The 54,806-nt window shown below is 69.2% G+C and carries 17 protein-coding genes and 1 pseudogene; 7 read left to right on the top strand and 11 right to left on the bottom strand.

Features of this window, described 5'->3' with window-relative positions:
- Window positions 1-615 precede the first annotated feature (615 nt).
- The gene (locus tag RN02_RS31620) at window positions 616-2,199 is read right to left on the bottom strand and encodes a GGDEF domain-containing protein (RefSeq protein ID WP_052267982.1); all 1,584 of its coding nucleotides are present in this window, start codon (window positions 2,197-2,199) and stop codon (window positions 616-618) included.
- A gap of 287 nt (window positions 2,200-2,486) precedes the next feature.
- Window positions 2,487-3,038, bottom strand: coding sequence for an RNA polymerase factor sigma-70 (locus tag RN02_RS31615; protein WP_043272766.1), 552 nt, complete (start codon window positions 3,036-3,038; stop codon window positions 2,487-2,489).
- A gap of 263 nt (window positions 3,039-3,301) precedes the next feature.
- Between RN02_RS31615 and RN02_RS31610 the strand changes: the two genes are divergently transcribed.
- From RN02_RS31610 to RN02_RS34810, 5 genes and pseudogenes are all read left to right on the top strand, one after another.
- Window positions 3,302-16,309 carry a non-ribosomal peptide synthase/polyketide synthase gene (locus RN02_RS31610; RefSeq protein ID WP_442965430.1) on the top strand — a complete coding sequence of 4,336 codons (13,008 nt, stop codon included), beginning with the start codon at window positions 3,302-3,304 and terminating at the stop codon, window positions 16,307-16,309.
- A 231-nt stretch (window positions 16,310-16,540) separates the two neighbouring features.
- Window positions 16,541-17,959, top strand: a complete 1,419-nt coding sequence (locus RN02_RS31605) for an aspartate aminotransferase family protein (protein ID WP_043319479.1) — start codon at window positions 16,541-16,543, stop codon at window positions 17,957-17,959.
- Between the two features lie 380 nt (window positions 17,960-18,339).
- Window positions 18,340-18,558: an MbtH family protein gene (locus RN02_RS31600; protein ID WP_009622053.1), complete on the top strand. Its 219-nt coding sequence runs from the start codon at window positions 18,340-18,342 to the stop codon at window positions 18,556-18,558.
- Window positions 18,559-19,311 (top strand): thioesterase II family protein, encoded by a 753-nt coding sequence (locus RN02_RS31595; RefSeq protein ID WP_043319477.1) that lies wholly within the window; start codon window positions 18,559-18,561, stop codon window positions 19,309-19,311.
- 209 nt (window positions 19,312-19,520) lie between these two features.
- Window positions 19,521-37,791: pseudogene (locus RN02_RS34810) on the top strand (non-ribosomal peptide synthase/polyketide synthase); the annotation flags it as partial.
- Between the two features lie 628 nt (window positions 37,792-38,419).
- Here the strand turns inward: RN02_RS34810 and fhuE are convergent.
- Together fhuE and RN02_RS31575 are read right to left on the bottom strand one after the other, a co-directional pair.
- Window positions 38,420-40,792 carry a ferric-rhodotorulic acid/ferric-coprogen receptor FhuE gene (gene fhuE, locus RN02_RS31580; protein ID WP_236695240.1) on the bottom strand — a complete coding sequence of 791 codons (2,373 nt, stop codon included), beginning with the start codon at window positions 40,790-40,792 and terminating at the stop codon, window positions 38,420-38,422.
- A gap of 178 nt (window positions 40,793-40,970) precedes the next feature.
- Window positions 40,971-42,626: a cyclic peptide export ABC transporter gene (locus RN02_RS31575; protein ID WP_043319470.1), complete on the bottom strand. Its 1,656-nt coding sequence runs from the start codon at window positions 42,624-42,626 to the stop codon at window positions 40,971-40,973.
- Window positions 42,627-42,940: 314 nt separating this feature from the next.
- On the opposite strand from RN02_RS31575, the gene RN02_RS31570 reads away from it, so the two are divergent.
- On the top strand, window positions 42,941-43,774 hold the full coding sequence (locus tag RN02_RS31570) for a N(5)-hydroxyornithine transformylase PvdF (RefSeq protein ID WP_043319468.1): 834 nt from the start codon (window positions 42,941-42,943) through the stop codon (window positions 43,772-43,774).
- Window positions 43,775-43,832: 58 nt separating this feature from the next.
- On the opposite strand, the gene pvdO is transcribed toward RN02_RS31570, so the two are convergent.
- Genes pvdO through pvdM form a run of 3 tightly spaced genes read right to left on the bottom strand, consistent with a single transcriptional unit; the run spans window position 43,833 to window position 47,373 of the window.
- Window positions 43,833-44,699 carry a dihydropyoverdine dehydrogenase gene (gene pvdO / locus RN02_RS31565; RefSeq protein WP_043319464.1) on the bottom strand — a complete coding sequence of 289 codons (867 nt, stop codon included), beginning with the start codon at window positions 44,697-44,699 and terminating at the stop codon, window positions 43,833-43,835.
- A 27-nt stretch (window positions 44,700-44,726) separates the two neighbouring features.
- On the bottom strand, window positions 44,727-46,007 hold the full coding sequence (gene pvdN, locus RN02_RS31560; protein WP_043319462.1) for a pyoverdine-tailoring periplasmic protein PvdN: 1,281 nt from the start codon (window positions 46,005-46,007) through the stop codon (window positions 44,727-44,729).
- 19 nt (window positions 46,008-46,026) lie between these two features.
- Window positions 46,027-47,373, bottom strand: a complete 1,347-nt coding sequence (pvdM, locus tag RN02_RS31555) for a pyoverdine-tailoring dipeptidase-like protein PvdM (protein WP_043319460.1) — start codon at window positions 47,371-47,373, stop codon at window positions 46,027-46,029.
- 172 nt (window positions 47,374-47,545) lie between these two features.
- Between pvdM and pvdP the strand changes: the two genes are divergently transcribed.
- The gene (gene pvdP / locus RN02_RS31550) at window positions 47,546-49,174 is read left to right on the top strand and encodes a pyoverdine maturation tyrosinase PvdP (protein ID WP_043319458.1); all 1,629 of its coding nucleotides are present in this window, start codon (window positions 47,546-47,548) and stop codon (window positions 49,172-49,174) included.
- A 66-nt stretch (window positions 49,175-49,240) separates the two neighbouring features.
- Here pvdP and RN02_RS31545 read toward each other — a convergent pair whose 3' ends face one another.
- From RN02_RS31545 to RN02_RS31530, 4 genes are all read right to left on the bottom strand, one after another.
- Complete coding sequence (locus RN02_RS31545; RefSeq protein ID WP_043319456.1) at window positions 49,241-50,197, bottom strand: hypothetical protein; 957 nt, start codon at window positions 50,195-50,197, stop codon at window positions 49,241-49,243.
- Window positions 50,198-50,202: 5 nt separating this feature from the next.
- Complete coding sequence (locus tag RN02_RS31800) at window positions 50,203-51,531, bottom strand: hypothetical protein (RefSeq protein WP_177331087.1); 1,329 nt, start codon at window positions 51,529-51,531, stop codon at window positions 50,203-50,205.
- An 11-nt stretch (window positions 51,532-51,542) separates the two neighbouring features.
- Window positions 51,543-53,003: a hypothetical protein gene (locus tag RN02_RS31535; protein ID WP_043319454.1), complete on the bottom strand. Its 1,461-nt coding sequence runs from the start codon at window positions 53,001-53,003 to the stop codon at window positions 51,543-51,545.
- A 9-nt stretch (window positions 53,004-53,012) separates the two neighbouring features.
- Window positions 53,013-54,806 (bottom strand): type VI secretion system Vgr family protein (locus RN02_RS31530; protein ID WP_082033943.1); only part of this gene is annotated, 1,794 nt, incomplete at its 5' end.

Raw genomic sequence — 54,806 nt, 5'->3', positions numbered from 1 at the left:
GAGGCCGAACGTTACCGACGACGGCAGGAGCGAATACGCGAGATCAACCTGCGTCAGGGGCAGCTGTTAATAGCATGAGGCGTGCCGGACAGTAGTGCGCGTTCGCGGGAATGACGGGGTGAGATAGGTGTTTCAGGATAACTCTGGATTCTCCCTTCGCTGAGGACAGCCCCCTCTCCCTTCAGGGAGAGGGTTGGGGAGAGGGCGCTCTTGAAGCCAGCGCCTACGCCACCGGCAAACCCCGTTCGCGAGCAAGCTCGCTCCTACAGTCATGATGGCATCGGTGTATCGGCCAACGGCGTATAACCGCGAACGGTTATACGCCCTACGAACCTGCCGGCTGACACTGCGTTATCCACCCACGCCGAACAGCCCCCTCTCCCTCCGGGAGAGGGCTGGGGTGAGGGCAACGAACTCCACCAACACTCCGCTACCAAAACCTGTAACTCCGCTCCCCCTCCCTAACCCTCCCCCGCAAGCGGGAGAGGGGACTGTTCGGTGTGATGCTCAACCACGAACCCGCCTGAAATAGCCAATGGGCAACGGCGCATAACCGCGAACGGTTATGCGCCCTACGTTCTGGCGCGCTACCGCCGGATGCTCCGGGCCGGCCCCTCAGGACGGATGAGGCTGCGCCACGCCAACCGGCCGCTCGTCCGCCACCATGACGCGGTTGCGGCCGGCCTGCTTGGCCTGGTAGAGCAGGGCGTCGGCGGTCGCGAGCACCGCGCCGACGTCCGTCCGTCCCTCGCTGCTGAAGGCCACGCCCAGCGACAGGGTCACCCGCCCCACCTGCGGGAAGTCCGTGCGTTCCGTCGTCAGGCGGATGCGTTCGGCGACTTCCGCCGCCACGCCGAGCGAGGTGGCCGGCAGCAGCAGGATGAACTCCTCGCCGCCGGCGCGGCACGGCAGGTCGCCGCTGCGCGAGTTGCATCGCAGCACCTCGGCGAAGGCCTGCAGCACCTGGTCGCCGGCGGCATGGCCGAAGCTGTCGTTGACCTGCTTGAAATGGTCGATGTCCATGCTGATCACCGCGAAGGGCTCGCCGCGCGCCACCCAGCTCGCCAGGGTCGCCTCCAGCGCGCGTCGGTTCGCCAGGCCGGTCAGCGGGTCGCTCTGGGCCTGGCGGTTGAGCTGGCCGATGCGCTCCTGGGTCATCTGCCCGCCGATGATCAGCGCCCGACGGATGCGCCAGGCCTCGAAGTACCAGGCGCGCACCCCCTCGATGCGCTCGGTGTTGTCCAGCTGCGCCGCGTAGTCGGCCAGCCGGCGCAGGGGATGGCTGATCCGCGCGGCTATCCACCACAGCAGCGGGAAGCCGAGCAGGATCATCGGCACTATCCCCGCCAGCACCTGCAGCATCAGCGCGCGCACGGCGCCGAGGGTGACGCTCAGCGGCTGCTGCGAGACCACGCCCCAGCCGCTGTCCGGCACCGCCGCGTAGCCGGCGAGCATCTCCAGGCCCTCGTGATTGGTAACCTGCATGGCGCCGCTTTCGCCGCGCAGCGCGGCGTCCACCGCGGCGTTGACGCCGATCGTCTGGCCGATGCGCTCGCGCTCGGGGTGGTAGAGCAACTGGCGCTGCTCGTCCACCAGGTAGACGAAGGAGGTGTCCTTCTGGAAGTGCCGGCTGACGATGTGGTTCAGCGAATTGGCGCGGTTCAGATAGATGGTCCCGCCGACCAGGCCGAGGTAGTCGCCGCGGGCGTTCCACACCGGATGGGAGACAAACACCACCCGCTCGCCGGACTGCGAATGGAAGGCCGGGCTGATCATCGCCTGGCGCATTTCCAGGGGGCGCTTGGAGAGGATCTTGCGGCCATTGGCGCTGAGCCATTGGGGCAGGGCGCTGAGGATCCGCCCGGTCGCGTCGACGATGACCACTGTATTGAAGCTGCCGTCCTGGCGGGCCAGGCGTTCCACCTCGGCGCCGCGGACCGCCGCATCGGCGAAATCACGCCCGAGGACAGTCGCGCTATAGGCCAGGCGGTCCAGGGACGAGGCGAGGCTCTGGTTGATGCTCAGCGCAACCTTGGCCGCATAGGCCCGGTTGTGTTCCAGCGCACTGAGGACCAGCGTCTCCCGCTGGATCCGGTAGGTGGCGAACAGGTCGTTGGCCAGGGTCGCGATGGCCGCCAGGGAGGCGAACAGAAGGATCAAGGTGCGCAGGTTGAGCCTGGGCATGGGCCCCAAGGACATGGTGGATTCCGTCGATACTGTGGAGATCGCCGCGCCATCCACCCGGCCGGACATGCCTGGCGCGAGCGCGCTTTCGAGGGGCTCGACGCCGTGGCTGGAGGCGGGTGGATGGCAGACGCCAGGGCGCCATTATGGACAAGGCCGGGCGCCGCGCCGGGGGTATTGGCGGAGATTCAGGGGCGGGGGCTGTAAAGCAGGAAGATTCCGTCGGGAATATGGGACAGGTCGGTGGCGGCTGCCCCTTGCCCCGGCGATGCATGGCATCCGGCACCGGGGCGCAAGGGGCTTCAGGCGCGGCGGGCGGGCTGTTCGTCCTTGGCCACGCTGGCGCAGCAATGCAGCAGGGCATCGCGGATCATGAAGTTGACCAGGGTCGGGGAAACCCCCAACTCGCGGGCGATCTCCTTCTGCTGCACGCCGTGCAGGCGGTACATCTCGAAGGCGTAGCGAGTGCGCTCGGGCAGCTGGCTCAGGGCCTCGTCGATCTGTTCGAGGGTGTCGAAGTTGATGTGCAGGGTTTCCGGCGTGGCGCCGTAGGCCGCCTCGGCCTCCATCAGCTCCTGCGGCGCGCCGGTGTGGCGCTGCTCCAGCGCCTGCTTGCGGTAGTGGTCGATGGCCAGGTTGCGCACCACCTGGAACAGGTAGCTCATCTGCGCCTTCAGCGGAATGGAGGCGCCGGAGGCGTTCTGCAGGCGGAAGAAGGTGTCCTGCACCACGTCCTCGGCATGGGAACGGCAGCCGAGGAAGCGCGAGGCGAACTTGACCAGGATGGAACGATTCTCGATGAAGGTCGCGACCAACGGGGAGGCATAACGGGAGGTGGGCAGTTCATCCAGCATGAGAATCACCTAGCGGCAGTGTGGGTGGGCAAATCGCTAGTCAGGTACGCATCCAGCGAGCCGAGCCGGAAAGTATTTGAAATGAGAATCATTGTCAACAATTGTAAATGAATGTTCTTGCTGGCCGGAAAGCCCCGTGCAGACTGGCTTTGTGCCATCCGGGCGGGCTCGCCGGCCTAGCTGAGAACACTAATTATTTCGAATGATCGTCCGTACACCTCTGAGAGAACCGGCTGAAGGCCCAAGTGGGACTTTTCCGGTCGATGACCAGTCGCGGTTGCACTCAGCAGGAAATCCAAATGGACGCGTTCGAACATCCCTCCTCAATGGCCCAGGCCCTGCGCCAGCGTGCCGGCACCCAACCCGATCGGCTGGCCTTGCGCTTCCTGGCCGAAGACGGCGCCGGCGACCTGGTGCTCAGCTATGCCGAGCTGGACCGCCGCGCCCGCTGCATCGCCGCCGCCCTGCAGGCCCGGGCTGGGCAGGGCGAGCGCGCGGTGCTGCTGTTCCCCAGCGGCCCGGACTACGTCGCCGCCTTCTTCGGCTGCCTGTACGCCGGCATGGTCGCGGTGCCCGCCTACCCGCCGGAGTCGGCGCGCCGCCACCACCAGGAACGCCTGCTGTCGATCATCGACGACTGCGCGCCGCGCCTGGTGCTGACCCAGGCCGAACTGCGCGGGGCGTTGCTGGAAGGCTGCCCGGCGCTGTCCGGCGCCGCCGCGCCGCAGCTGCTGTGCGTCGACGAACTGGACCTGGCCGGCGCCGAGGCCTGGGTGGAAACCGAGGTCCGCCCCGAACACATCGCCTTCCTGCAGTACACCTCCGGCTCCACCGCGCTGCCCAAGGGCGTGCAGGTCAGCCACGGCAACCTGGTGGCCAACGAGCGGCTGATCCGCGGCGGCTTCGGCATCGGCGCCGACGATGTGATCGTCAGCTGGCTGCCGCTGTACCACGACATGGGCCTGATCGGCGGCCTGCTGCAGCCGGTCTACAGCGGCGTGCCCTGCGTGCTGATGTCGCCGCGCTACTTCCTCGAACGCCCGCTGCGCTGGCTGGAGGCCATCAGCCAGCACGGCGGCACCGTCAGCGGCGGGCCGGACTTCGCCTACCGCCTGTGCACCGAGCGCGTCAGCGAGTCGGCCCTGGCAGGCCTGGACCTGAGCCGTTGGCGGGTGGCTTTCTCCGGCTCCGAGCCGATCCGCCAGGACAGCCTGGATAATTTCGCCGCCAAGTTCGCCGCCAGCCGCTTCGAGGCCTCCAGCTTCTTCGCCTGCTACGGCCTGGCCGAGGCTACCCTGTTCGTCAGCGGCGGCCAGCGCGGCCAGGGCATCGCCGCCCTGGGCGTGGACGAGGCGGCCCTGGCGCAGAACCGCATCGAAGCCGGCAGCGACAGCGTGCTCATGTGCTGCGGCCGCAGCCAGCCGGAACATGCGGTGATGATCGTCGACGCCAGCGATGGCGCCGTCCTGGGCGAGAACCGGGTGGGCGAAATCTGGGCCGCCGGGCCGAGCATCGCCCACGGCTACTGGCGCAATCCCGAGGCCACGGCCAAGGCCTTCGTCGAGCGCGACGGCCGCACCTGGCTGCGCACCGGCGACCTGGGCTGCCTGCGCGACGGCGAGCTGTACGTCACCGGGCGCCTGAAAGACGTGCTTATCATCCGCGGCCACAACCTCTACCCGCAGGACATCGAGCGCGCCGTGGAAACCGAGGTGGACGCCGTGCGCAAGGGCCGCGTGGCCGCCTTTGCCGTGCAGGTCGATGGCGAGGAGGGCATCGGCATCGCCGCCGAGGTCGGCCGAGCGCTGCAGAAGCGCATCCCGGCCGATACCCTGATCGACGCGATCCGCCAGGCGGTGGCCGAGGCCTGCCAGGAAGCGCCCAAGGTGGTGGCGCTGCTCAACCCCGGCGCGCTGCCGCGCACCTCCAGCGGCAAGCTGCAACGCTCGGCCTGCCGCACGCGCCTGGCCGACGGCAGCCTGGACGCCTACGCCGTCTACCCCGGCCTGGCACCCCGGGCCGAAGCCGCGCCGGAGCAAGGCGCCGATGCCTTGCAGGCACGCATCGCCGAACTCTGGCGCGAGCACCTGGGCGTCGAGCGCGTCGGCGCGGACGACAACTTCTTCCTGCTGGGCGGCAACTCCATCGCCGCCGCCCAGGCCATGGCCGCGCTGCGCGAGGCTTTGGGCGTCAACCTGAACCTGCGCCTGCTGTTCGAGGCGCCGAGCCTGGCCGCCTTCAGCGCCGCCGTGGCTGCTCGCCTGGCCGATGGCGCCGCGGCGGAAGCGCCCATGGCCCAGCTGCCGCGCGGCGGCGACCTGCCGCAATCCGCGGCCCAGCGCCGCCTGTGGCTGAACTGGCAGATCGAGCCCCGCGGCTGCGCCTACAACATCCCCGGCGGCCTGCTGCTGCGTGGCGAACTGGATGAAGACGCGGTGTACGACAGCTTCGCCCGCCTGGTGCAGCGCCACGAATCGCTGCGCACGCGCTTCCTCGAACGCGACGGCCAGGTGCTGCAACGCATCGAGCCGCGCGGCGAGTTCCATTGGCAGGTGCTGCAACTGGACGCCAGCGAAGCCGAACGGCGCCGCGAGGCCGAGGCCCGCGAGCCCTTCGACCTGGAGAAGGGCCCGCTGCTGCGGGTGAGCCTGGTACGCCTGGACGACGACCTGCACCAGCTGTGGGTGACCCTGCACCACATCGTGGCCGACGGCTGGTCGCTGAACCTGCTGCTGGACGAATTCGCCCGCCTGTACGCCGAGGCCCTGGGCGGCCAGGCCGCCGAGCTGGCGCCGCTGCCGGTCGGCTATGCCGAGTTCGCCAGCTGGCAGCGCCAGTGGCTGGAAGCGGGCGAGGGCGCCCGCCAACTGGCCTACTGGCGCGAACAGCTGGGCGAGGATGCCTCGGTGCTGGAACTGCCCACCGACCACCCGCGCGGCAACGCCGCCTCGCCGGCGGCGCGCCTGAGCCTGCGCCTGGACGACAAGCTCGGCCAGGCCCTGCGCGAAGCGGCCCAGGCCAACCAGGCCAGCGTCTTCATGTGGCTGCTGGCGGCCTTCCAGGCCCTGCTGCACCGCCACAGCGGGCAGGCCGACATCCGCGTCGGCGTGCCCAGCGCCAACCGCCAGCGCCAGGAAGTCCAGGGGCTGGTCGGCTTCTTCATCAACACCCTGATGCTGCGCGCCACGCCCGCCCCGCGGCAGGCCTTCGGCCAACTGCTGGCCCAGGTGCGCGAAGCCACCCTGGGCGCCCAGGAACACCAGGACCTGCCTTTCGACAGCCTGCTGGAAGCCCTGCCGGGCCACGGCGGCCAGCCGTTCCAGGTGCTGTTCAACCACCAGCAGCGCGACCTTTCCGCCCTGCGCCGGCTGCCTGGCCTGCTGGCCGAGGAACTGCCCTGGCACAGCCGCGAGGCCAAGTTCGACCTGCAATTGCAGACCGAGGAAGACGCCCGCGGCCGTCTGCGCCTGAACTTCGACTACGCCGCCGAGCTGTTCGACGCCGCCAGCATCCAGCGCCTGGCCGACCAGTACGTGGCGCTGCTGCGCCAGGTGGTGGCACAACCGCAACTGTGCCTGGGCGACATCGCCCTGGCGACGGACGCGGAACTGGCGCGCCTGGAACAGTGGGGCAGCGCGCCCTGCGAGCCGGCGCGCAGCTGGCTGCCGGAACAACTGGAACGCGAATTGCCGGCCCATGCCGAACGCGTGGCGCTGCAATGGGACGGCGGTGAACTCAGCCACGCCGAACTGCACGCCCAGGCCAACCGCCTGGCCCACTACCTGCGCGACAAAGGCGTGGGCCCCGACGTGCCGGTGGCCATCTGCGCCGAACGCTCGCCGCAGCTGCTGGTGGGCCTGCTGGCCATCCTCAAGGCCGGCGGCGCCTACGTGCCGCTGGATGCGGACTATCCCGCAGAACGCCTGGCCTACATGCTCGACGACTGCGGCGCCAGCCTGCTGCTGACCCAGTCCCACCTGCTGGAGCGCCTGCCGAGCCTGGAGGGCGTCGCCACCCTGTGCTTCGACGGCCTCAAGCTGGACGGCTGGCCGAGCGGCGCGCCGGGCCTGCACCTGCACGGCGACAACCTGGCCTACGTCATCTACACCTCCGGCTCCACCGGCCAGCCCAAGGGCGTGGGCAACACCCACGCGGCCCTGGCCGAGCGCCTGCAATGGATGCAGGCCACCTACGCGCTGCAGGCCGACGACGTGCTGATGCAGAAGGCCCCGGTGAGCTTCGACGTCTCGGTATGGGAATGCTTCTGGCCGCTGCTGGCGGGCTGCCGCCTGGTGCTGGCCGGCCCCGGCGAGCACCGCGACCCGGCGCGCATCGCCCAACTGGTGCGGCAGTTCGGCGTGACCACGCTGCACTTCGTGCCGCCGCTGCTGCAACTGTTCATCGACGAGCCGGGCGTGGAGGAGTGCAGCAGCCTGCGCCGCCTGTTCTCCGGCGGCGAGGCGCTGCCGACGCAACTGCGCGACCGGGTGCTGCAACGCCTGCCCGGCGTGGCCCTGCACAACCGCTACGGCCCGACGGAAACCGCGATCAACGTCACCCACTGGCACTGCTCGCTGGAGGATGGCGCGCGCTCGCCCATCGGCCGGCCGCTGGGCAACGTCATCTGCCGCGTCCTCGACAGCGAACTCAACCCGCTGCCGCCGGGCGCCGCCGGCGAGCTGTGCATCGGCGGCGCCGGCCTGGCCCGCGGCTACCTGGGCCGCCCGGGGCTGAGCGCCGAACGCTTCGTCGCCGACCCGCTGGGCGCGCCCGGCGCGCGCCTGTACCGCACCGGCGACCGCGCGCGCTGGAGCGAACAGGGCGTGCTGGAATACCTCGGCCGCCAGGACCGCCAGGTGAAGCTGCGCGGCTTCCGCATCGAGCTGGACGAAATCCGCGCGCGCCTGCTGGCCCAGCCCGGCGTGGCCCAGGCCGTGGTGCTGATCCGCCAGGCCGGCAATCTCGGCAGCCAACTGCTGGGCTACTACACCGCGACCGCCGACGCGCCCGCCGAGGCCGAACACGGCCAGGCCCTGCGCACCGCATTGCAGGCCGCATTGCCGGAATACATGGTCCCGGCGCAGCTCATGCGCCTGGACAGCATGCCCCTGGGCCCCAGCGGCAAGCTGGACCTCAAGGCCCTGCCCGAATCGAGCGGGCAGCAGCGCGAGCACGTCGCCCCGCGCGACGAAGTGGAGCAGCGCCTGGCCGCCATCTGGAGCGAAGTGCTGGGCCTGCCGCAAGTGGGCCTGGACGACGACTTCTTCGAGCTGGGCGGCCACTCGCTGCTGGCCACCCGGATCGTCTCCCGCGCGCGCCAGGCCTTCGCCATCGAACTGCCGCTGCGCGAGCTGTTCGACGCCAGCCGCCTGGGCGCCTTCGCCGAGCGGGTGCGCCAGCTGCGCGCCGCCGGCAGCCGCGACAGCCAGGGCGCGATCCGCCCGGTGGACCGCAGCCAGCGCGTGCCGCTGTCCTACTCGCAGCAGCGCATGTGGTTCCTCTGGCAACTGGAGCCGGACAGCCCGGCCTACAACGTCGGCGGCATGGCGCGGCTGCGCGGCGCGCTGGATGTGGACTGCTTCGAGCGCGCCCTGCAGGCCCTGGTGCAGCGCCACGAGACCCTGCGCACCCGCTTCCCCAGCGTCGACGGCGTGCCGCACCAGCAGGTGCAGGCGGACAGCGAGCTGCGCATGCAGCGCCTGGACTTCTCCCACCTCGACACCGACGCCCGCCAGCAGGCCCTGCAGCAACTGGCCGACGACGAGGCGCACAAGCCCTTCGACCTCGAACAGGGCCCGCTGCTGCGGGTGTACATGGTCCGCCTGGCCGAGGACGAGCACTACCTGGTGGTGACCCTCCACCACATCGTCACCGAAGGCTGGGCCATGGACATCTTCGCCCGCGAGCTGAGCGCGCTCTACGAAGCCTTCCTGGCTGGCAGCGAATCGCCCCTGGCGCCGCTGCCGGTGCAATACCTGGACTACAGCCTGTGGCAGCGCGACTGGCTGGAGGCCGGCGAACGCCAGCGCCAGCTGGACTACTGGACCGCCCAGCTGGGCGACGAGCACCCGGTGCTGGAGCTGCCTGGCGACCGCCCGCGGCCGCCCGTGCAGAGCCACCGCGGCGACCTCTACCGCTTCGACCTGGCGCCGCAGCTGGCCGAGCGGGTACGCCGCTTCAATGCCGGCAACGGCCTGACCCAGTTCATGACCATGACCGCCGCCCTGGCCGTGCTGCTGTACCGCTACAGCGGCCAGCAGGACCTGCGCATCGGCGCGCCGGTGGCCAACCGCATCCGCCCGGAGAGCGAAGGGCTGATCGGCGCCTTCCTCAACACCCAGGTGCTGCGCTGCCGCCTCGACGGGCAGATGAGCGTGGCCGGGCTGCTGGAGCAGGTGCGGCAGACGGTGATCGACGGCCAGTCGCACCAGGACCTGCCCTTCGACCACCTGGTGGAGGCCCTGCAGCCGCTGCGCAGCGCCGCCTACAACCCGCTGTTCCAGGTGATGTGCAACGTCCAGCGCTGGGAGTTCCAGCAGACCCGCCAGTTGGCCGGGATGACAGTGGAGTACTGCGTCAACGACGCCCGCGCCACCAAGTTCGACCTCAACCTGGAAGTCACCGACCTCGACCAGCGCCTGGGCTGTTGCCTGACCTACAGCCGCGACCTCTTCGACGAGCCGCGCATCGCCCGCATGGCGCGCCACTGGCAGAACCTGCTGGCGGCGATGATCGCCGACCCGCAACAGCGCCTGGGTGAGCTGCCGATGCTGGATGCCGGCGAGCAGGACGCGCTGCTGACTTGCCGCGGGCCGCAACTGAGCGACACCCTGCACGGCCTGTTCGCCGCCCAGGCCGCGGCCACGCCGCAGGCCCCGGCGCTGACCTTCGCTGGCCAGACCCTCGGCTACGCCGAGCTGGACGCCCGCGCCAACCGCCTGGCGCGCCTGCTGCGCGAACGCGGCGTGGGCCCGGAAGTGCGCGTCGGCCTGGCCCTGGAACGCTCGCTGGAAATGGTCGTCGGCCTGCTGGCGATCCTCAAGGCCGGCGGCGCCTACGTGCCGCTGGACCCGGAATACCCGCTGGAACGCCTGCACTACATGATCGAGGACAGCGGCGTGCGCCTGCTGCTCGGCCAGCCGGCGCTGTTCGAGGCCCTGGGCGCGCTGCCCGAAGGCGTCGGCCGCTGCTGCCCGGCGCAGGAGGACGCGGCCCTGGCGGCGCTGGACGACGGCCCGCTGCCGGCCTTCGCCCAGCCGCAGCACCTGGCCTACCTGATCTACACCTCCGGCTCCACCGGCAAGCCCAAGGGCGTGGCGGTGTGCCACGGCGAGATCGCCATGCACTGCCGCGCGGTGATCGAGCGCTTCGGCATGCGCGCCGACGACTGCGAGCTGCACTTCTATTCCATCAACTTCGACGCCGCCAGCGAACGCCTGCTGACGCCGCTGCTGTGCGGCGCCCACGTGGTGCTGCGGGCCCAGGGCCAGTGGGGTGCCGAGGACATCTGCCAGCTGATCGCCGAGCACCGGGTGAGCATCCTCGGCTTCACCCCCAGCTACGGCAGCCAGCTGGCCCAGTGGCTGCAGACCCAGGGCCGGCAACTGCCGGTGCGCCTGTGCATCACCGGCGGCGAGGCGCTGACCGCCGAGCACCTGCAACGCATCCGCCAGGCCTTCGCGCCGCGCTACTTCTTCAACGCCTACGGCCCCACCGAGACGGTGGTCATGCCCCTGGCGGCCCTGGCCCCGGAGCAGGTGGAAGCCGGCGCCGGCGTGCCCATCGGCAGCCTGGTGGGCGAGCGCAGCGCCTGCCTCCTCGACGCCGACCTGGCCCTGGTGCCCCAGGGCGCCGGCGGCGAGCTGTACGTCGGCGGCGCCGGCCTGGCCCGCGGCTACCACGAACGCCCGGCGCTGACCGCCGAACGCTTCGTGCCCGACCCCTTCGGCGTGCCCGGCGGGCGCCTGTACCGCACCGGCGACCGCGTGCGCCAGCGCGCCGACGGCCAGGTGGAATACCTCGGGCGCATCGACCAGCAGGTGAAGATCCGCGGCTTCCGCATCGAACTGGGCGAGATCGAGGCGCGCCTGCAGGAACACCCGCAGGTGCGCGAGGCGGCCGTGCTGGCCACCGACGGGCCGAGCGGCAAGCAACTGGTGGGCTACGTGGGCTGTGCCGAGGCGGGTGCCGACGAGGCGGCCCAGGCCGACCTGCGCGAGGCGCTCAAGGCGCACCTCAAGCAGCAACTGCCGGACTACATGGTGCCGGCGCACCTGGTGCTGCTGGAGGGCCTGCCGCTGACCGCCAACGGCAAGCTCGACCGCCGCGCGCTGCCGGCGCCGGACGCCAGCCTCGGCCAGCGCGCCTACGAGGCCCCGCGCAGCGAGCTGGAACGCCAGCTGGCGGCTGTCTGGGGCGAGGTGCTGAACCTCGCCCAGGTCGGCCTGGACGACAACTTCTTCGAACTGGGCGGCGACTCCATCCTCTCCATCCAGGTGGTCAGCCGCGCCCGCCAGCAGGGCATCCAGTTCAGCCCGCGCGACCTGTTCCAGCACCAGAGCGTGCGCAGCCTGGCCGGTGTCGCCCGCAGCGCCGGCGCCAGCCTCGCCGAGCAGGGCGAAGTGCAGGGCGAGAGTGCGCTGACGCCGATCCAGCAGTGGTTCTTCGAACTGCCCCTGGAGAACCGTGCGCACTGGAACCAGTCGCTGCTGCTGGAGCCGCGCCAGGCGCTGGACGCCGAGCTGCTGCGCCAGGCCCTGCTGCAACTGGTCAAGCACCACGACGCCCTGCGCCTGACGTTCCGCCAGGAAGGCGGCCGCTGGCACGCCGAACACCGGGCTGCGGACGATGGCGCCTGGCTGCTCTGGCAGGCGCAGGTGGCGAGCTTCGACGACTGCGCCGAAGTGTTCGAGCGCGCCCAGCGCAGCCTGGCCCTGGACGGCCCGCTGCTGCGCGCGGTGCTGGTGGACGGCCCCGGCGCCCAGCGCCTGCTGCTGGCGATCCACCACCTGGTGGTGGACGGCGTGTCCTGGCGCGTGCTGCTGGAAGACCTGCAGCAGGTTTATCGCCAACTCGCCGCCGGCGAAGCGCCGCAACTGCCGGCCAAGACCAGCGCCTTCCGCGACTGGACCGCGCGCCTGCAGGCCTACGCCGGCAGCGAGCCGCTGCGCGAGGAACTGCACTGGTGGCGCGGCCAGCTGGACGGCGCCCCCGGCGCCTGGTTCTGCGACAACCCGCAAGGCCGCAACGACGAGGCCCTGGCCCGCAGCCTGAGCCTGCGCCTGGACCGCGAGCACACCCGCCAGCTGCTGCAGCAGGCCCCGGCGGCCTACCGCACCCAGGTCAACGACCTGCTGCTGACCGCCCTGGCCCGGGTGCTCTGCCGCGTCAGCGGCGAGGCCTCGGTGCTGGTGCAATTGGAAGGCCACGGCCGCGAGGCGCTGTTCGACGACATCGACCTCAGCCGCACGGTCGGCTGGTTCACCAGCGCCTTTCCGCTGCGCCTGGCGCCCGCCGGCGAGCCGGGCGAGGAAGGGCTGGCGGCTTCGATCAAGGCGATCAAGGAACAGCTGCACGCCGTGCCGCACAAGGGCCTGGGCCACGGCGTGCTGCGCCACCTGGGCGACGAGGCCGGGCGCCGCGCCCTGGCCGAGCTGCCGCAGCCGCGCATCACCTTCAACTACCTGGGCCAGTTCGACCAGAGCTTCACCGAGGACGCCCTGTTCCATCCGCTGGACGAGCCCACCGGGGCCATCCACGACGCCGCCGCGCCGCTGCCCAACGAGCTGAGCGTGGACGGCCAGGTCTACGGCGGCGAACTGGTGCTGCGCTGGACCTACAGCGCCGAGCGCTACGAGGAGCAGACCATCGCCGAGCTGGCCAACGCCTACCGCGACGAACTGCAGGCGCTGATCGCCCACTGCCTGGACGACGATGCCGGCGGCCTGACGCCTTCCGACTTCCCCCTGGCGCGCCTGAGCCAGGCGCAGCTGGACGCCCTGGCGGTGCCGGCGGCGCAGATCGACGACATCTACCCGCTGACGCCCATGCAGGAGGGCCTGCTGCTGCACACCCTGCTGGAGCCGGGCACCGGCATCTACTACATGCAGGACCGCTACCGCATCGACAGCGAGCTGGACCGCGAACGCTTCGCCGCCGCCTGGCAGGCCGTGGTGGCGCGCCACGAGGCGCTGCGCGCGTCCTTCTCGTGGAACGCCGGCGAGGCCATGCTGCAGGTGATCCACAAACCCGGCCGGCTGCGCATCGAGTTCCTCGACTGGAGCGAACTGCCCGCCGACGGCCACGAGGAACGCCTGCAGGCCCTGCACAAGCAGGAGCGCGAAGCCGGCTTCGACCTGCTCAACGAGCCGCCCTTCCACCTGCGCCTGATCCGCCTGGGCGCGGCGCGCTACTGGTTCATGATGAGCAACCACCACATCCTCATCGACGCCTGGTGCCGCGGCCTGCTGATGAGCGACTTCTTCGAGATCTACGCCGCCCTGGGCGAGGGCCGCGCGCCGCAACTGCCGGCCGCGCCGCGCTACCGCGACTACATCGCCTGGCTGCAGCGCCAGGACCTGGAGCACTCGCGCCGCTGGTGGCAGCAGAACCTGAACGGCTTCGAGCGCGCCACCTACATCCCCAGCGACCGGCCGATCCTCCACGAGCGCGCCGGGGAAAGCGGCGGGATGATCGTCGGCGACCGCTACACCCGCCTGGACGCCGCCGACGGCGCGCGCCTGCGCGAACTGGCGCAGCGCTACCAGCTCACCGTCAACACCTTCGCCCAGGCGGCCTGGGCCCTGGTGCTGCGGCGCTACAGCGGCGAGCGCGACCTGCTGTTCGGCGTCACCGTGGCCGGGCGTCCGGTGGGCCTGCCGCAGATGCAGCGCACCGTGGGGCTGTTCATCAACAGCATCCCGCTGCGCGTGCAACTGCCGGCGCCCGGCGCGCGCCTGTCGGTGCGCGACTGGCTGACCGGGCTGTTCGAACGCAACCTGGAATTGCGCGAGCACGAGCACCTGCCGCTGGTGACCATCCAGGAAGCCAGCGAACTGCCCAAGGGCCAGCCGCTGTTCGACAGCCTCTTCGTGTTCGAGAACGCCCCGGTGGAAGTGGCGGTGCTGGACCGCGCGCAGAGCCTGAAGGCCAGCTCCGATTCCGGGCGCACCCACACCAACTTCCCGCTCACCGTGGTCTGCTACCCCGGCGACGACCTGGGCCTGCACCTGTCCTACGACCAGCGCTACTTCGAGGCGCCGACCATCGAGCGCCTGCTCGGCGAGTTCAAGCGCCTGCTGCTGGCCCTGGCCGACGGCTTCCATGGCGACGTGGCCGAGTTGCCGCTGCTGGGGGCCGAGGAACGGCGCTTCCTGCTGGAAGACTGCAACCGCAGCGAGCACGCCTACCCGCTGGAGCAGGGCTACGTGCGCCTGTTCGAAGCGCGGGTGGCCGCGCACCCGCAGCGCATCGCCGCCAGTTGCCTGGACCAGCAGTGGAGCTACGCCGAGCTGAACCGCCGCGCCAACCGCCTGGGCCACGCGCTGCTGGCCGCCGGCGTCGGCTTCGACCAGCCGGTGGCCCTGCTCGGCGAGCGCGGCCTGGACCTGCTGGGCATGATCGTCGGCAGCTTCAAGGCCGGCGCCGGCTACCTGCCGCTGGACCCGGCGCATCCGACGCAGCGCCTGACGCGCATCCTCGAAGTCAGCCACACGCCGGTGCTGGTGTGCAGCGCCGCCTGCCACGAACAGGCCCTGGCGCTGCTCGCCGAACTGGGCTGCGGCAGCCGCCCGCGCCTGCTGGTGTGGGACGAGGTGCAGCACGGCGTAGCCGCCGAGCACGATCCGCAGCGCTACAGCGGGCCGCGCAACCTGGCCTACGTGATCTACACCTCCGGCTCCACCGGCCTGCCCAAGGGCGTGATGGTGGAGCAGGCCGGGATGCTCAACAACCAGTTGAGCAAGGTGCCGTATCTGGCGCTCGGCGAGGCCGACGTGATCGCCCAGACCGCCTCGCAGAGCTTCGACATCTCGGTCTGGCAGTTCCTCGCCGCGCCGCTGTTCGGCGGCCGCGTGGCCATAGTGCCGAACGCCATCGCCCAGGACCCGCAGGCCCTGCTGGAACACGTGGTGGAGCAGGGCGTGAGCGTGCTGGAAAGCGTGCCCTCGCTGATCCAGGGCATGCTCGCCGAGGAACACAAGGCGCTGCCCGGCCTGCGCTGGATGCTGCCCACCGGCGAGGCCATGCCGCCGGAACTGGCGCGGCACTGGCTGCAGCGCTACCCGCAGGTGGGCCTGGTCAACGCCTACGGCCCGGCGGAGTGCTCGGACGACGTGGCCTTCTTCCGCGTCGACGCGGCCTCCACCGAGGCCACCTACCTGCCCATCGGCAGCCCCACCGACAACAACCAGCTGTACCTGCTGGATGCCGAAGGCGACTTCGAGCTGGTGCCGCTGGGCGCGGTGGGTGAGCTGTGCGTGGCCGGCACCGGCGTCGGCCGCGGCTACGTCGGCGACCCGCTGCGCACGGCCCAGGCCTTCGTCCCGCATCCCTTCGGGGTGCCGGGCGAGCGCCTGTACCGCACCGGCGACCTGGCGCGGCGCCGCGCCGACGGCGTGCTGGAGTACGTCGGGCGCGTCGACCACCAGGTGAAGATCCGCGGCTTCCGCATCGAGCTGGGCGAGATCGAGGCGCGTCTGCACGAGCTGCCGGATGTGCGCGAGGCCGCCGTGGCGGTGCAGGAAAGCGCCGCCGGCAAGTACCTGGTCGGCTACCTGGTGCCCGCTGCGACGGTAGTAGAGGAGGGCGCCTGGCTCGAACAGGTGCGCCAGCACCTGCGCGCCGACCTGCCCGACTACATGGTGCCGCTGCACTGGCAGGTGCTGGCGCGCATGCCGCTCAACGCCAACGGCAAGCTCGACCGCAAGGCCCTGCCGGCGCTGGACATCGGCCAGGCCCTGGCGCACGCCTACCAGGCGCCGCGCACCGAGCTGGAGGCCACCCTGGCGCAGATCTGGGCCGAGGTGCTCAAGGTCGAGCGCGTCGGCGTGCTGGACAACTTCTTCGAACTGGGCGGGCACTCGCTGCTGGCCACGCAGATCGCCTCGCGGGTACAGAAGGCCCTGCAACGCAACGTGCCGCTGCGGGCCATGTTCGAGTGCAGCACGGTGGAGGAACTGGCCAGCTACATCGAGGCCCAGGCCGCCAGCGCCATCGACGAGCGCAAGGCGGCGCGCCTGGACGACCTGATGTCGCAGCTGGAAATGCTCTAGCTCGGCACCTCCCGCGGGGCCGTCGAGGCTCCGCGGGGGTATTGCGAAACACCTGCAGCCCACGCGCGGTTCGCCGCGCGCAGGCCGTCCCGCGCCCATGAAAAGTGCGCCGGGGCAGGGCGCGGCTGGCGGTAAATCCCGAGCGCCGCGCTGCGTTATTCACTACAGCCGCTCCGCCATCGCGGGGCACCCGTCAACCGTGGCACACCACCACGTCTCGAGGTTGAAGACATGCAAGTCGCTACCAGCGTCATCGATGACCAGCCTGCCCATGCCGAACCGGCCGCGGGCGAAACCCTCTACGAATTCAGCGAGTCGCCGCTGCTGGCGCGCCAGCGCCACCAGGAATCCAACGCGCGCAGCTACCCGCGGCGCATCCCCCTGGCGCTGAAGAAGGCCCGCGGGCTGTACGTCGAGGACGTCGAGGGCCGCCGCTTCATCGACTGCCTGGCCGGCGCCGGCACCCTGGCCCTGGGCCACAACCACCCGGTGGTGATCGAGGCGATCCAGCAGGTGCTGGCCGACGAACTGCCGCTGCACACCCTGGACCTGACCACCCCGGTGAAGGACGCCTTCGTCCAGGACCTGTTCGGCCTGCTGCCGGCGCAACTGGCGCGCGAGGCGAAGATCCAGTTCTGCGGGCCCACCGGCGCCGACGCCGCGGAAGCCGCGCTCAAGCTGGTGCGCACGGCCACCGGGCGCAGCACCGTGCTGTCGTTCCAGGGTGGCTACCACGGCATGACCCAGGGCGCCCTGGGGCTGATGGGCAACCTCGGGCCAAAGAAGGCCCTGGGCGCGGTGCTGGGCAACGGCGTGCAGTTCCTGCCGTACCCCTACGACTACCGCTGCCCCTTCGGCCTCGGCGGCGAGGCCGGGGTGCGCGCCAACCTGCACTACCTGGAGAGCGTGCTGAGCGACCCGGAAAGCGGCGTGCCGCTGCCGGCGGCGGTGGTGGTGGAAGTGGTACAGGGCGAGGGTGGCGTGGTGCCCGCCGACCTGCAATGGCTGCGCGGCCTGCGACGCATCACCGAGAAGGCCGGGGTGGCGCTGGTGATCGACGAGATCCAGACCGGCTTCGGCCGCACCGGGAAGATGTTCGCCTTCGAACACGCCGGCATAGTCCCCGACGTGGTGCTGCTGTCCAAGGCCATAGGCGGCAGCCTGCCGCTGGCGGTGGTGGTCTACCGCGACTGGCTGGACACCTGGCAGCCCGGCGCCCACGCCGGCACCTTCCGCGGCAACCAGATGGCCATGGCCGCCGGCTCCGCGGTGATGCGCTACCTGAAGGAGCACGACGTGCCCGGCCACGCCGCGGCCATGGGCGAGCGCCTGGCCGAGCACCTGCGCATCCTCCAGCGCAGCTACCCGCAGCTGGGCGACATCCGCGGCCGCGGGCTGATGCTCGGGGTGGAAGTGGTCGACGCCGAAGGCGCCGCCGACAGCCTCGGCCACCCGCCGGCCAACCCCGCGCTGGCCTCGCGCATCCAGCGCGAATGCCTGCGCCGCGGGCTGATCCTCGAACTGGGCGGCCGTCACGGCGCGGTGGTGCGCTTCCTGCCGCCGCTTATCATCAGCGCCGAGCAGATCGACGAAGTGGCCCGCCGCTTCGCCCGCGCCCTGGCCGCGGCGGTGCCTGCCGGCAAATTGTAAGCGGGCCCTGCCCGCGAAATCGCGCGCAGGGCGCGCTCCTACAGGCTGACGCCGAGCTTCCCGCCTCTCGTTTGCGAGCAAGCCGAGGTGCCTTTCGTAGGATGGGTATCGCTTCGCTCAACCCATCCTACGGGGCTTTCCTGGAACTGTAGGAGCGGGCCCTGCCCGCGAATCGCGCGCAGGGCGCGCTCCTACATGGGAATGGCGCGAGTGGGGCAGCGTAGCGGATCTCATCCGCGAATCGCGTCTATGCGTCCGGCTATCGCGGACAAGGTTCGCTCCTACGAAGAGCCTCACCACCTAATTTTCCCGCCACCCACTTCGTTAACCCATAGCGGCCACCCCCGGGGCGGCCGGCCCATCCAGTTGAGGAAAGCGCAATGACTTCTGTATTCGACCGCGAAGACATCCCATTCGAAGTGGTGGTGAACCACGAGGAGCAGTACTCCATCTGGCCGCAGTACAAGGAAATCCCCGCCGGCTGGCGCGCCGTGGGCAAGAGCGGGCTGAAGAAGGACTGCCTGGCCTATATCGAGCAGGTCTGGACCGACATGCGCCCGCTGAGCCTGCGCCAGCACATGGACAAGGCGGCCGGCTGAGTGGCGCTGCGACTCTTCTGCCTGCCGTACTCCGGCGCCAGCGCCATGGTCTACAGCCGCTGGCGGCGCAAGCTGCCGGCCTGGCTGCAGCTGCGCCCGGTGGAGCTGCCGGGGCGCGGCGCGCGCATGGACGAGCCGCTGCACACCGACCTGGCCGGCCTGGCCCGGCAACTGGCCCGCGAGCTGCACGACGAAGTGCGCCAGGCCCCCTACGCGCTGTTCGGCCACAGCCTGGGCGCGCTGCTCGCCTGCGAGCTGCTCTACGCCCTGCGCGAGCTGGGCAGCCCGACGCCCCTGGGGCTGTTCGCCTCGGGCACGGCGGCGCCGTCGCGGCGCGCGGAATACGACCGCGGCTTCGCCGAGCCGAAGAGCGACGCCGAGCTGATCGCCGACCTGCGCGACCTGCAGGGCACCCCCGAGGAAGTGCTGGCCAACGCCGAGCTGATGAGCCTGACGCTGCCCATCCTGCGCGCCGACTTCCTGCTCTGCGGCAGCTACCGCCACCAGCGCCGCGCGCCGCTGGCCTGCCCCATCCAGGTGCTCGGCGGCCGCGCCGACAAGGCCAGCGAGGAACAACTGCTGGCCTGGGGCGAGGAAACCTGCGCCGGCTTCGAACTGCAACTGTTCGACGGCGGGCACTTCTTCATCCATGAGCGGGAGGCCGCCGTGCTTCCCTGCATCGAGCGGCGCCTGCAACGCTGGCGCGCGGGCGAGGGTTCGCTCGCTCCGCTGGCGCAAGCCGCGACCTTCTGAGCCCATCGGCAACGCGCGGGCCGGGTGCTGGCGACGGCACCCGGCTTTCGCCGCTTCCTGCTTATAACTATTTGATAGTTCTATAGAAATTATTCCCTGCCGGCCGTCCGCGGCAGCGCCGCGAAGCTAATTTTCCGCCGTTCCTGTCCGTTCCCCATGAGCCCACTCGAGCCCTGGCGCTCGTTGCCCACGTGCACGGAAGAAGACAGATGAACGCAGAACAGTCCCTGAAACTCGCCCGCCGCTTTATCGAGCTGCCCCTGGAAAAGCGCCGGATGTTCCTCGAGAGCCTGGGCGCGGAAGGCGTCGACTTCTCGCTGTTCCCGATTCCGGCCGGGGTGGAGAGCGCCGAGCGCAACCGGCCTTCCTACGCCCAGCAGCGCATGTGGCTGCTCTGGCAACTGGACCCGCACAGCGGCGCCTACAACCTGCCCGGCGCCGTGCGCCTGCAGGGGGCGCTGGACCGCCAGGCCCTGGAGCGCGCCTTCGCCAGCCTGGTGGAGCGCCACGAAACCCTGCGCACTGTCTTCGTCGCGGATGCGGACGGCACCCCGTTGCTGGCGCCCATGCCCGGCGAACTGCGCGTGGCCTACGAGGACTTCAGCGCCCTGGCCGCGGACCAGCGGGAAGCGCGCGTGCGCGAGGAAGCCCAGCGCGAGTCGCTGCAGAGCTTCGACCTGGGCCGCGGCCCGCTGCTGCGGGTGCGCCTGATCCGCCTGGGCGAGCAGGAACACGTGCTGCTGCTGACGCTGCACCACATCGTCTCCGACGGCTGGTCGATGAACCTGCTGATCGAGGAATTCGGCCGCTTCTACAGCGCCTATGCCGAGGGCCGCGAGGCGCAGCTGTCGGCGCTGCCGGTGCAGTACGCCGACTACGCCCTTTGGCAGCGCAGCTGGCTGGAGGCCGGTGAGCAGGAACGCCAGCTGGACTACTGGCGCAAGCAGCTTGGCGAGCATCACCCGGTGCTGGAGCTGCCGGCCGACCACCCGCGCCCGGCCCAGGCCAGCTACCGTGGCGCCCGCTACGAATTCGCCGTGGAACCGGCGCTGGCCGAAGCGCTGCGCGCCGCCGCGCGGCAGCAGGGGCTGACCCTGTTCATGCTGCTGCTGGGCGGCTTCGACGTGCTGCTGCAACGCTACAGCGGCGAGGGCGACCTGCGCGTCGGCGTGCCCATCGCCAACCGCAACCGCGCCGAGGTGGAAGGGCTGATCGGCCTGTTCGTCAACACCCAGGTGCTGCGCGCGGTATTCGACGCGCAGACACCGGTGCAGGGCCTGCTGGCCCAGGTGCGCGACAGCGTGCTGGGCGCCCAGGCCCACCAGGACCTGCCGTTCGAACGCCTGCTGGACGCCTTCCAGGTGGAGCGCAGCCTCAGCCACAGCCCGCTGTTCCAGGTGATGTACAACCACCAGCCGCAGGTGGCCGACATCGAGGCCCTGGACGACGTGGCCGGCCTGCGCCTGAGCCGCCTGGACTGGCAGAGCCGCACCACCCAGTTCGACCTTTCCCTGGACACCTACGAGAAGGGCGGCCGCCTGTACGCCGCGCTGACCTACGCCACCGACCTGTTCGAGGCGGCGACCATCGAGCGCATGGCGCGGCACTGGCAGAACCTGCTGCGGGCGATGATCGACACCCCGCAGCGCGCGGTCGGCGAGCTGCCGATGCTGGATGCCGGCGAGTGCGAACTGATCCTGCAGCAGTGGAACGCCACGGCCGTCGAATACCCGCTGCAACGCGGCGTGCACCAGCTGTTCGAAGAGCAGGCCGAGCGCTACCCGGACGCGCCGGTGCTGGCCTTCGGCGAGCAACGCCTGAGCTATGCCGAGCTGAATGCCCACGCCAACCGCCTGGCCCATGCGCTGATCGAACGCGGCGTCGGCCCGGACAGCCTGGTGGGCATCGCGGTGGAGCGCTCCATCGAGATGGTCGTCGGGCTGATGGCGGTCCTCAAGGCCGGCGGCGCCTACGTGCCGCTGGACCCGGAATACCCCGCCGAGCGCCTGGCCTACATGCTGGAAGACAGCGGCGTGAAGCTGCTGCTGAGCCAGTCGCACCTCGACCTGCCATTGGCTAAGGGCGTGCAGCGTATCGATCTGGATCAGGACGGCGACTGGCTGGAAGGCTACAGCGAGGCCAACCCCGCTGTGGTTCTGGACGGCGAAAACCTCGCCTACGTGATCTACACCTCCGGCTCCACCGGCAAGCCGAAAGGGGCGGGCAACCGCCATCGCGCGCTGACTAATCGCCTGTGCTGGATGCAGGAGGCCTACGGCCTGGATGCCAGCGATACCGTGTTGCAGAAAACGCCGTTCAGCTTCGACGTCTCGGTCTGGGAGTTCTTCTGGCCGCTGATGACCGGCGCTCGCCTGGTCGTCGCGGCGCCGGGCGATCACCGCGACCCGGCGAAGCTGGTGGAGCTGATCAACCGCGAAGGCGTCACCACGCTGCACTTCGTGCCCTCGATGCTGCAGGCCTTCCTGCAGGACGCCGCAGTTACCAGTTGCTCCAGCCTGAAACGCATCATCTGCAGCGGCGAAGCGCTGCCGGTGGACGCCCAGCAGCAGGTCTTCGCCAAGCTGCCGCAGGCCGGCCTGTACAACCTCTACGGCCCCACCGAGGCCGCCATCGACGTCAGCCACTGGACCTGCGTGGAGGAGGGCAAGGACGCGGTGCCCATCGGCAGACCCATCGCCAATCTGGGCTGCCACATCCTCGACGGCAATCTGGAGCCAGTCCCGGCAGGCGTGCTGGGCGAGCTGTACCTGGCCGGCGAAGGCCTGGCCCGCGGCTACCACCAGCGCCCGGCGCTGACCGCCGAACGCTTCGTCGCCAGCCCCTTCGTGGCCGGCGAGCGCATGTACCGCACTGGCGACCTGGCGCGCTACCGCGCCGACGGTGTAATCGAGTACGCCGGGCGCATCGACCACCAGGTGAAGCTGCGCGGCCTGCGCATCGAACTGGGCGAGATCGAGGCGCGTCTGCTGGAACACGAATCGGTACGCGAAGCGGCGGTGCTGGCCGTGGACGGCAAGCAACTGGTCGGCTACGTCGTGCTCGATGCCGAGCAGGACGACTGGCGCGAAACCCTGGCCGCGTACCTGGCCAGCAGCCTCCCGGAATACATGGTCCCGGCGCAGTGGCTGGCCCTGGAGCAGATGCCCCTGAGTCCCAACGGCAAACTGGACCGCAAAGCACTGCCCAAGCCCGACGCGACCGTGGCCCAGGCCGACTACGTGGCGCCGCGCAACGAGGTGGAGCAGCGCCTGGCGGCCATCTGGCAGGACCTGCTGGGCATCCCCCAGGTCGGCCTGGACGACAACTTCTTCGCCCTGGGCGGCGATTCCATCATCGCCATCCAGGTGGTCAGCCGGGCGCGCCAGGCCGGGCTGCAGCTGAGCCCGCGCGACCTGTTCCAGCACCAGAGCGTGCGCGGCCTGGCCCAGGTCGCCCAGCCCCTGGCGGCTACTCCGGTGGAACAGGCACCAGCCCATGGCGAGGCGGCGTTGGCGCCGGTGCAGCATTGGTTCTTCGAGCAAACCATCCCCGAGCGCCAGCACTGGAACCAGTCGCTGCTGCTGCAGGCCCGCCAGCCGCTGGATGGCGAACGCCTGGAGCGCGCGCTGCTGCGCCTGCTGGCGCACCACGACGCCCTGCGCCTGCGCTTCTGCCAGGAAGACGGTGTATGGCGCCAAGCCTATGCCGAACAGGCCGAAAGCCCGCTGTGGCGCCGCCGGGCCACATCGCCCGAGGCGCTGGCCGCGCTCTGCGAAGAGGCCCAGCGCAGCCTGGACCTGCAACAGGGCCCGCTGCTGCGCGCGCTGCTGGTGGACCTGGCCGATGGCAGCCAGCGCCTGCTGCTGGCGATCCACCACCTGGTGGTGGACGGCGTGTCCTGGCGCATCCTGCTGGAAGACCTGCAGCACCTGTACGCACAGCCGGACGCCGAGCTGCCGCCGCGCAGCAGCGCCTACCAGGCCTGGACCCGCCAATTGCAGGAACAGGCCCGACAACGCCAAGGCGAACTGGCCTACTGGCAGGCGCAACTGGCCGACGCCCCGCGCACCCTGCCATGCGACAACACGCAAGGCGCGCTGGAAAACCGCCACGAACGCAAGCTCGCCCTGACCCTCGACGCCGAACGCACCCGCCAGCTGCTGCAGGAAGCTCCGACGGCCTACCGCACCCAGGTCAACGACCTGCTGCTGACCGCCCTGGCCCGGGTGATCTGCCGCTGGAGCGGCGAGGCCAGCGTGCTGGTGCAACTGGAAGGCCACGGCCGCGAGGACCTGGGCGACGGGCTGGACCTGAGCCGCAGCGTCGGCTGGTTCACCAGCCTGTTCCCGCTGCGCCTGGCCCCGGCCGCCGACCTCGGCGCCTCGATCAAGGCAATCAAGGAACAGCTGCGCGGCATGCCGGACAAGGGCGTCGGCTACGGCCTGCTGCGCTACCTGGCCGGCGCCGAAAGCGCCCAGGCCCTGGCGGCGCTGCCGCAGCCGCGCATCACCTTCAACTACCTGGGCCAGTTCGACCGCCAGTTCGACGAAAGCGCGCTGCTGGTGCCCGCCACGGAAAGCGCCGGCCAGGCCCAGGACCCGCGCGCGCCCCTGGCCAACTGGCTGAGCATCGAAGGCCAGGTCTACGGCGGCGAGCTGAACCTGAGCTGGGCGTTCAGCCAGGAGATGTTCGCAGAGGCCAGCGTGCAGCGCCTGGTGGACGACTACGCGCGCGAGCTGCAAGCGCTCATCGACCACTGCCGCGACCCGCGCCACGCCGGGGCGACGCCCTCGGACTTCCCCCTGGCCGGCCTGGACCAGGCGCAGCTGGACGCGCTGCCGCTGGACCTGGCCTCGGTGCAGGACCTCTACCCGTTGTCGCCCATGCAGCAGGGCATGCTGTTCCACAGCCTCTATGCGCGGGAGGAGGGCGACTACGTCAACCAGCTGCGGGTGGACGTGGAGGGGCTGGACGTCGAGCGCTTCCGCGATGCCTGGCAGGCCGTGGTGGCGCGCCACGAGGTGCTGCGGGCCGGCTTCCTCGGCACCCTGGAGCGCCCGCTGCAGTGGGTCCGGCGGCAACTGCAGGTGCCCTTCGCGGTGCTCGACCTGCGCGGCCGCGACGACCTGCCGGCGGAACTGCAGCGCCTGGCCCTGGCCGAGCGCCGCCGCGGCTTCGACCTGGCCGACGAGCCGCTGCTGCGCCTGACCCTGGTGCGCACCGGCGAGCGCAGCCATCACCTGATCCACACCCACCATCACATCCTGCTGGACGGCTGGAGCAATTCGCGGCTGCTCGGTGAGGTGCTGCAGCACTATGCCGGGCAGGCGCCCACGGCACCGGCGGGGACCTTCCGCGACTACATCGGCTGGCTGCAGCGGCGCGACCTGCAGGCCGAAGAGAGCTTCTGGAAGGAACAACTGGCCGAGCTGGAGTCGCCGACGCGGCTGCTCCTGTCGCTGCCCGCCGCGGACGCTGCGCAGGCCGGCCACGGCCTGCTGCGGCGCGACCTGGAGCGCCCGGCCAGCGAGCGCCTGCGGGCCTTCGCCCAGCGCCAGAAGGTGACCGTCAACACCCTGGTGCAGGCCGCCTGGCTGCTGTTGCTGCGCCGTTACACCGGGCAGGACACGGTGTGCTTCGGCGCCACCGTGGCGGGCCGCCCGACGGAGCTGGCCGGTATCGAGGAACAGGTCGGCCTGTTCATCAATACCCAGCCGGTGGTCGGCAGCCCGCAGGCGGAACAGACGGTGGCCGAGTGGGTGGCCCAGGTCCAGGCGCGCAGCCTGGCCCTGCGCGACTTCGAGCACACCCCGCTGTACGAGGTGCAGAGCTGGGCCGGGCGCGGCGGCGAAGCGCTGTTCGACAGCCTGCTGGTGTTCGAGAACTACCCGGTGGCCGAGGCCCTGCAACAGGGCGCCCCGGCCGGGCTGCGCTTCGGCGAGGTGGACAACCGCGAGCAGACCAACTACCCGCTGACCCTCGGCGTGCACCTGGGCGCCACCCTGGCGCTGCACTTCAACCACGACGCCCGCGTCCTGCCGGCAAGCGTGATCGCACGCCTGGCCGAGCATTTCGTCAACCTGCTGGTGGCGTTGTGTGAAAACCCGCAGGCGCGCCTGGCCGAGCTGGAAATGCTCGGTGAAGTGGAGCGCGCGCAGATTCTGCAACGCTGGGACCACACCGCGGATCACTACCCGAGCGATCGCTACATCCACCAACTGGTGGCGGACCGTACAGCGGAGACGCCGGACGCGGTGGCGGTGATCTTCGCCGACCAGCCGCTGACCTATGGCGAGCTGGATACCCGGGCCAACCGCCTGGCCCATCGCCTGATCGAACTGGGCGTGGGCCCGGAAGTGCGGGTGGCTATCGCCATGCGTCGTTCGGCGGAGACCATGGTGGCCTTCTTGGCCGTGCTGAAGGCGGGCGGTGCCTATGTGCCGCTGGACGTGGCCTATCCGCGCGAGCGCCTGCTGTACATGATGCAGGACTGCGCGGCGGCGCTGGTGCTGACCCAGAGCGATCTGAAAAGCCAACTGCCGCTGCCCGAAGGACTGCCGACCCTGGCCGTGGACCGCACGGAAGAATGGCAGGACCGCCCGGCCAGCGCGCCCCAGGTATCGCTGCACGGCGACAACCTGGCCTACGTGATCTACACCTCCGGCTCCACTGGTCTGCCCAAGGGCGTGGCGGTATCCCACGGCCCGCTGGTCTCGCACATCCGCGCCACCGGCGAGCGCTACGAAACCAATGCCGAAGACTGCGAACTGCACTTCATGTCCTTCGCCTTCGACGGTGCCCATGAAGGCTGGATGCACCCGCTGATCAATGGCGCCCGCGTGCTGATCCGCGACGACAGCCTGTGGCTGCCGGAACAGACCTACGCGCAGATGCATCGCCACCACGTCACCCTGGCGGTGTTTCCGCCGGTGTACCTGCAACAACTGGCGGAACATGCCGAACGCGACGGCAACCCGCCGCCGACGCGGGTGTACTGCTTCGGCGGCGATGCCGTGCCCCAGGCGAGCTACGACCTGGCTTGGCGCGCCTTGCGCCCGCAGTACCTGTTCAACGGCTACGGTCCCACCGAAACGGTGGTGACGCCGTTACTGTGGAAGGCCCGCAAGGAAGACCCGTGTGGCGCCGCCTATGCCCCGATCGGCACGCTGCTGGGCAAGCGCCGTGGCTATGTGCTGGACGCCGAGCTGAACCTGCTGCCGGTGGGCCTGGCCGGCGAACTGTACCTGGGCGGCGAGGGTGTGGCGCGAGGCTATCTGGAGCGCCCAGCGCTGACCGCCGAACGCTTCGTGCCGGACCCCTTCGGCAACGGCGAACGCGTCTACCGCAGCGGCGACCTGACCCGCGCCCGGCCGGACGGCGTGGTCGATTACCTGGGCCGGGTAGACCACCAGGTGAAAATCCGCGGCTTCCGCATCGAACTGGGCGAAATCGAGGCCCGCCTGCTGGAGCAGGATTCGGTGCGCGAGGCGGTGGTGCTGGCCCGCGACGGCGCCAGTGGCAAGCAACTGGTGGGCTACGTGGTGCCGACCGAACCGATCCCGGTCGAACAACGGCACGCCCTGCGCGATGAGCTGAAAGCGGCGCTGAAGGGCAGCCTGCCGGAGTACATGGTGCCCACGCAGTTGCTGTTCCTCGAAACGCTGCCGCTCACACCCAACGGCAAGCTGGACCGCAAGGCCTTGCCGCAGCCGGACATCAGCGAGCTGCAGCAGGACTACGTGGCGCCGAGCTGCGAGCTGGAGCAGCGCCTGGCGGCGATCTGGCAGGCAGTGCTGAAACTGCCGCGGGTAGGGCTGAAGGACAACTTCTTCGACCTGGGCGGCCACTCGCTGCTGGCCACTCAGGTCACTGCGCGGGCGCAGGACGAACTGGGCGTGAACCTGCCCCTGGCGCTGATGTTCCAGAGCGAAACCCTGGAGGCCTACGCGGCCTCGGTGGCGCAGTACGCGCCCAGCAGCGACGCGGACTTCGACGATCTCCGCGACTTCATGACCGAACTCGAGGCAGTGTGACATGCAACCCGACAAGAACCTGGACCTGGCCCAACGCTTCGTTCGCCTCCCCCTCGAGCAACGCCGGCTGTTCTTCCAGAAGCTGGTGTCGAAGAACATCGGCCTGTCGCAGCTGCCGATCCCCGTCACCCGCCATGAAGCCGCGGCGCTGCCGCTGTCCTATGCGCAACAGCGCCAGTGGTTCCTCTGGCAGATGGCGCCGCAGAGCGCGGCCTACCACATCCCGGCGGTGCTGCGGCTGCGTGGCCGCCTGGACCTGGGCGCCCTGTGGCGCAGCTTCGAGACGCTGATAGCGCGCCACGACACGCTGCGCACCCGCTTCCGCCAGGAGCAGGACCAGGCCGTGCAACTGGTGGACGCCGAACTGCCGTTCGAGCTGCCTTGCGAAACGCTGGTGGGGTGCAGCGAGGAGGCCCTGCAGGCCCATATCGAGGCGGAAATCCAGGCGCTGTTCGACCTGCAGCGCGGCCCGCTGCTGCGGGTGAAACTGCTGCGCCTGGCAGCGGACGAGCACGTGCTGGTGCTGACCCTGCATCACATCATCGCCGACGGCTGGTCCATGGCGCGGATGGTCGACGAGCTGGTGCAGCTGTACGCGGCGTACAGCGAGGGGCGCGAAGCGAACCTGGCGGAACTGCCGATCCAGTACGCCGACTACGCCCTGTGGCAGCGCTGCTGCATGGAGGCCGGCGAGCGCGAGCGCCAGTTGGCCTACTGGCGCGAACAGCTGGGCGGCGAGCAGCTGCCGCTGGAGTTGCCCAGCGACCGCTCGCGGCCGGCGGAGCAGAGCTATCGCGGCGGCGAGGTGGACATCCCGCTGCCCGACGAGCTGGCCCACAAGCTGCGCGAACTGGCCCAGCGCCGCGGCGTGACCCTGTTCATGCTGCTGCTGGCGTCCTTCCAGAGCCTGCTGAACCGCCATTCCGGGCAGGCCGACATCCGCGTGGGCGTGCCCATCGCCAACCGCACCCGGGTGGAAACCGAGGGGCTGGTCGGCTTCTTCGTCAACACCCAGGTGCTGAAGGCGGAGTTCGCGCTGCACACCACCTTCGACGACCTGCTGGCCCAGGTGAAGCAGCGTTCGCTGGAGGCCCAGGCCTACCAGGAGCTGCCCTTCGAACAACTGGTGGAGGCGCTGCAGCCCGAGCGCGACCTGAGCCACAGCCCGCTGTTCCAGGTGATGTACAACCACCAGAGCGAGAGCCGCGGCCAGGCGCGGGAGCTGCCCGGCCTGAGCGTCGAGAGCCTGCCGCGCGAAGCGCGCACCGCGCAGTTCGACCTGACCCTCGACACCTTCGAGTCCGAGCGCGGGCTGCGCGCCTCGCTGACCTATGCCAGCGACCTCTTCGAACGGCCCACCGTGGAGCGCCTGGCGGACCACTGGCGCAACCTGCTGGAAGCGGTCTGCGCCGAGCCGCAGCGGCGCATCGCCGAACTGCCCATCCTCGGCGCCGCCGAGCGCCACCAGGTGCTGCATGAGTGGAACGACACCGCCGCGCCTTACCGCCAGGCCTGCCTGCACGAACTCTTCGAGGAGCAGGTGGCGCGCACGCCGGAGGCCCTGGCGCTGATCGACGGCGAGCACGAATACAGCTACCGCGAGCTGAACCAGCGGGCCAACCGCCTGGCCCACAAGCTGCGCGAGCTGGGCGTGGGGCCGGAAGCGCTGGTCGGCATCGCCATGCAGCGGCGCCTGGAGATGCTGGTCGCGCTGCTGGCCACCCTCAAGGCCGGCGGCGCCTACGTGCCGCTGGACCCGGAGTATCCGCAGGAACGCCAGGCCTACATGCTGGAGGACAGCCAGGCGCGCCTGCTGCTGACCCAGCGCGCTTTGCTCGCCCAGCTGCCGCAAGGGGGCGCGGCGCAGGTGCTGGCGGTGGACGACCTGGCCCTGGAAGCCTATTCCCAGGACGACCCGCGCCACCTTGCCAGCCCGGAAAACCTGGCGTACTGCATCTACACCTCCGGCTCCACCGGCAAGCCCAAGGGCGTGCTGATCGAACACCGCAACGCGGCGGCCCTGGTCGGCTGGGCCCGCTCGGTCTACAGCCGGGAAGACCTGCAGGGCGTGCTGGCCTCCACCTCGATCTGCTTCGACCTCTCGGTGTGGGAGTTCTTCGTCACCCTGGCCTGCGGCGGCTTCGTGGTGCTGGCCGACAACGCCCTGGCGCTGCCGGAGCTGCCGGCGCGCCAGCGGGTGCGCCTGGTCAACACGGTGCCCTCGGCCATCCGCATGCTCTGCGAGGCGGGGCAGATTCCCGACTCGGTGCGCATCGTCAACCTGGCGGGCGAGCCGCTGGCCCAGGCGGTGGTGGACAACCTCTACGGGCTCGGCCACATCGAGCGGGTCTACGACCTCTACGGCCCCTCCGAGGACACCACCTATTCCACCTACACCCTGAGGGCCCCGGGCGGCAGCGCCAACATCGGCCGCCCGCTGGCCAACAGCGGCGTGCACCTGATCGACGCCAGCGGCGAGCCGGCCGGCATCGGCAAGGGCGGCGAGCTGTGCATGGTCGGCGCGGGCCTGGCCCGTGGCTACCTGAACCGGCCGGCGCTGACGGCGGAGAAGTTCCTCCCCGACCCCTTCGCCGCGCAGGGCGGCGGCCGGCTCTACCGCACTGGCGACCTGGCGCGCTACCGGCCCGACGGCGTGATCGAGTACCTGGGGCGCATCGACCACCAGGTGAAGATCCGCGGCTTCCGCATCGAACTGGGCGAGATCGAGGCGCGCCTACTGGAGCAGGACGCGGTGCGCGAGGCGGTGGTGCTAGCCCGCGACGGCGCCAGCGGCAAGCAGCTGGTGGGCTACGTGGTGCCGGCCGCAGGCGTGGCGGCCGGGGACCCGCGCGAACTGCGCGAGGCCCTGCGCACGGCATTGAAGACGAACCTGCCGGACTACATGGTGCCGGCGCAGCTGCTGTTCCTAGAAGCGCTGCCGCTGACGCCCAACGGCAAACTGGACCGCAAGGCCCTGCCGCAGCCGGACGCGAACGAGCTGCAGCAGGATTACGTGGCGCCGCGCAGCGAACTGGAGCGGCAACTGGCGGCCATCTGGCAGGAGGTGCTCAAGCGCTCGCAGGTCGGCGCGACCGACAACTTCTTCGAACTGGGCGGCGACTCCATCGTCTCCCTGCAGGTGGTCAGCCGGGCGCGCCAGGCGGGCATCCAGTTCACCCCCAAGGACCTGTTCCAGCACCAGACGGTACAGGGGCTGGCAAGCGTGGCCCGGCGCGCCGAGGGGTTGCGCGTGGAGCAGGGCGCGGTCAGCGGCGGCCTGCCGCTGACGCCGATCCAGCAGTGGTTCTTCGGCCAGGACATCCCCACGCGCCAGCACTGGAACCAGTCGCTGCTACTGGCGCCGCGCCAGCCCTTGCAGATCGAGCCCCTGAAGGCCGCGCTGCAGGCGTTGCTGGCGCACCACGACGCCCTGCGCCTGCGCTTCGAGCGGCATGACGGCGCCTGGCGCGCCGAATTCAGCGCGCCGCAAGCGGACGCGGACGTATTGTGGCGCCGCCGCCTGGCCACGCCGGAGGCGCTGGAAGACGTCGCCAACCAGGCACAGCGCAGCCTGGACCTGCAGCAGGGCCCGCTGCTGCGGGTGGTGCTGGCGGAACTGCCCGGCGGCGAGCAGCGCCTGCTGCTGGTGATCCACCACCTGGTGGTGGACGGGGTGTCCTGGCGCGTGCTGCTGGACGACCTGCAACAAGCCTATGCCCGGGCCGTTGCCGGGCAGCCGGCGGAGCTGCCGGCCAAGACCAGTTCGTTCAAGGCCTGGGCCGAGCGCCTGGCCGCCCATGCCCAGGGCGCGGCCGCCGCAGCGGAGCTGGCTTACTGGCAGGCCCAGCTGGCCGGTGTGAGCGACGCGCTGCCCTGCGCCAACCCGGCCGGCGGGCGGCAACAGAAACACGTCGCCTATGCCAGCACCCGCCTGGACCGCGACTGGACCCGCCGCCTGCTGCAAGAGGCGCCGGCGGCCTACCGCACCCAGGTCAACGACCTGTTGCTGACCGCCCTGGCGCGGGTGATCTGCCGCTGGAGCGGGCAGGCGCAGACCCTGGTGCGCCTGGAAGGCCATGGCCGCGAAGAGCTGTTCGAGGATATCGACCTGACGCGCACCGTCGGCTGGTTCACCAGCATGTACCCGGTGCGCCTCAGCCCCCGGGCGGGGCTGGCGGATTCCATCAAGACGATCAAGGAGGAGTTGCGTGCAGTGCCCGGCAAGGGGCTCGGCTACGGCCTGCTGCGCCACCTGGGCTCCGACGAGGCGAAGCGGGCACTGGAAAGCCTGCCGAGCGGGGCGGTTGTCTTCAACTACCTGGGGCAGTTCGACCAGAGCTTCGATGCCGAAGAGGGGCTGTTCGTCCCCGCCAAGGAAAGCAGCGGCGCCAGCCTGGACGAAAATGCGCCGCTGGACGGCCTGCTCAACCTGAACGGCCGCGTGTACGACGGCGAACTGAGCCTGGACTGGGGCTTCAGCCGCGAGGTGTTCGACGAGCGGACCATCCAGCGCCTGGCCAGCGAGTACGCCGACGAGCTGCGCGAGCTGATCGGCCATTGCTGCGCTGCGGCCAACCGCGGCCTGACACCCTCGGACGTTCCCCTGGCGCGCCTGAGCTAGGAGCAGCTGGACAGCCTGCCGCTGCCGGCGGCGCAGATCGCCGACATCTACCCGCTGTCGCCGATGCAGCAGGGCATGCTGTTCCACAGCCTGTACGAGCGCGAGGGCGGCGACTACGTCAACCAGATGCGCGTGGACGTGGAGGGCCTGGAGGTCGAAGACTTCCGCCGCGCCTGGCAGGCGGCGGTGGATGCCCACGACGTGCTGCGGGCGGCGTTCATCAGCGAGCTGGCGCAACCGCTGCAGGTTATCCGCCGGCAGATGCCTGTGCCGTTCGCGGTGCTGGACTGGCAGGGCCAGCCGGACCTCGGCGCGCGCCTGGACGCCTGGGCGAATGCCGACCGTGAACGCGGCTTCGACCTGGCGGAGGAGCCGCTGCTGCGCCTGACGGTGATCCGCACCGGCGAGCGCAGCCACCACCTGATCTACACCTGCCACCACATCCTGCTGGATGGCTGGAGCAATTCTCGGCTGCTGGGCGAGGTGCTGCAGCGCTATGCCGGCCAGCCGGTTGGCCGCGCCGCGGGCGGGTATCGCGACTACATTGCCTGGCTGCAGCGGCAGGACCCGCAGGCCAGCGAGGCGTTCTGGAAAACCCAACTGGTGGAACTCGACGCGCCGACGCGGCTGACCCACGCGCTACGCCCGGCCCTGGCGGGGCAGGCCGGCCACGGCTTGTACAGCCAGGTGCTGGATGAGCAACGCACGCGCCAGCTGGGCGAGTTCGCCCGCAGCCTGCGGGTGACGCTGAATACCCTGGTGCAGGCCGCCTGGCTGCTGTTGCTGCGCCGCTACACCGGGCAGGACACGGTGTGCTTCGGCGCCACCGTGGCGGGGCGCCCGGCGGAGCTGGCCGGCATCGAGGAGCAGGTCGGCCTGTTCATCAATACCCTGCCGGTGATCGGCAGCCCCCGTGCGGAGCAGACGGCGGCCGAGTGGATCGCCCAGGTGCAGGCGCGCAGCCTGGCCTTGCGCGAGTTCGAGCACACCCCGCTGTACGAGGTGCAGCGCTGGGCGCGGCTGGGCAACGAAGCGCTGTTCGACAGCCTGCTGGTGTTCGAGAACTACCCGGTCTCCGAGGCCCTGCAGCAGGGCGCCCCGGCCGGGCTGCGCTTCGGCGAGGTGGGCAACCACGAGCAGACCAACTACCCGCTGGCCCTGGCCGTGCTGTTGGGCGAGCGGCTGGAAGTGCACTACAGCTACGACCGCCGGCACTTCGACGAGGAAACGCTCGGCCAGGTGGCCGGGCACTTCGGCAACCTGCTCGTGGCGTTGTGCGAAAACCCGCAGGCGCGCCTGGCCGAGCTGGAAATGCTTGGTGAAGCGGAGAGGGCGCAGATTCTGCAACGCTGGGACCACACCGCGGATCACTACCCGAGCGATCGCTACATCCACCAACTGGTGGCGGATCGTACAGCGGAGACGCCGGATGCGGTGGCGGTGATCTTCGCCGACCAGCCGCTGACCTATGGCGAGCTGGATACCCGGGCCAACCGCCTGGCCCATCGCCTGATCGAACTGGGCGTGGGCCCGGAAGTGCGGGTGGCCATCGCCATGCGTCGTTCGGCGGAGACCATGGTGGCTTTCCTTGCGGTGCTGAAGGCCGGTGGTGCCTACGTGCCGCTGGACGTGGCTTATCCGCGTGAGCGCCTGCTGTACATGATGCAGGACTGCGCGGCAGCGCTGGTGCTGACCCAGAGCGATCTGGAGGGCCAGTTGCCGTTGCCCGAAGGACTGCCGACCCTGGCAGTGGACCGCGCCGAGGAATGGCAATCCCTTCCCGCTACTGCGCCGACTGTGGCGTTGCACGGCGACAACCTGGCCTATGTGATCTACACCTCCGGCTCCACCGGTCTGCCCAAGGGCGTGGCGGTGTCCCACGGACCGCTGGTGTCGCACATCCGCGCCACTGGTGAACGCTACGAGACGACCCCTTCGGACTGCGAACTGCACTTCATGTCCTTCGCCTTCGACGGCGCCCACGAAGGCTGGATGCACCCGTTGATCAACGGCGCCCGCGTGCTGATCCGCGACGACAGCCTGTGGCTGCCGGAGCAGACCTACGCGCAGATGCACCGTCATCAGGTCACTTTGGCGGTGTTCCCGCCGGTGTACCTGCAGCAACTGACCGAACACGCCGAACGCGACGGCAACCCACCGCCGACCCGTATCTACTGCTTCGGCGGCGATGCCGTGCCGCAAGCGAGCTACGACCTGGCTTGGCGCGCCTTGCGCCCGCAGTACCTGTTCAACGGCTACGGCCCAACCGAAACGGTGGTGACGCCGTTGCTGTGGAAGGCTCGAAAAGAAGACCCGTGCGGAGCGGCCTATGCCCCGATCGGCACGCTGCTGGGCAAGCGCCGCGGTTATGTGCTGGACGCCGAGCTGAACCTGCTGCCGGTGGGCTTGGCCGGTGAACTGTACCTGGGCGGCGAGGGTGTGGCGCGGGGCTATCTGGAACGCCCGGCGCTGACCGCCGAACGCTTCGTGCCGGACCCCTTCGGCAACGGCGAGCGCGTCTACCGTAGCGGTGACCTGACCCGCGCCCGGCCGGACGGCGTGGTCGATTACCTGGGCCGCGTGGACCACCAGGTGAAAATCCGCGGCTTCCGCATCGAACTGGGCGAAATCGAGGCCCGCCTGCTGGAGCAGGATTCGGTGCGCGAGGCAGTGGTGCTGGCCCGCGACGGCGCCAGCGGCAAGCAACTGGTGGGTTACGTGGTGCCGACGGATGAGCTGGCAACTGAGCAGCGGCACGCCCTGCGCGATGAGCTGAAAGCGGCGCTGAAGGCCTGCCTGCCGGAATACATGGTGCCGGCGCAGTTGCTGTTCCTCGAAACGCTGCCGCTGACGCCCAACGGCAAGCTGGACCGCAAGGCACTGCCGCAACCGGATATCAGCGAACTGCAACAGGACTACGTGGCGCCGCGCAGCGAGCTGGAGCGGCAACTGGCGGACATCTGGCAAGAGGTGCTGAAGCTGCCGCAGGTGGGCCTGAACGACAACTTCTTCGAACTGGGCGGCGACTCGATCATTTCCCTGCAACTGGTGAGCAGGGCCCGCCAGGCGGGGATTCGCTTCACGCCGAAGGAGCTGTTCCAGCACCAGACCGTGCAGGAACTGGCACGGGTGGCCCGGCGCACGGAGGAAGCCGCCGTCGACCAGGGGCCGGCCAGCGGTACGTTGCCGCTGACGCCGATCCAGCGCTGGTTCTTCGAGCAGGACATCCCGCAGCGCCACCACTGGAACCAGTCGGTGCTGCTCGCGGCGCCAGGCAAGGCCTGGGACGGCGAGGTGCTGGAGCGGGCGCTGAGGGAGCTGGTGATCCACCACGATGCCTTGCGCCTGGCCTTCGACGCCGGCTCGGCGCGCTACCGGGACCTGGCCGAGGTGCAGGCTGCCTGGGAACAGGCGGGCATCCTCTGGCAAGCCGAGCTGGATGGCCCGGAAGCGCTGGAGGCCCTGGGCGAGGAGGCGCAACGCAGCCTGAACCTCGCCGGCGGCCCGCTACTGCGGGCGCTGCTGGCCACGCTGGCCGACGGCAGCCAGCGCCTGCTGCTGGTGATCCACCACCTGGTGGTGGACGGGGTGTCCTGGCGGATTCTGCTGGAGGACCTGGAAAGCGCCTATCGCCAGCTCGCCGCCGGCCAGCCGCCGCGCCTGCCGGCCAGGACCAGTTCGCTGCAGGCCTGGGCCTTGTGCCTGGCCGAACATGCCGGCAGCGGCGCGCTGGCGCAGGAGCTGGACTACTGGCGCAACGAACTGCAGGGCGCCGATCCGACGCTGCCCTGCGACAACCCCGAGGGCTCCCGCCGGTTGTGCGATGCGCAGCACGTCCAGCTGCGCCTGGATGCCGACATGACGCGCAAACTGCTGCAGGTGGCGCCGGCGGCCTACCGCACCCAGGTCAACGACCTGCTGCTCACCGCGCTGGCCCGGGCGGTCTGCCGCTGGAGCGGCCGCGACCATGCGCTGATCCAGCTGGAAGGCCACGGCCGCGAAGACCTGTTCGAGGGCATCGACCTTTCGCGCACGGTGGGCTGGTTCACCAGCGTCTATCCGTTGCGGCTGGTGCCGGAGCAGGACCCCGGGCGCTCGCTCATGGGTATCAAGGAGCAATTGCGCGCGGTGCCCGGCAAGGGCATCGGTTTCGGCCTGCTGCGCTACCTCGGCGACGCCGCCAGCCAGCAGGCGCTGCGGGCCTTGCCGGAGCCGCGGATCACCTTCAACTACCTGGGGCAGTTCGACGGGCCGGGCGCCGGCGATGGCGAGCCGGGCCACAGCTTCTCGACGGAGCGCGCCGGCGCGGACCTGAGCGAGCAGGCTCCGCTGGGCAACTGGCTGAGCATCAACGGCCAGGTGTACGACGGCGAGTTGAGCCTGACCTGGACCTTCAGCCGCGAGGTGTTCCAGGGCGAGGGTATCGAACGGCTCGCCGGGGACTACCGCCGTGAACTGGAAGGGCTGATCGAGCATTGCTGCCAACCGGGCAGGGGGGCGCTGACGCCCGCCGACGTGCCCCTGGCCGGCCTGACCCAGGAACAGCTGGATGCGCTGGGCCTGGAGGCGGCGCGGGTCGAGGACATCTACCCGCTGACGCCGATGCAGCGCGGGATGCTGCCCGAGGCGGTGCACGAGCAGGGCGACTTCATCTGCCAGCACACCCTCGGCGTGCGCGGGCTGGACCCCGAGCGCTTCCGCCGGGCCTGGCAGGTCACCCTGGATGCCCACGGCATGCTGCGCACCGGCTTCGTCGCGGCGACCGCGCAGCGCCAGCCGTTGCAGGTGGTGTACCGGTCGGTGGAGGCGCCTTTCACCCTGGTCGACGGCCGCGGGCTGACGCCCCTGGAAGTGGAGGAGCGCCTGCTCGAAGACCGTCTCGCGCCCTTCGACATGGCGAAGGCGCCCTTGCTGCGCCTGACGCTGGTGCGGCTCGCCGACGACGAATACCGCGTGGCCCTGACCAGCCACCATATCCTGCTGGACGGCTGGAGCGCCTCGCGCCTGTACGAGGACATCCTGCGGGCCTACCTGACTGGCGCCCCGGCACCCGTGGCGGGGAGCTTCCGCGACTACCTGGCCTGGCTGCAGGGCGTGGACCACGAGGGCGACCGCCGCTTCTGGCAGCAGGCGCTGACGCGCCTGGACGCGCCCAGCCTGCTGGCGCCGACGGCGAGCGGGGGGGCCTGCGGGCACGGACACCTGTTCTTCGCCCTCACGCCCGAACGCAGCGCGGCCCTGGGCGAGTTCGCCCGGCAGCAGCGGGTCACGGTCAATACCCTGGTGCAGGCGGCCTGGCTGCTGTTGCTGGGCCGCCGGCTGCAGCGCACGACGGTGGCCTGCGGGGTGACGCTGTCCGGCCGGCCGGCGGAGCTGCCCGGCATCGAGCGGCAGCTGGGGCTGTACATCAACGACGTGCCGCTGGTGGCCGAGCTTGCGCCGGAGCTGAGCATCGCCCAGTGGCTGCAGGCGCTCCAGGTGTTCAACCTGCGCATGCGCGAGCATGGCTACGCCTCGCTGGCCGAGCTGCAGCAATGGCATGGCTCGGAGCTGTTCGATACGGTCATCGTGTTCGAGAACTATCCGGGGGAGATGTCCCAGGCGGAGGAGGGCAGCCAGGCGCTGCAGTTCCTCGGCATGGGCCATCACGAGCAGACCAGCACGCCGCTGACGTTGTACGTCGAGCTGGACAAGGTCTGGGGGTTCCACTTCGACTACCGTCTCGATCGCTTCCAGGCGGCTGTGGTCGAGTCGTTGGGTGCGGAACTGCAACGGCTGCTCGCCTGGCTGGTGGAGGCGGCTCCCTCGATGCGGCTGGGTGAGCTGGAGGGTGAAATTGCCTGAGCCCTTGGGGGCCTGGCGAACCGCGCCCCCTCACCCCAACCCTCTCCCGGAGGGAGAGGGGGCCGTTCGGCGTGGGCGGGGAGGTTTGGCGTCAACCTGTAGCGGGCCTTGCCCGCGATTCGCGCGCAGGGCGCGCTCCTACAGGGGAATGGCTTGGCTATTTCAGGCATAACCGTTCGTGGTTATCCGCCCTACGACTCCGTGCCGAGGTGCTTTTCGTAGGATGGGTTGAGCTTGCGAAACCCATGCGGTGCTGGTGATGGGTATCGCTTCGCTCAACGCCATCCTACGACGGCGCCGGGCCCCTCACCCCAGCCCTCTCCCGGAGGGAGCGGGGGCCAGGCCGTGCCACCGTCAGGCCCTGTTCTCCCTGCACCATTGGCATCCGCGACACCCATGGTCTCCATGGAATGCCTTCCTTCCCATGCGCTCCGAACCAGTCCCCTCTCCCTTCAGGGAGAGGGTTAGGGAGAGGGTGCTCTTTCGTCCCGCGCCAATTCCTTCCGGCAGGCCGATGCCCAACGACGATGGCGCTGTGTTTGCCTACGAAAAGCTGGGGAGTAGAAATGACGACGGGGGCCTGGCCCCCGTCGTTTTTGCCGCGTGACGCTTAGAACTTGTAGCTGAGGGTGCCCATCAGGTTCCTGGGGGCGCCCCAGACGCCCTGGCCGTACCAGTTCACCGCGGTCTGGTACTTCTCGTCGAACAGGTTGTTGACGTTCAGCTGCGCCGAGATCTGCGGGGTGATGTCGTAGCGGGCCATCAGGTTGGCGACCAGGTAGTCGGACTGCTCCTGACGCTGGCCTTGGGGACCCACACCGTCGTAGTAGATACGGCTCTGCCAGTTGGCGCCGCCGCCCACCGTCAGCTGCTTCCACTGCCCGGGCAGGCGGTAGGTGGTGAACAGGCGCGCCATGGTGCGCGGCAGCTGGGTGTTCACGTCGTTGTCGTCGGAGTCCTTGGCGCTGTAGTGGGTGGCGAAGAAGAAGGCGTTCCAGTTCTCGCTGAGCGCGCCGGACAGTTCGAACTCCACGCCCTTGGAGGTGGCGCCGTCGGTGGCGTAGTAGGCCGGGCTGTCGGGGTTGCCGGGCACGGAGTAGCCGACGTCCTGCTGGCCGAGGTTGTCCTGGACGATGCGGAAGGCGGCCAGCGAGGCGTTCAGCCTGCCGTCGAGGAATTCGCCCTTGATGCCGGCCTCGTAGGCGTCGCCGGTGACCGGGTCGAGCCAGGCGCCGTTGCGGTCGCGGTAGTCCTGGAAGTTGAAGATGCTGGTGTAGCTGGCGTACAGCGAGTAGTTCTGGTTCAGGTCGTAGACCAGGCCGGCGTAGGGGATGAACTTGTGGTCGCTGTAGTCGTACTCGCCCGAGGAGGCCCAGCCGGCGCCTTCGCGGTCGTACTGGGTGAAGCGGCCGCCGAGGATCAGCTTCAGCGGGTCGGCCAGGGACAGGCGCAGGGCGGCGTAGCCGGCCTTCTGCTTGGTGTGGTTGCGCTCGGAGAGTTCGCGGTTCTCGTAGTCCCACTCCGGTTCCGCCACGTGGCCGAAATCGTACACGCTGACCGGGGATTGCCAGGGCGTCTTGTTGCCGATCCAGTCGAACGAGTACTTGTGGTCGAAGTAGGTGGCGCCGACCACGGCCTCGTGGGTGCGCCCGAACAGTTCGAATGGGCCGGACAGGCGCAGGTCGGTGCTCTGCTGCTTGCGCTCGCCGGGGAAGCGCGACTGCGAGGGTTCGGCATCGATCAGGCCGGTCTCCGGGTCGGGAAAGCCCCAGTTGAAGATACGCGCGTTGTCCACCTCGTTGCGGTTGTGCATGACGCGGAACTGCGCCAGCCAGTCGTTATCGAAGCGGTGCTCGAGGTTGGCGAAGAAGTTCTTGACCTCGACTTCCTCGGTGTTCCACTTCGGCGCGATGCTGAACGAGCGGCTGTAGTGGGTCTTCGAGCCGTCGCTGTTCCACAGCGGCACGCCGCCGTAGGTCAGGCCGTCGGCGTCGGACTTCTGATAGCTGGCGCCCAGGCTCAGGGTGGTGGCGTCGGTCAGGTCCACGTCGACCACGCCGTAGATCACGTGGCCCTCGCGGGAATAGCGGTCGAAGAAGTTCTTCTTGTCCTGGTAGGCACCCACCAGGCGGCCGCGCACGTTGCCGGTGGGCGTCAGCGGGCCGGACAGGTCCAGAGTGCTGCGGTAGTTGTCCCAGGAGCCGGCGCTGACCTGCGCCTCGCCGCGGAATTCCTTGCTGTCGGCGCGCTTGCGCACCAGGTTGACCGAGGCCGAGGGCTCGCCGGCGCCGGTGAGCAGGCCGGTGGCGCCGCGGACGATCTCGATGCGGTCGTAGATGATGGCGTCCAGCTCGGACTCGCCTGCGGCGTAGTTGCTCTTGTAGTAGCTGGAGATGCCGTCGTACTGCAGGTCGTTGATGAAGAAGCCGCGCGAGGCGAAGACGGTGCGCTCGCTATCCAGCTGCGGCGCGGAGATGCCCGGCGCGTTGGCCAGCACGTCGCCGAGGGTGGTCATGTTCTGGTCGTCCATCCGCTGGCGGGTGATGACGCTCACCGACTGCGGCGTCTCGCGCGTCGACAGCGGCAGCCCGGTGGCGGCGGCGGTGGCGCCGGTGGTGTAGGAACCGGTGCCTTCGGTGGTGGTGGCCAGGCGGTTGCTGACGATGGTGGTGGCGCCCATTTCCAGGCTGCCGTTGTCACCGCCGAAGCTGACGGTGGCGGTATCCCCCTCGATGTGCTGGGCGGCCCCGGTGCCCTGCAGCAGCTCGGAGAGGGCCTGGGACGGCTCGCGCTTGCCCCTCAGCGCCTGGCTGCGCTTGCCGGCGACGTCCTCGGGACGGTAGAGCACCTGCAGGTTGGCCTGCTTGCCGAAGGCCTGCAGCGCGCTGCCCAGGGACTGCGCGGGAATGTCGAAGTTGACTTCCTGGGCCTGGACGTAGCCCGCCAGCGGCAGGCTCAGGGCCACGGCCAGGGAGTGCGGCATGAGCCTGCCGCCGAGGTAGCGCCGAATCAGGACGGCTTTGCTCAAGGGGGATAAGGCGTAGTGTGCTGGCATGGATGATTTGCTCTTTTAATGTTTTTGGCAGATGTGAAAAGGCAAATTGGCCCGGAACATTTCCCGTTGTCGCGGGCCAGAAGGCTCTGGTCCGGAAAGTTGGAACTTACACTTCGGCGGCCTCCCGTTCGTGGATGACTTGTCCCGCCGCCAGGCGAACCAGCTGGTCGGCGGTATGGAAGTAGCGATCGTCGTGGGAGATCACGATGATCGTCTTGCCCTGCTGTTTGAGTTCGGGGAGCAGCTCGGTGTAGAACACGCGGCGGAAGGCCGGGTCCTGGTCGGCCGCCCATTCGTCGAACACCAGCACCGGGCGGTCGTCGAGCCAGGCGTTGATCAGCGCCAGGCGCTTGCGCTGGCCGGTGGACAGGTCGGTGGTGGTGAAGCTGCCGTCGCGGATGCCGACCTTGTGGGCGATGTCCAGGCGCTCCAGGTAGCGGATCGCCTGTTCGGGGATTTCCGTGCGCCCCCTGAGCAGTTCGTCGAACAGGTAGTAGTCGGTGAACACGGTGGCGAACAGCTGCCGGTAGTCGTCCCGCTCGCCATCGCCGACGGCCTGGCCGTTCAGGCGTATCTCGCCCTGGTGCGGGTTGTACAGGCCCAGCAGCAGCTTGATCAGCGTGGTCTTGCCGCAGCCGTTCTCGCCGACGATGAAGACGATCTCGCCCTGGCGGATGGTCAGGTCGATGGGGCCGAGGTGGAAACTCTGGCCGCCGGCCGCCTGCGGGTAGTCGTAGCGCACCTGGCGCAGCTCGATCTGTTCCGGGGCCAAGTTCGCCGGGGCGGCCGCCTTCGCCAGCAGCTGCGGCTCGGCGGACGAGAAGCGCCGCGACAGCTCGTTGATGCGCATGAGCGCGACCTTGGCCTGGCTGAGCCCGGGAATGTTGGTGACCAGCTGCTCCAGCGGGGCCTTCATGTAGAGCATCACCAGCACGAAGCCGCCGAGCACGGTTTTTTCCGTGGCGGGCCAGATGGCCAGGAGGGCGATGGCCATGCCGATGACCGCGAAGAACAGCATGGAGCCGAAGCTTTCCGCGCTGATGAAGATCGAGGCGGCGCGGATGTTGGCCTTGCAGATGCGTTCGGTGCTGTCGTGGATCTGCCGGTCCAGCAGGTCCAGGCGGCGCTCGCGCTGGATGCGCAGCTCCTTGGCGCCGGCGGAGATCGCCTGGTAGTGCTTCTGCAGCTCGTCCTCGCCGTCGCGGGCCGCCTGCAGGCTGTGGGTGCCGAAGTGGTGCGCCAGGTACTGCGCGCCGCTGCCGATGATCACCGTGAGCACCGTCACCGCGAGAATCTGCCAGGACAGCAGGGCCAGGTAGCCCAGGCAGCCGAGGGTCACGCTCAGGGCGATGAGCATGGGCGCCACGCTCAGGGCGAAGATGCTCAGCGAGCTGACGTCCTTGAGCAGGACCGGTATCAGGCGGTGGGCGCGGTAGCGCTCCAGTTGCTCGATGGGCGCGCAGAGGATCCGCGCGGCGAGCTCGCGGCGCAGGGTGGCGACCACGCGCTGGCCGATGTAGTTGGTCAGCAGCTTGGAGAGCGTGGAACAGGCCAGGGTCGTCACGCAGAGCAGGGCGAACACCAGCGCGATGCGCAGGTTGGGGCCGCCCTCGATGTTCATCGCGGTATTGATGGTGGCCAGCAGGGCCGTGATGCTGAGGCCGCCGGCGACCCCCAGCAGCACGGAAAGCAGCAGCTGGGGCCAGAAGGGCTTGAGGAGCGTCAGGGTTTCATGGGTGAGGCTTTCGGCTGTGCGGGGCATGGGCTTCTCGGATGCCTGCTGGGCAGGAACTCAATGGCATGGCGCGTCGAACTGGAAAGACGAGGAACGGCCCGCCGGATTTAGTGCAAAGACGAGCAACTGGCCATCTGATTTAGCCGGCTGTGCGCCAGGTCCGCCTGGACGCCTGCGCCGGGGGCCGGCGAACCGCTCGGCGCGCGCGGATAAATTCGCCCCGGGGTCGTTCGTTGCCCTTAGTGAAGTGCGGGTAGCGGGGGCTCGCTGCCCCGGCCCGCCGAACCCACGGCGCGCGCCCGCGTGCGCCAAGCCGAGCCATGCCCAGGAAAGAAACCACCATGAAGAAACGCAAACTCGCCTATATCTGGTCGCTGCGTAACGCGGCTGCGGACAAGGCCGGCCAGTACGTCCCCTACAAGGGGGAAGAGCGCTACATGAAGTCGGTGCTGGAGTTTCTCGTCGAATCGCTGAACCGGACTTCGCTGGGCGAACAGTACGAGCTGGTCGGCGTGATCTACGACGACGACCCGCAATCGCCGCGCGACCAGGAAAAGATCAAGGACTATGGCTTCGCCTACCAGCCGGGCCGGCAGTGGTTCTACCCGGCTGACCTCGAGGTTCAGGGCAGGCGCTTGAACGACCTGCTGCTGAGCGTGCCTTCGACCTATCGCCGGCACCCGCGCGGCACGCCCGAGCACATCGCCGGCAAGCAGGACTTCGAACGGCGCCTGCACGACACCCTGGTGGAACTGGGCACCGATGTCGCGGTGCTGGACGGCCTGCTGGTGATCCTCGACGAGCTGGTGCGCCCGGGGGCGCCGTTCGCCCGGCGGATCATGAACATCCATCCCGGCGTGACCCGCGAGGACTCGCCCTACGAGCGCCGTGGCGCCTATGCGACCCTCGATGCGCTATACGGCGCGCGGGGCGAGAAGGTGGTGAACTGGACGACCATGGAGAAGGTCGCGGTGGAGCCGCTGTACTGGACCGGGGCCTCGTTCCACTACGTGGACAACGGCATCGACTCCGGCGAAGTCTTCCACGACGTGCTGAAGACCGAGATTTCCCCCGAGGACAGCATCCTCGAGCTGCGCTGGAACAACTTCAACAACAGCCTGTTCCCGGCCCTGCACGAAGGGCTGGCGCTGCTGGCGGAAAAGCAGGGCGACTGAGCGCGGCAGAGTGGTTGCCAGGGCCGGCACGGCGATGGTAGTGCCGGCCTTGTCACATTCAGGGCTTGTTCACCAGCTCGCGGGCGACGCGGAAACCTATCCAGTCGCCGCGGTCGCTCTTGTACGCATTGTTGCGGTTGCCCGAGCGGGAGAAGATCGGCGCCTCGCCCCAGTCGTTGCCGCGGATCTGCACCAGCTTGCAGTCGCTGTCGATCCAGGCGCTGCCGTCGCTGGGGGCGCCGTCGTAGTTGTCGTGCCAGCAGTCGGCGACCCATTCGTAGACGTTGCCGTGCATGTCGTACACGCCGAAGGCGTTGGGCGGGAAGCTGCCCGCCGGCGAAGTGAAGTTGTAGCCGTCGGCGGCGCCGTAGGTGTTGGCGTGCTTGGCGATGCTGTAGTCCTTGCCTTCGTCGAAGGGGAACGGGAAGGGCCCGGCGCTGCCGGCGCGGGCGGCATATTCGCGTTCGGCTTCGCTGATCATCCGGTAATGCTGGCCGGTCTTCTTCGACAGCCAGGCCGCGTAGCCCTTCACGTCCTCGTAGTCGACGCACACCGCCGGCTGGCGCGGGCCCTGCTGGTAGCGCGGCTTGCCGGCGATGCATTCGCGGCCGGGGCGGGTGTCGCCGTTGGCCAGGCGCACGCCTGTGGCCTTCAGGTAGGCGTCCAGCTCGGCGGCGGTGACCTGGTAGCGGCTGATGGCGAAGGGCTGGGCGAAGGTCACGGTGTGCAGCGGGCCTTCGTCCGGCTGGCGGCCCGTCTCGTCGTCCGGGGTGCCCATGGTGAAGCTGCCGGCGGGCAGCACCACCATCTCGGGGCAGTCCTTGCAGTCCTTGAACACGGCGCCCGGCTTGTGCGCCTCGGCGGCGAAAGCGGTGGGGGCGGCCAGGAGCAGGGTGGCCAGGGCCAGGGGCGGTAATGCGTGCATGGCGGTTCTCGTGAAGTGGGAAGCGGGTCAGGCGAGCTGCGGGGCGAGGATGTCCAGCACCCGGTCGATCTGCGCCTCGTCGTTGAGCAGGCTGGGCGCCAGGCGCACCACCGGGCCGACGTCGCGGTCCACGGCGTCGCTGATCACCTTGTGCGCCATCAGGTGCCGGGCCACGGCGTCGCAGTCGCGGCCGTCGACGCGGAAGAAGGTGAAGCCGGAGGAGAGTTCCGGACTGGTCGGCGTGACCATGCGCACTTTCGCGTGCTCGGCCAGGCGCTGCTTGAGGTAGCCGTTGAGCTGGTGGATGCGCGCCTGGACGTCGGCCTTGCCCAGCTGCAGGTGCAGCTCGAAGGCCTTGCCCAGCGCCAGGCGGTGCTCGAAGGCGTGGTAGCCGCCGGGAGTCATCAGGGTGCCGAAGCTGTCGGCGCGGGTAAAGGTGGGGATGCTCGGCACCAGATGGTCCTGCAACTGCTCCTCGCGGGCGATGATGACGCCGGTGCCGCGCGGGCCGAACAGCCACTTGTGGGTGCCGGCGATGAAGTAGTCGCAGCCGAAGTCGGCGAAGTTCGCGTCCTCCACGCCGAAGCCGTGCACGCCGTCGACCACGTAGATGATCCGCTCGGCGGCGTCGCGGTTGCGGTTGGCCTCGGCCACCAGTTGGCCGATTTCGCGCACCGGCAGCTTCACGCCGCTGCCCGACTGCACCCAGGTCATGCCCAGCACCCGCGTCTCGGGGCGGATGTTGCGGCGGATGCTGGCGAGGATTTCGTCGGCCGAGGCTTGGTGCGGGTCCTTGAACAGGGGAAATTCGCGTACCTGTGTGCCCATGCGCTTGTGGCGGTATTCCAGGGTGGTATAGGTGGAATAGTGTTCGTGGACGGTGGTGAGGATTTCCTTGCCCGGCGCCACCAGCAGGCCGCCGTAGATGGCGGCGAGGCCTTCGGTGGTGCTGCCGGTGAGGGCCACCTGCGCCGGCTTGACGCCGAAATAACGGCCGGCCCAGGCGCGCGTCTCGTCCTCGTATTTCCAGACCTCCTCGCGGTCCCAGTCCACCGCCTCGCCGGGGTTGGCGTTGAAGCGCGCGCGCAGCGCGTCTATGGCCTGCTGCACCGGGCGCGGGTGCGAGGTCAGCAGGAAGTTGGCGAAGTGCAGGTAGTTCGGATCGAGGTCGAATTGCCGGCGCAGGGCCTGCCACTTGTCCGCGCCGGCCGGCGCGGTGGCGGCCAGGGCCAGGTCGGAAGTCTGCAGCAGGGGCAGGCTGGCGGCGAGCAGCCCGGCCTGCTTGAGGAAGGTACGGCGGTCGTTCATGGAATGTCCTTGGCGCGGCTCAGCGGGTGGCGACGGGTGGCTTGGCGCGCTTCTGCACCTCGCCCCATACGCGCAGGAAGTTGCCGCCCCAGAGCTTGGCGATGTCGGCGTCGGAGTAGCCGCGGGTGATCAGCTCGGCGGTGACGTTGCGGATTTCGCTCTCGTCCTTCCAGCCGTCCAGGCCGCCGCCGTCGTTGAAGTCGGAGCTGATGCCGACGTGGTCGATGCCGACCTTCTTCACCGTGTAGTCGATGGCGTTGACGAAGTCCGCCAGACCGGCCTTGGGCTCCTCGTCGAGGATGCCGTAGAGGCTGCTGGCGTATTCGCCGAACTTCTTCTCCGGCCAGATGGCGATCACCGGGTCGCCGGGCATCAGCGCGTAGTCCAGGCCGGCCAGCGGCGGCAGGTCGAAGCGCGCGCGCAGGGCGTCGAGCTTCTCCAGGGTGGGCTTGCTCAGCGGGCGCAGGTAGGCCGCGAAGCCGACCACCTGGATGACCCCGCCGCTGTCCTTGATCAGTTGCATCTCGTGGTCGCTGAGGTTGCGGCGGATGTCCACCAGCGCGCGCGGCGCCGAGTGCGAGGCGACGATGGGCGCGCGGCTGAGGGTGGCGACCTGCTCCAGTGCCTTGGTCGACATCTGCGAGACGTCGATGATCACCCCCAGGTCGTTGAGCCGTTGCACCGCCTGCTTGCCCAGGGGCGAGAGGCCGCCCAGGGCGTCGGGCGAATCGTTGAAGAAGGGCAGGGGGCGGGAGGAATCGGACCAGCTGTTGTTGCCCACGTAGTTGAAGCCGAACATGCGCACGCCACGGGCGGCCCACAGGTCCAGCTGGGACAGGTCGTCGCCCAGCGGGTAGGCGTTGAGCATGCTCATGACGATGGCGAACTTGCCTTCCATGGCCAGGCGGCGGAAATCCTCCGGCGTGTAGGCGATGCCCACCCGCTCGGGGAAGTCGCGGACCATGCCGGTGAGAATCCTGTAGCGGATTTCCTGCTGGTGCCGCGCCTCGTCGACGAAGCCCGGCGTGGGCTTGTGCGGGGCGTCGGGGCCGCTCCACATCTCCGGCCAGCCGAAGATCGCCAGGGCCGCGCCGGACAGGCGGCCACGCCCGGCCTTGACCAGGTCCAGCTGCGAGGGGCCGTCGCGGTCGGCCTCGTGACCCTCGGTGCCGAAGTCCAGGGGCACGGTCACCCGGCTGTCGAAGGACAGGATGCGCTCGTGCAGCGCCTCGGCGTGGGCCATCACCTCGCGCGGGTAGGGCTGGGCGCGGATCAGCAGCAGCCAGGCCGCGGCGCCCGCCACGAGGGCCAGTACGAGCAGGGGCAGGGTGAGCCAGAGGATCTTTTTCGTGCGGGTGCTAGTCATTGCCGTCCCAGTCAGCGTTGGAGTCGGATGGCAGCCCGGGGCAGGGCATCGCCTGTGGGGGAGGACGAGGCGTGCGGGCGGAAATTTAGCGCCGGCGCGCCGCTAAATTTGCCGCCGGGCCGACCGTTCTAGCCTCGGTACAGCCTGCTTGGCGACGGACACAGGACGGACGATGACGGTTTCTCGACGCGGTTTCATGGCGGCCCTGGCGGTGACGGGGGCGGCGGCGTTGCCGACGGCGGCTTACTTCGGCTACCGCGAACTGCAGCGCCGCGAGCTGGACGCGCGGGAGTCGGAGACGCCCGGCGAAGCCAGCCTGGAAACCAGCGCCGGCGCCGAGCTGCGCCTGGCCGACCGCCTGCGCGGCATCTGGGATCTGCGCCTGCTCGATGCCGGGCAGGGGCTGCCGGGCCTGCCCGCCGAAGGCCTGCAACTGGTCCTCGACTGCGGCCCCCGCGGGCGCGGGCTGATCGGCTGGCTGGACACCCCGGAGCGCCTGCGCGGCACGGAACCGCCGCGCTACCGGGTGCTCGGCGACCTGGTCGGCGCCAGCTCGGCGAACATCCGCTGGCGCCTGCTGGGCGAAGACAACACGCCCAGCCACGAATGCAGCGCTGTGTTCGACGAGGTGTGGGACAACCTCGCCAACGCCGGCGACGGCACCCTCAGCGGCCGCCTCCAGCGCCTGGACCGAGACCTGTCCCTGCCGCAGCAGGACTGCCGCTTCGTCGCCAAAAAACGCCCCTTTCCCCTGGCACGCGAGCGCCTGCCGCTCAACGAGGCGCTGCTGGCCTGGCTGGTGTCGCCGCAGCACCGCCTGTTCCACCAGCTCTGGCACGCCTCGCGGGACAAGTGGCACCACCTCGACGAGGCCCAGCGCAACGCACTGCGCGGCGTGGGCTGGCAGCCCGGGCCGCTGGACGCCGAGCGCGACGCGCGCGGCCGGCACAAGGACCGCAACGCCTCGGGCATCGATTTCCTCTTCATGCACCGCCGCATGCTGGCCAAGGCCCGTTCGCTGCAGGACCTGCCGTCCTGGCAGCGCCTGCCGCCGCCGGCGGTGCCGCTGGAATACGACCGCGCCGGCTTCATCCGCTACTTCGAGAACGCCGACGGCTGCTCGGTGCCGCCGGCCTGGGTGGCGGTGGACGATGACGAATACAGCCAGTGGCTGCACGGCCTGAAGAGCGCCGATGCCTACCACGGCAATTTCCAGGTCTGGGAGTCGCAGTACCAGGACCCGGCCTACCTGGCGAAGCTCACCCTGGGCCAGTTCGGCTCGGAGCTGGAACTGGGCCTGCACGACTGGCTGCACATGCGCTGGGCCAGCGTGACGCGCGACCCGTCCAACGGCGCGCCGCTGATGACCGACCGCAACTACGCCGACTTCGCGCCGCGCTGGTTCCTGCGCGAGAACGACTTCCTCGGCGACCCCTTCTCGTCCCACGTGAACCCGGTGTTCTGGTGCTTCCACGGCTGGATCGACGACCGCATCGAGGACTGGTTCCGCGCCCACGAGCGCTTCCACCCGGGCGAGGTGCGCCGCGCCGAGGTGCTGGGCATGCCCTGGTTCGCCCGCGGCCGCTGGGTGGAGATCGACGACCCCTGGCTGGGCCCATCCACCCACGGCTGCGGCCTCTCCGACCTGCAGGCGAGCAGCAGCGACCTGGCCCTGGACGTGGAGACCATGAAACTGGCGCTGCGCGTCATCCTCACCGAGGACGACGAGCGCAAGGGCTGGCTAAAGCGCGCGCCGCGGCGGCCGTGGTATGCGCGCAACCTGAAGCTGGCGGAGCGCTGAGCGGGTAGATCGCAGAAAGACACGGCGGGCCTGATTGCATCAGACCTGAGAAGTGGTTGAAAGCGCCTATGCACCGTCCTGTTCTTCATCCCATAGCCAGAGCACATGGCCCTTGGCGAGGCCGCGCGGCACTTCGGGGAAAATCTCACCCTGCTGGAAGTGGCGGCGCGAATCGTGCTGAGCGAGGGTGAACCAGAAGCCGGCACGTGGGCAGGGCTGGCCAGCGTAAACAGGCGGCACGGGCAGGGGGCCGAGGCCTTCTTCGAAGGGTACGGTTTCACCGGGTACGCGTTCGACCAGGGTCCAGAGAGTTGGAGCCTCGGAGATGTTTTGCAAAGTGTCAGGGTCGTAGCCGACGCTGGCCTCAGGAGCGTTACGCGTATAACTGGTGAAGTAGTGGGAAGCGATCAGAAACTGTGCGCTGGCGTCATCCACATCGGGCAGATAGACACCTGTTTGCGGAACCGGCTCTCCAGTACGGACCTGTACCTGGGGATTCAGACGATAACGTGGCCAGGCGGTGGGGGGCGCGAGCGGTCCTCGGACCGAAGGGTTGAAGCGAGTAGACAGCACTCCTTGATTCCAATGCGCATGAGCGGTTGCCAGGATATTGCGGGCAAAGTGCGAAGCTTGTGCGATCAGGTCCCAGTATCGTTCATCCGCACCGGGCTCCACTTCATCCAGCCAGCCGCTCCAATATTCCCGCTGGCCTCGCATGTCGCCCTGAACACCCACGGCCCCGAATAGCCCCGAGTGGTCGCCATGGGTCAGGCTGATAAAGCCTCGGTCCACATAGATCATCGTTTCGCGGAAATTCGGCAATACGTCGCCCCAGACGATATCCGGTTGCATCGGCAGGCCGCGCTTGCGGTAGTCCGCCGGTAACTGCCGCATGAAGCGTTGCAGGCAGTCTTCCACATGTTTGAGCATTGCCGCCCAGGCGTCTTGCATCTGCTGGTAGTACTCCTTGGAACTGAAGCGTTCGAGCAGGTAGATTTCCTGGGGTCTCAAGGGCGTGGGCATCGTCGTCAACTGCCGCGTACCAGCTTCCAGGTTACGTTGCGCCCTTCCACTTGTGGCAGGGGTACACCATGCATGAAGGTCTGCTCACCGGTTGGCCAGTCCTCGCAACTCCATACGCCAGGGTAGGGGCAAGGCTGGCCGGAGGTGGCGCGCAAACCTGTTCCGGGCTGTTCGATCCACTGCCAGCGCAGCGGCTGGCCCTGGTAGGTAGGCAAGACTTCGCCCGCCTGGCCGGCGCGGAACTGAACGCTGGGGTTGTCTATTACCTGCCACAGTCCGGCGCGGGGCGCCGGTTCGCCGCTGTTGGCGAACGCGCTGGGGGTATCCGCCACTGGCGCGGGCAGGTCGACCGTGGCAGCGCTGGAGGATAAAACCGCCGGTGTGCCGTCCTGTTCTTCATCCCATAGCCAGAGCACATGGCCCTTGGCGAGGCCGCGCGGCACTTCGGGGAAAATCTCGCCCTGCTGGAAGTAGCGGCGCGAATCGTGCTGAGCGAGGGTGAACCAGAAGCCGGCACGTGGGCAGGGCTGGCCAGCGTAAACAGGTGGCACGGGCAAGGGGCCGAGTCCTTCTTCGAAGGGCACGGTTTCGCCGGGTACACGTTCGACCAGGGTCCAGAGGGTTGGCTCTTGGGAGGCGTAGTTGAGGCCGCTTGGTCTCAGTCCCACACAGGCTTTGGGAGCGTTACGCGTATAAGTGGTGAAATGGTGGGAAGCAATCAGGAACTGCGCACTGGCGTCATCCACATCCGGCAGATAGACACCTGTTTGTGGAACCGGCTCTCCCGTACGGACCTGTACCTGGGGATTCAGGCGATAACGTGGCCAGGCGGGGGGAGGATCAAGGGGGCCGCGCTCTTCGCTGTATCCGGTGGTTAAAAAAGTTGTTACCCAATGTGCTTCAGCGGTTGCCAAAATATTCCCAGCAAAGTGCGAAGCCCGCCCAATTAGCTTCCCGTATATTTCCCCCGCATCGGGAGCCACTTCATCCAGCCAGCCGTCCCAGTAATCCTTGACGCCTCGCATATCACCTTCAACACCCACGGCCCCGAACAACCCCGAGTGATCGCCGTGGGTCAGGCTGATAAAGCCTCGGTCCACATAGATCATCGTTTCGCGGAAGTTCGGCAATACGGTGTCGCCCCAGACGATATCCGGTTGCATCGGCAGGCCGCGCTTGCGGTAGTCCGCCGGTAACTGCCGCATGAAGCGTTGCAGGCAGTCTTCCACATGTTTGAGCATTGCCGCCCAGGCGTCCTGCATCTGCTGGTAGTATGCCTTGGAACTGAAGCGTTCGAGCAGGTAGATTTCCTGGGGTCTCAAAGGGGTAGGCATAAGGCGTCCTTTCAGAGGTCGAGTTTGGAATCGGGTGGCAGGTTGCGCCCATCGATATGGTTGGTCAGCTTGGGCAGGCCGAGGAATTCGTCGCTCTCGCCAGGGAAGTCGCTATAGCCCCACTGGGTGGGCCGGCGCCGGCTCAGATGCTCCGGCTGCAACTGCCGGGGATCGAGGACGATCTGCACGGCGCCACCTTCAAGTACGTAGTTGGAGTTCTTGAGTTTCTGGCTGGCAGCCGGCCCTTCCCAGACATTCAGGCCCTTGCCCGGCGGCACGGTGTAGACGACGTACTCGCCATTGCGGTTCCAGTAGCGCCAGACGGCGAAGCGGCGGCGCCAGTCGTCACGACCGCTCAGGGTGAGGAACTCAGCCTCGCGCATCCAGCAGATGCTGTTGTCGAAGGAGCTGGGAGCCACTACGCGGTATAACCTTTCGCCAGGTTTCAGAGTCACCGGCAGGGCATCTTCGAAAGTTTTGAAGGCGTTATCCAATGGTCTGGGGGCTGTCTTGCTGATATCCGGCCAGCCGGGTTTTGAAGGAGCCTTTGCCATTTCCTTGTGAACCAACTCCCCCGTCTTATCCACCCACTCCGGCTTGTTCCGCTCGAACTCCAGCGCATCGTCTTCCGCCTGTAGGCGCGGTGTCCCGTGGTGATTCCGGGCGTTCACCTGGGCCCGGTAGTTCATGTCCGCCTCGATATCCAGGCGGCGGGCCAGCCGCTCCAGCCAGTCGCGCACGGGGCCGAGCAGGCCTTCGAGCTTCTGGTTGGCCATGCGCCGTACGTTCAGCACGGACTCCAGCAACTGCCCGGCGCGGCTGGCCATGGCCGCGCTGCCCCAGCGCCGGACCAGGTCGAGCAGTTGGCGCAGGGCATCGATCAATTCGTCGAAGACCTTCGTCAGTTCCGCCACCTTGAGCTGCGCGATCACTTCCCGCAGCTTGCCGGCCAGCCAGCGATAGGGGTTCTGGATGTTCAGGGCGCGCAGGCTACGACGCACCGCGGGCGTTTGCAGGTGCTGGTTGAGCTTGCCGATACCGGCCTCGACGAAGGGCCAGCTGGCGTCCCAGAAGCCTTCGGCCTTCAGCGCCGCGCCGGAGCGCACGGCGAACTTGCGCCCGTAGGCGAAGAGGATCTTGCAGCAGCCCTTGGCCAGCGAGCCGAGCACGGGAAACAGGCCGATCAGGGTCAGGACCAGGGCGATCCAGGCCCAGTGATTGCTGCTGTCGGCGTTGATCTTCCGGCAGTTGGCCACCAGGTCGCGCACATCGCACAACTGGTCGACGATGGGGATCATCGAGATCACCGTGCCGGTCACCACCTGGGCGGTACTCTGCTCTTCGGCGAAGTCCCCTTGCAGGACGATCCAGAGCCATTCGGCGGCAGCGCCCAGGTCCTGCCGGGCGCTACCGAGCCAGCGCGCGGGGGCGGCGGCGTACCAGGCCAATGCGTTTTCGAGTTCTTCCCACATAGGTCGTCCTTAACCCAGCTTGTTTCGGGCTGCGTCGATCAGGTGCCGCAGGGGTTCCCAGGTGGAATCCTCACGCGGTTCGAGGGGGGCGTACTCGACCTTGACGGCTTTCTCGGGCACATTTTCGTGGCGGGCGTACCCCTGGGCGTCGAGCTTCCCGGTGATGTTCTGGCCGTTCTCGAAAAGAATCCGGTATTCCTGCCCTGCGAACTGCTGGTCGTCGGCACCGCGGTGGTTGATCTCGATCCAGTTGCCGGAATCGCTTTTCGACCATCGAGGCAGGGGAAGGCTGGCGGAACCCGGCCCCACCAGGCTGTGCTTGCCCGCCTTGACGACAAAATCTCCCGGCATGCCCATCTCGATATTGCCGTCGGCGATCTTCACGTAGGCGCCACCGCAGAGCAGGGTGAGGTGTGTCTTGGCGTTGACGATGATGTGCTCCTGGCTGGCCGAGACCTTCACGCTCTGGTCGGCCTCCAGACGTGCGCTGTTGTGCTGTGCCTGCAAGAGCAACTGGCCCTGGTGGGCGATGTGGCGCATGTCGCCGCTCTGGGCAAAGGTGCCCAGGCCCTGGCCGGCGTTGAGCAGTAGCTGTTCGCCGGCAGTGAACTGCACATGCTGCTGGGCGGCGGCATCGATGTGCTCGCCGGCGCCCAGGGCGATGCTGCGCGGGCTGGCCAGGGCGATGCCGGCCGGGGCGGAGAGGGCGATGACCGGTTCACTGCCATTGCCGCCGCCGTCGGCCTGGTCGTTGGCGCCGTGGCCCATGGCGCGCACGGCCTCGGTCAGGTTTTCCTGGGGCTTGGCCTGGTGGGCCAGGCCCTGGTGTTCACCGGCGTAGTCGCCCAGGGTCCTGGCCAGCTCCAGCGCCGCCTCCAGGGTGCTGACCAGTTGCGCGCGGTCGAGCAGGCCGCCGTTGGCGTTGGCTTGTGCCTCGGTGCTGAGCAGCATGCCCTGCGCCGCGCGCAAGGCGCCGTGCAGGTCGGTGCGCAGCTCGAAGCCTTCGCCGCGCGGCTGGCCGCCGTCGGGCCGCGGGTGGGTGAGGTAGCCCAGGTGGAGATGGCTTTGGCCATGGTCGTTCATCAGCGCGGCGCTGATTTCGCCGGTGGTGTCGTCCAGGCGCAGTTCGCTGGCGCGCTGGCCCTTGTGTTCCTTGCTCTTGAGGGTGCTGAGCACCTGGTGCCTGGGCAGTTCGTAGGGCGGGCGGTTGCCCACGCGGTAGCTGCGGCCCGTGACCACGGGTTGGTCCGGGTCGCTATCGAGGAAGTCGACGATGACCTCCTGGCCGATGCGCGGCAGGGTGATTTGCCCCCAGCCGCTGCCGGCCCAGCCGTGCAGCGGACGAATCCAGCAGGAGCTGTGTTCGTTGTGCGCACCTTCGCGGTCCCAGGGGAACTGCACGCGCACGCGGCCGAATTCATCGACGTGGAACTCTTCGCCCTCGGGGCCGACGACGGTGGCCACCTGCGGGCCCGGGATGAGCGGGCGGGGCCGCGGCACGGGGCGCCATTCGATGCGGTCGGGCACCAATTGGGCGGTATAGCCGTAGTAGGTGCCACTCTCGGCCCCGGCGCTCTCTTCGGCCTGGCTGGTGTGCTGGCGGCCCTCATGGCGGATGTGCACCGGGCGCCAGCCATGGTTCCAGTCCTGGCGGGGATGGCCGATGAGGTCGAAGGCCAGGCCGGGGACCAGGCGTGGATCGTCACCTTCGACCGTGGCGGTCTGCGCGTCACCCCGCAGGCCGCGCAGGCGGTCACGGGAGAAGGCTTCGCCACTTTCTCCCTGCTTGTAGCGGCCGGGATA

The sequence above is a fragment of the Pseudomonas sp. PI1 genome (genome assembly GCF_000812405.1).
Taxonomy (GTDB): domain Bacteria; phylum Pseudomonadota; class Gammaproteobacteria; order Pseudomonadales; family Pseudomonadaceae; genus Pseudomonas; species Pseudomonas citronellolis.
Note: the sequence above shows the minus strand (reverse complement) of the source record. Positions and strands in the feature narration are given on the sequence as shown.

Coding starts and splice junctions, on each gene's coding strand:
- RN02_RS31620 (WP_052267982.1), bottom strand. CDS start 2,199: ATGTCCTTGGGGCCCATGCCCAGGCTCAACCTGCGCACCTTGATCCTT.
- RN02_RS31615 (WP_043272766.1), bottom strand. CDS start 3,038: ATGCTGGATGAACTGCCCACCTCCCGTTATGCCTCCCCGTTGGTCGCG.
- RN02_RS31610 (WP_442965430.1), top strand. CDS start 3,302: ATGACCAGTCGCGGTTGCACTCAGCAGGAAATCCAAATGGACGCGTTC.
- RN02_RS31605 (WP_043319479.1), top strand. CDS start 16,541: ATGCAAGTCGCTACCAGCGTCATCGATGACCAGCCTGCCCATGCCGAA.
- RN02_RS31600 (WP_009622053.1), top strand. CDS start 18,340: ATGACTTCTGTATTCGACCGCGAAGACATCCCATTCGAAGTGGTGGTG.
- fhuE (WP_236695240.1), bottom strand. CDS start 40,792: ATGCCGCACTCCCTGGCCGTGGCCCTGAGCCTGCCGCTGGCGGGCTAC.
- RN02_RS31575 (WP_043319470.1), bottom strand. CDS start 42,626: ATGCCCCGCACAGCCGAAAGCCTCACCCATGAAACCCTGACGCTCCTC.
- RN02_RS31570 (WP_043319468.1), top strand. CDS start 42,941: ATGAAGAAACGCAAACTCGCCTATATCTGGTCGCTGCGTAACGCGGCT.
- pvdO (WP_043319464.1), bottom strand. CDS start 44,699: ATGCACGCATTACCGCCCCTGGCCCTGGCCACCCTGCTCCTGGCCGCC.
- pvdN (WP_043319462.1), bottom strand. CDS start 46,007: ATGAACGACCGCCGTACCTTCCTCAAGCAGGCCGGGCTGCTCGCCGCC.
- pvdM (WP_043319460.1), bottom strand. CDS start 47,373: ATGACTAGCACCCGCACGAAAAAGATCCTCTGGCTCACCCTGCCCCTG.
- pvdP (WP_043319458.1), top strand. CDS start 47,546: ATGACGGTTTCTCGACGCGGTTTCATGGCGGCCCTGGCGGTGACGGGG.
- RN02_RS31545 (WP_043319456.1), bottom strand. CDS start 50,197: ATGCCCACGCCCTTGAGACCCCAGGAAATCTACCTGCTCGAACGCTTC.
- RN02_RS31800 (WP_177331087.1), bottom strand. CDS start 51,531: ATGCCTACCCCTTTGAGACCCCAGGAAATCTACCTGCTCGAACGCTTC.
- RN02_RS31535 (WP_043319454.1), bottom strand. CDS start 53,003: ATGTGGGAAGAACTCGAAAACGCATTGGCCTGGTACGCCGCCGCCCCC.